This is a genomic window from Anaeroplasma bactoclasticum, assembly GCF_003550015.1.
GTDB classification, from domain to species: Bacteria; Bacillota_I; Bacilli_A; order Acholeplasmatales; family Anaeroplasmataceae; genus Anaeroplasma; species Anaeroplasma bactoclasticum.
On the sequence record NZ_QXEV01000009.1, the window covers coordinates 1 to 57,671 of the forward strand.

Here is a 57,671-nt window from a genome sequence, read left to right on the forward strand (position 1 = left end):
TGGATTGGTTGTTGCAGTTTCTGGCACTACAATTACAGTAGCCTTTAAAGCACCATTTGGTGTAAAACAATTAAATGGTAATCATCCATCTATAAGAAAAATATAAGAACGAAAAGATATGGAAAACCCATATCTTTTTTCAATACATTTTCATTCTTTTTGTTCCTTAAAAATATTATATTTCGTGATATAATTGTTTTCAAAGAGAGGAGATGGCACATTGATTAAACATACATTAAAATGTTATTTATTATCTTTAAAATGGGCATGGATTCCTCTTTTGATAATGGCTTGCTGCTTAGTTCCTGCAATTATCTATTTTATAATAGTATCTCAAGGTGCAATGGAAGAGATGAATTCTTCTTTATCAGAAGAGATAGGACAATTATCCTATACGATAGAAGATATGATTAATCATATTTTTGATTCAGCCAAAAGCTTACCTTGGTCTACACCTTTTCAAGCGATAAAAAGAATTCTATTTGAAGGATGGCTAAGTGAGGTAATTGAAGAATTTATTGCAGAAACAGAAGGATCTGTTTATGCTCAAGCAATGAGTGGTAATATAAAGGATACGGCTAATGCGATTGTTGGAGGTATGAGTGTATTTCCGATTGCGATTGTTGTAGGTCTTTTGGCATCCTATTTATTTACTGCATCCTTTTTAAGAAAAAAGAATTGTCCACGAAGTATATGGAGAACTATATTAAATGTTTTAATTGATTTATTCTTTACTACAGTATTACTTGCTGGTGTAGTATCCCTATTGGGACTTTGGGCAGCGTCAGTATTTATTTCATCTATAGTTATTGCTATTTTATATGGTTTTATATCTATTACAGAAGCATATATATCTCATAGAGATAAGGATATGAAATTTAAGGATATTGTAAATCCTAAAACTATTGCATCCTTATTAATTTCCTATTTTATATTATTGATTTTTGCAATCGCAATTATTGCATTATTCTTCTTAATACCATATAAGATTATTAGTGTTTGCTTATCATTACCTGTTATTGTATTAACATTTATTAATTATAATTTAGCTGCAGAATCTTATGTTGCATCAAAAAGAAAAGAGCCATATAAGAAAATGCCTAGAAAGAAAAAAGAGAAAAAGAAAATTTCATCTGTTGAAGAAGATGAAAAGAAAGAGTCGGCGTAATATGAAAAAACATGTTTTATTTTTAATGTCTATATTAATGTTTGGACTTTGTTTTTTATTGTCTTCATGTCATTATGAAGAAGAGGTTGGGGTTTGGATTGTAAAAACAGAAAAGCCAATTGAGAATAACAAACAATTTACTGATATTTCTTCCTTAGAGGAATATAGGATTTCTTTAGGCATTGAATATTATGTTGATGGTTATACTACAGAAAAAGCTATATCTCATTTAAATAGTGATGTAGAATTTTTCCATTCTATTACATTTACTGATGATATAAGAATCTATTATAGAATTGTAGATGTGGTACTTGAAAATGGAGTTTATACATTACTTGTTGGAGAATCATTGATGCCTACGACATCGAATTTAAATGCATCAAATACTCTTACTTTTACTAGAACTGTAAAAGGATCTAAAGTATATATATTTATGCAATACATAAGGGATAAAAAAGAATCATAGCCGTTCATTGAATGGCTTTTTTCGTAGAAAAAAGAGAACTCATATGCTATAATAGAAGGGCATGATTAAAGGGGGAAAAGCTATGGATATTCTAGAAAGAATTAAAGAAATAAAAGAAAAATTAAATGAGGCTTCAGTTGCATATTATGTAAATGATAATCCTATTATGGATGATTATGAATATGATATGTTAATGGAAGAGCTTATTCGCTTAGAAGAAGAAAATCCAAGCCTAAAAACTCTAGATTCTCCAACGCAAAGAATTGGTGGAGAGGTTTTATCTAAATTTAAAAAAGTAACTCATCAGGTTAAGATGATGTCCTTAGCGGATGCTTTTTCCTATGATGAATTAAGGGAATGGGATAAGAGGGTTAAAGCCGTTGCAGCAGATGCAACTTATTGTGTTGAGCTTAAAATTGATGGCTTATCTGTTTCTTTAAAATATGAAGATGGAGTATTAGTTCAGGGTGCAACACGTGGTAATGGTACAGTAGGTGAAGATATTACTCATAATGTTAAAACAATTAAATCTGTACCTTTAAAATTAAAAACACCACTTACAACAGAGGTTCGTGGTGAAATATTTATGCCAAAGGCATCCTTTATTCAGCTGAATTTAGAAAGAGAAGAAAATGAAGAAGAGCTTTTCGCAAACTGTAGAAATGCTGCAGCCGGCTCTGTAAGACAATTAGATAGTAGAATTGCTGCAAAGCGTAATTTAGATACCTTCTTATATTATTATTTAGATCAAAATGTAGAAACACAAGTGGAAGCCTTAGAGGATATGAAGCGCTTAGGCTTTAAAGTAAATCCTATGTATCGCCACTGTAAAACAATGGATGAGGTAATTTCTTATATTGAAGAAATGGGTAAGAAAAGACCAGATTTACCATATGATATAGATGGTATTGTATTAAAGGTTAATGAAATTAATTTACATAGTGTTATTGGTGAAACTGTAAAATATCCTAAGTGGGCTATCGCATATAAATTCCCACCAGAGGAGGTTCATACCGAATTATTAGATATTACATATCAGGTTGGTAGAACTGGTGTAATTACTCCAGTTGCAAACTTTAAACCTGTTTTTGTACAGGGGTCTTCCATTTCTAAGGCTACTTTACATAACGAGGATTATATTTTACAAAAGGATGTTCGTATCGGTGATACTATAGTAATTCGTAAGGCAGGAGATGTAATTCCTGAGGTTGTAAAATCTATTCCTGAAAAAAGAGATATATTCTCTATACCTTTTGAAATGATTAAGAATTGTCCTTGCTGTGGTACTCCTTTAGTAAGAAAGCCTAGTGAGGCAGATTGGTATTGTATGAATCCAAATTGTGAGGATAAATTAATCAATAAGCTAATTCATTTTGCATCTAAGCCTTGTTATAATATTGATTCTTTAGGTGATAAGCTTTGCCAACAATTATTCCAAGCTGGCTTTATTAAAAGAATTCCAGATATTTTTAATTTAAGATTTAATTATGATAATTTAATTGTTTTACCTGGTCTTGGTGAAAAGAGTATTGATCACCTATTAGATGCAATAGAAGAATCTAAAAAGAATAATTTAGACCAATTAATCTTTGGTCTTGGTATTCGTCATGTCGGTGCTAAGGCAGCAAAATCCTTATGTAAAAAATATAAAAACATCGATGGATTATTAAATGCTACTTATGAAGATACTGTGAATATCCCAGATATTGGAGAGGTTATTGCATCGGATTTTATTGAATGGATGAAAAATGAAGACAATAGATCTTTAATTGAAGAATTAAGAGTATTAGGCCTTAATATGGAATATGATTTAGGCGAAATTAAAGAAAACTATTTTACTGGTAAAAAATGTGTATTAACAGGTACATTATCCTCTATGGGAAGAGATGAAGCAAAGAAGCTTATTGAATCCTTTGGAGGAGCATTAAGTGAATCTGTAAGTAAAAAGACAGATATTTTAATCTTAGGAGAAAATCCTGGTTCAAAATATGATAAGGCAAAGGCCTTAGGTATATATATAATGGAAGAAAAAGAATTCTTAGAGAAGATTAAGGAATAAAGATTAATTTGTGAGGTTTTTATGAATGATAAGCTAATTGTTCGTGGAGCAAGGGAAAATAATTTAAAAAATCTTAATATAGAGCTTCCAAAGAATAAGCTCATCGTTATGACTGGTGTATCTGGTTCTGGTAAATCAAGCTTAGCCTTTGATACTATATTTCAAGAGGGTGAAAGAAGATTTATTGAATCCTTATCTAGCTTTGCAAGACAGTTTATAGGCTCTAATGAAAAGCCAGATGTGGATTCTATTGAAGGATTATCTCCAGCAATCTCTATTGACCAAAAGAGTGCATCTCATAACCCTAGATCTACTGTAGGTACAGTTACAGAGATTTATGATTACCTAAGAGTATTATTTTCAAGAGTTGGAACTCCATATTGTCCAAATCATCATATTCCAATTTCATCCTTATCTATTGATCAAATTGTAGATAGGATTATGGAATATCCTTTAGGCTCTAGATTGTATATTACTGCCCCTGTTGTTTTCCGCCAAAAGGGAGAGCATAAGGGAGTATTTGAAAAATATTTAAAGGCAGGATATCAAAGAGCCTTAGTGGATGGAGAGATGGTAGAGCTTGAAGATGGAATCCCTGCCCTTGAGCGTAACAAGAAGCATAATATTTATATTGTGCTTGAGCGTATGATTATGAAAGAGGGAGTAAGAAGTAGAATCTTTGATGCGGTAGATTTAGCAGTTAAGGAATCGGATGGATATTGTGTATTATATACAGATTCCAAAGAGGAATTCTTCTCTACTCGCTTTGCGTGTCCTGAATGTGGATTTTCTTTATCAAGCCTAGAGCCTAGAATATTTTCTTTCAATTCTCCTTTAGGAGCTTGTCCTGAATGTAATGGCTTAGGTAAGAAGCTATCTATTTCTGTGGATTTAGTTGTAGATGAAAATAAAAGTATCAATAACGATGCCATTTTAGCTTATAAGAATTGGGAAAAGGATAATTTAACAAGAGTTGAATTATTACAAACCTGTGACCAGTATAAAATCGATAGAAATAAGCCATTTAAGGATTTAACAGATAAAGAAAAGAAAATTATTTTATATGGTTCTCCTGATATTATTCATTTTAGAATGAATGCCTCCTCTGGTAGAAATCATGATAAGGATGAAAAATATGAAGGAGTAATCACTAATTTTGAAAGAAGATATAGAGAAACAAGCTCCGATTGGGTTAGAGAATGGCTTGAAGGCTATATGGTAGAATGTACTTGTGATGTATGTAATGGTAAAAGATTAAACCCTGGTATTTTGAATATTTTTATTGATGATAAAAGTATTGCAGACGTATGTGATATGTCTATTTTAGAATTATATAATTGGTTTGGAACGTTAAAGTTATCTAAAGAAAAAACAGAAATCGCAAGACAAGCAATAAAAGAAATAAGAGACAGGTTACATTTTTTAATTAATGTTGGACTTGAGTATTTAACATTATCTCGTTCTGCAGATACCTTATCTGGTGGTGAGGCACAAAGAATTCGTCTTGCAACGCAAATTGGCTCTCAATTAACAGGTGTATTATATGTATTAGATGAGCCTTCTATAGGACTTCATCAAAGGGATAATCAAAGATTAATTAATACCTTAAAGGAAATGAGAGATTTAGGTAATACATTAATCGTTGTTGAGCATGATGATGAAACAATGAAGGCTGCAGATTGGCTTGTAGATATTGGCCCTGGTGCTGGTGAGCATGGTGGTAGGCTTGTTGCTGAAGGTACTCCAGAAGAGGTAATGAAAAATGAAAATTCTATTACAGGTAATTATTTATCTGGAAGAATGAAAATTGACGTGCCAAATAAAAGAAGAGATTTAACTGGTAAATGGATAGAGATAAAGGGCGCAGAAGAAAATAATTTAAAGAAGGTTAATGTAAAGATTCCTTTAGGTGTATTAACTGTAATTACTGGTGTATCTGGTTCTGGTAAATCTTCTTTAATTAATGAGGTTTTATATAAAAATGCGTATGTTAAATTATATAAATCTCATAGAATTACTCCAGGAAAATGCGAAAAAATACTAGGCTTAGATAATATTGATCGTATTATTCAAATCTCTCAACAGCCTATTGGAAGAACCCCTAGATCTAATCCTGCAACCTATACAGGAGTATTTGATGACATTAGAGATTTATTTAGTCAAACTACAGATGCGAAAATAAGAAATTATGATAAGGGTAAATTCTCCTTTAATGTAAAGGGCGGAAGATGCGAAGCCTGTGGTGGTGATGGTGTTAAAAGAATATCTATGCAGTTTTTACCAGATGTTTATGTACCTTGTGAGGTATGTAAGGGTAAAAGATATACATCAGAAACTCTAGAAATAAAATTTAAGGATAAAAATATTGCGGATGTATTAGATATGAGAATCGAAGAAGCGTTAGAATTCTTTGATGCAGTGCCAAAGATAAAGAAGAAGCTTCAAAGCTTATATGATGTAGGACTTGGCTATATGAAGCTTGGTCAATCGAGTGTGGAATTATCTGGTGGTGAGGCACAAAGAGTAAAGCTTGCAAACGAGCTTCAGTCTAAGATTTCATCATCCACATTATATATTTTAGATGAGCCTACAACAGGCTTACATGTCCATGATATTAAAAGATTAATGGAGGTTATTGGCCGTATTGCGGACCAAGGCGCAACCGTATTAATCATTGAGCATAACCTAGATGTTATTAAGCTTGCAGATTATATTATAGATATGGGACCTGAAGGTGGAGATAAGGGTGGTACGGTTGTTTTCCAGGGTAGACCTGAGGATTTAATAAAATGTGAATCCTCTTATACTGGAAAATATTTAAAACCTTTATTAGAAAATAAATAGAAATAAGCGAGTAAGCATTAGCTTATTCGCTTTTTAAATAGACAAATTTGTAAATTTTGTTTTGAACACCGATAGCGTGTTAAATATTTATTTTGTTTGTAATTGGTATTTAATTATTATATAATTAAGTATCTGAAAGTGGTGATGCTATGCCAAAGAAGACAAATTTAGATGAAAATAAGAAAAAAGAAATAGAAAATTTAATCGAAGAATTAAAGGATAATGCTACAGATATTACCAAAGCGGAAATTGAAGAACTAGAGTCTTTACTTGATGATGTTTTAAAGATGGAAAGTGAGCCTTGGTATAAAAAAATGGGGAAAGGATTTGGATTTTTCTCTTTACATTTTATCTTAATGTATTTGGTTTCTATTTTAACTTTTGGCTTATATTTTGAAGAAATATCTATAGAAAATAAGATGCTAGTATTCCTAATAGGAGGAATTGTAAGCATCATATTAACTTTATTTGAGGATTTGCCTAGAAATCCATTAAGAAGGCATTTCGTCTCCATTAATTTAATGATTTTTGTAATCATTGTCATGGGAATATATATAATAAACCGTGATATATATTCTGTATTTAATACTTCAATTACTTGGGTATTCTATTTATTTACGGTTGTTATAATTTATTATTTAATGGATTCCTTAATTACAAGAAAAATCCATTGGAGATAAGGAGGATTATATGAACGAATATGTAACAGTAAGAGAACTTATGGATGCGATGAAGCTTGAGCTATTAGCTGGAGCTGGAGGATTAGATAAGAAAATCACTTCCGATATGATTTCAAGACCAGGACTTGAATTTGCAGGATTCTATGATTATTTTGATAATAAAAGAATGCTATTAGTTGGTTCTAAGGATGCAACATTCTTACATAAACAAGGACCTGAGGCAATTAAGAATAATCTAGATTATATCTTTTCTCATGATATTCCTTGTGTTGTATTCTCAAGAAATGTAATTATTAACCCAATCTTCTTTGAAATGGGGAATAAATATAATGTATCTGTATTACGTATGGATTTACCTACAACAGCTTCATCATCCAAATTATATGTATATTTACAGGATAAGCTTGCAGAAAGAGTTAGTGTTCATGGAACATTAATGGATATTGGTGGTATGGGAACACTAATTATTGGTAAATCTGGTATTGGTAAATCAGAAACTGCTCACGACCTTATTAAAAGAGGTCATCAGCTTGTTGCCGATGACTTAGTAGAAATTATGGAGCGTGAACCAGGAAACCTAATTGGTACATCACCAAATGTCTTAAAAAGATATATGGAAATTCGTGGTATTGGTATTGTAGATGTAATTTCTATGTTTGGTGCTGCATCCTTCCGTGATAAGAAGATGATTCGTTTGGTTGTTGAGCTTGAGGCTTGGGATCAAAACAAGTATTATGATAGATTAGGAATTGATGAGCAAAAGGCCAAATACTTTAATACAGAGATTCCAAAGGTTACAATTCCAGTAATGCAAGGTAGAAACGTTGCATTACTTGTGGAATCTGCAGCAATGAATGAAAAGCTTAAGTATTTAGGTACAAATGCTGCAAAGGAGTTTGTGGAGAAAATCAACCACAATGCTTCAGGAAGATAAGGAGAGAATTATGTTTTTAGAAAAGATAGCCGAATCCTTTAGGATTGGTAATTTAGAAATCCATTGGTATGCGATTTGTATATTAATTGGTGTTGTTTTAGCTGTATGGCTAGGACTTAGGGAGGCCAAAAGACTTGGCATTGGTTCAGATATTATTTATGTTGGTGTATTAATTACTGTTCCAATTGCGATTGTTGGTGCTAGACTTTGGTATGTTTTATTTAATTTAGATACCTTCCATAATTTTGGAGAGGTATTAGGCTTTAGAGGTGGTAAATTCCAAGGATTATCTGGTCTTGCCATTCAGGGTGGTGTAATATTTGCCCTTGTTACTGTATATATTTATTGCAAAAAAAGACAGGTTCCTTTATATATCATTATTGACCTTGTAGCTCCGGGCTTTTTAATTGGTCAAATCTGTGGTAGATGGGGTAATTTCTTTAATCAAGAATTATATGGTCCTATTATTCAAAACCCAAGCTTTATTAAAGCCTTCCCATTTATAGCGGATCAAATGTATATTAGTGCAAATGGAATTACTGCATATCGTCATCCAGTATTCTTATATGAATCCTTACTTAATTTATGTGGATTCGCATTTATGCTAATTGCTAGAAGAAAGATTAAAATCTTAGAATCTGGTGATTTAATGGGTGTTTATTTATTCTGGTATGGAGTTGTTCGTATTCCATGTGAAATCCTAAGATTAAATTCTGGTGTTACATCAGACCCATTAATGCTAGGACCTATTCCTGTATCTATCGCAACTGCCATATTATTCATTATTTTAGGTATATCCTTCTTAATTTTAAAGAGAACTCTATTTACAAAGTTTGCAAAAAGAAGACTATATCAAGATATTTTGGAGAATGTAAAAGAAAATCATATTGATACTTTAATTTTTGATTTAGATGGTACTTTATTAGATACAAGATCATTAATTGATCATAGCTTTATAGAAACATTTAGACATTTCCGCCCAGATTATGTTTTATCGGATGAGGAATTAGATTCCTTCTTTGGACCGACATTACAAACTTCCTTTAGTAGATATAGTGATGATCCTAAAGAAATTGAAGAAATGATTAAATACTATAGAGAATATAATTTAGCTCATCATGATGAGATGGTTATGGCATTTAAGGGTGCAAGAGAGCTATTAAAAACACTTGCTCATAAGAGGGGATATCGTATTGGTATTGTATCTTCTAAGAAAAAGGATTTAGTCGTTCATGGACTTGAATTCTGTGGAATGGATGATTATGTAGATGTTATATTAGGCTCTGAAGAGGTTACAAATCCAAAGCCAGATCCAGAGGGGATCCTTAAGGCTTTAGCTGAACTAAATGCGATTGATATGGATTTAGATGATAGCGATAAGCGTAAGAGAATGCCTAGAGATGAAGAAGAATATAAGAAGCATTCCTTATATATTGGTGATAATAAAGCGGATATAGAGGCTGCCAAGGCTGCAGGTATTCGCTCTTGTGGAGTTTTATATATTAAGCATCCTGAAATTATGCTAGATGCAGCTCCTGATTTTGTTATTAATAAGCTTTCTGAATTATTAAGTATTTGCGGAGAATAGGTTATGAGCTTTTCAAAGACAGTAAAGGATGACCTATTAAAAAAGTCAAATCCGGATTTACTTTCTGATAAGCTAGAAATAGAAGCAATGCTAAGATTTGGTGGAGAGGTAATCTTAGGTAATCCCTTAAGATTATCCTTTACATCTAGTCTTATGATGGTTGTAAGACGCTTTGTTACTTTGGCGAAGAAGTATTATCCGATTGAATATGAAATTGAATCAAGAAAAATTGAACGATTAGATAGTCAATCGGTTTATACCTGTATTGTTGGTTTGGGAGCTGATTTGATTATCAAGGATTTAAATATGATTGGACAAGCCTCAAGCTATAGAGAAAAGACTCTTTCTGTTGAACAAAAGACAGCTTATTTAAGAGGTGCATTCTTAGTTAGAGGTACTGTAAATGATCCTGCATCAAAATCCTCTCATTTAGAGATTTCATCTGTAAATGAAGGAGAAATTGTATTCGTTCAAAAGATTATGAATTCCTTAGATTTTAATGCGAGAATCTCTAAAAGAAAGAATTATTTAATTGCCTATATTAAGGCAAAGAATACGATTGGTACATTCCTATATGCTATAGGAGCACAGGCTTCTATGGAATATTATGAGGATATGATTATTACAAAAGAAATAAAAGCAACTGCACTTAGAAGCGTTAATTTGGATGTTGCAAACCAAGATAAGACGAATGAAGCTTCTAAGGAGCAGTTAAAATATATTCAGTTTTTGGAATATAATTATCCTTTAGGTGAATTAGATTCTAAGCTTTTAATGGTAATGAAGGTAAGGAAGGATTATCCAGAGCATTCCTTAACACAGCTATTAGAGATTATCCATGAGGAATATGACCCTAAGCTTACAAAATCTGGATTAAATCACAGATTTAGAAAGCTTAAGGAAATTGCGGTAGAGTTTAAAGAAAAACACAAACTATAAGAAAACCTTTTTGGAGGTATGAAAATGAAAATCGATGAGATTTTAAAAAAGAAAAGAACCCTATCCTTTGAGGTGTTTCCACCAAAGAAGGGCTCATTAGGTATTGAAAAAATTTTTAAAACAATAGATGAATTAAAAGCTCTTAACCCAGATTATATTTCTGTAACCTATGGGGCAGGAGGATCTAATCGTAATTCAAATGTTGAAATTGCATCCTATATTAAAAACCAAGCTAAAATTGAAGCATTAGCTCATTTAACTGGTGGACCATCTAGCTATAGTGATATCGATGAAATTGTTAAAAAATTACATTCTGAGGGCATTGAAAATATATTAGCCTTAAGAGGCGATAAGCCAATAGATTTTAATGATGATTATTGTAAAACATTTAAGCATGCTACAGATTTAATGGAATATTTAAAGGATGAGGATTTCACACTTGCTGGAGCATGCTACCCAGAAGGACATAATGAATGTGAATCCTTATATGAGGATTTAGCTCATATGAAGGAAAAGGAACAAGCAGGAGCTAAATTCTTTGTTACACAGGTTTTTTATGATAATGAGTATTATTATCGTTTAGTATCTGAAGCTAGAAAGGCAGGCATTAAATCTCCAATTATTCCAGGTATTATGCCACTTGTATCTCACAAGAGTATTCCTTCTATAAAAAATATGTGTGGTGCATCTATTCCCCTAGATTTTAGAAATATGCTAGAGGTTTATAAGGATGATCCTGAGTTACTTGAGGAATTTGGAATTAATTATGCTGTTTATCAAATAGAAGATTTAATTGCGAAGGGAGCTCCCGGTATTCATTTATATATTATGAATAGAGCATCTATTGCAAAAAAGATTTATGAAAGGCTAGAAAATGTCTTCAGTAAGCTATTCTGATATATCTCATATTGTATATTCCTATTTGGGATATAGGAATTTATCAAGAGATGAAAAAATAGATAAATTAATTATCGAATGCTTAGAGGAAATTGAACAAATTTCCTCATTTAAATATATTTATCAGGAATATGATTATATCCTAGACTTTTTAAAGAAAAAGCAATATTTGGAATATTTAGGGGATTCTACATCCTATTTGATTTGTGCAACAACACTAGGTAGTCAAATCGATAAGAGAAGTAAATATTACCAAATGAAGGATATGGTTAAAATGTGTGTATTTGATGCGACAGCATCCGCATATTTAGAATATATGGCTGATATGTACGAAAAAAGCATAAGAAACGATTTAAGCTACCGTTTCTGTCCGGGCTACCAGAATACGGATGTAGCTGATATTCGTCCAATACATGAGCTTTTAAAGGCGGATAAGGTTATTGGTATAACCCTTTTAGATAGTAATTTAATGGTTCCCCAAAAATCCATGATTGGTATTGTTGGAATTAATTGTCACGCTAAAAAAAGCTGTAAGAATTGTTTTTTACTTGAGAATTGTGATTATAGAAAGGAAGGGATAAGATGCTATACGATAAAATAACCATTTTTGATGGTGGATTTGGTTCTGAATTAGATAGACTAGGACTTCCGACTTCTTGTCCTGAGGATTTAAATATCACAAATCCTTTAGATATTCAAAAGATTCACAATTCATATGCAGAATATGCTGATTATATAACTACAAATACATTTGGATTAAACAAGATTAAATATCATGGTGCATATACCATTGAAGAGGTTTTAAAGGCTGCGATTAAAAATGCAAGAGTGACAAAGAAAAAGGTCTTCTTTGATATTGGACCTACAGGACAAATGCTAAAGCCTATGGGAACATTATCCTTTGATGAAGCATATGAAGCTTTTAAAGAAATTGCTTTATTATCTAAAGACTTAGTAGATGGATATATTATAGAAACATTTTCAGATTTATATGAAATAAAAGCTTGTATTTTAGCTTTAAAGGAAAATACAAGCTTACCAATATTTGCAACAATGACCTTCGATAAAACTGGAAGAACCCTAACAGGCTCTACCCCAGAAATCGTAGCGAATACTTTAACAAATCTTGATGTTGATGCCTTAGGTGTAAATTGCTCCTTAGGCCCTGATGAGCTTTTAGATATTGTAAAAAGAATGGCTGAATATACAAATAAGCCTATTATTATTCAACCAAATAGAGGATTACCAAAGATTAAAAATGGTAAAACCATTTATGATATGGATAAGGACCATTTTGTTAAATCTGTTGGTAATTACTTACCTCTTGGTGTAGTTATTTTAGGTGGATGCTGTGGAACTACTCCAGAATTTATAAAAGGTCTTGCAGATAATTATAAAGGCAAAGATGTAGTAAAAAGAGAATATATAAGAAGAACCTTAATCAATTCTCCAACCAAATTGGTTGAAATTGATTATGTTAGAGTTTGTGGTGAAAGATTAAATCCTACAGGAAAGAAAAAGCTTAAGGAAGCTTTAAAGAATGAGGATTACGATTATTTAGTATCCTTAGCCTTACAACAAGAGGAGAATTCGGATTTACTTGATTTAAACTGTGGCTTACCTGGAATTGATGAAGTTAGTGTTATGCAAAATGCAGTAACTAAAATTCAAGAATTTGTAGATTTACCACTTCAAATTGATTCTTCTAATTATTTAGCAATTGAAGCTGGCTGTAGATATTATAATGGTATTCCTTTAGTTAATAGTGTAAATGCTACTAAAGAAATTATGGATAAGGTATTCCCTATTGTAAAAAAATATGGTGCTGTCATTTTAGGTCTTGCGATGGATGAGGCCGGTGTACCTAAAACAGCAGAGGAAAGATATAATAAGGCAAAGCTTATTCTAGATACTGCCATATCTTATGGAATTCCAAAGGAAAGAGTTATGATTGATACTTTGGTATTAACTGCATCTGCAGAACAAGAGCTTGTAAAAGAAACCCTAAAGGCACTTACTATGGTAAGAAGCTTAGGTGTAAAAACAGCACTTGGTGTATCGAATGTATCCTTTGGGTTACCCTTTAGACCATTATTAAATCGTACATTTTTAACAATGGCTATGTATGCAGGATTAAATATGCCGATTATTAATCCATCGGATTTAGAAATGATTCATGCGATATATGCATATCGTGCATTACTTGGAATTGATCAAAATAGTAGTGATTTTATTAACCATTTTGCAGAAATGGAAGAGGTTAAATCTACTGTAGTAGCTAAAGGTACTGTAGAAAAGCAAGATTCTAATACCCTTGATTTATATCAAGCAGTAAAAAAGGGATTAAAAAATATGGTTCCTAATCTTTTAAATAAAGAATTAGAAGAAAAAGAACCTATGGTAATTATTAATGATGTTTTAATTAAAGCTTTAAATGATGTAGGAGATGCATACGATAAGGGTAAAATGTATTTGCCACAGCTTATTGCCTCTGCAGAAGCTGCCAAAGAAGCATTCTCCATTATATCTTTAAAATTCCCATCCTCAGGTGAGGTAAAGGGAACTGTAGTTATGTGTACTGTAAAAGGAGATGTTCATGATATAGGTAAAAACATCTGCAAGGTTGTAATGGAATCTTATGGCTATAAAGTCATAGATTTAGGTAAGGATACTCCAATTGAGGCAGTAGTAGATGCTTATTATAAATATAATCCAGATGTCATTGGACTTTCTGCTTTAATGACAACAACAGTTATATCTATGGAGGATACAATTAAAGCTTTAAGAAAAATTGATTGTAAAGCGAAAATTATTGTTGGTGGTGCCGTTTTGACAAAAGACATCGCCGATAGGATTGGTGCGGATTATTATTCATCCGATGCATTAAGCTTGGTGAATTTACTTACTGAAATTATAAAGCACTAAATTATTCAGTTATTTATCTAGGCGTTTGGCGACAAACTTAATAAGGAATCGGGTGGAAGTCCTGAGCTGTACCAGCAACTGTAACATGGACAAAATCCAATATGTCATTGGGAAACTGAGAAGACGGATTTTTGGTTGAAGTGAAGTCAGGAGACTTACCTAGTAAATATAAAATAAAAAAAAGGAATGTGGGATTATTTAAATGCTGCTGGGATACGGCAAGAAAATAATTACTACAAACAAGGAGAAATGAAGAAGAAGTTATTTGCGGTTCCTCTAGCTTTGGGTATGGCTTTAGGAATGGCAGGCTGTGGTAATGAAGCAGAAACTACAACCACTACTGAAAAAACAACTGTCGCTCCATACTATACTACAGAATGGCCTAAAACATATACAATTAAGGTATATGATATTGATGGTGAGCTTATTGGAGATAAGACAGTTGATTTAAAGGAATGCCCAACAGTTAATGACGCATTAGATAAATATTTTGATGTAAAAAAGAATGGAACTTTTATTACATCAATTAATAATTCTGTTGTAGATTCTAACTGGTATTTAAATATTTTAGAAAATGGTAAATCTTCACCAGTTGGCGTAGATGAATTAGAGGCTAACGATGGAGATGTATTTGAATTCAAGAGTGAATGCAGGAATACAAAAGCTTTGGATGAATATGATGTTTTAGTTGATAAAGCAATTTATCATTATGCAAAGAATGGCTTAAAAACATCTTTAGCGGCTTCTAATAGCTTTTTAGATAGTTCATATTGGCAGGCTATGGCTGTTTATTTAATGGAAAATAACGGCTATGATAGTAATCTATTTAATAATACACTATTTACAGATGCATATAAGGCATCTTTATCTGGTGTTGATTTTAAAGATATGCCAAATCTAACAGAATGGTCAACAGATGCAAATTATGCAAAATGGTATTATGCTGCAAGATTATTTGATGTAACTAATGAAGATTTTACATCAAACTTTTCTGCATATTTAGAGGGTTTAACAAAATATAGGGATGAATATTCCTTACCATTTACTTTATCTATTGCTAAAGAAATGAATTTGGACTCTAAAGTTTCAACTGAGTTATTAAATACAACATATCGTGCATCCGTAGAATATGGTACAGATGGATATACTTGGGAATTATGTGGTTTAGCATTATATAATACACTTTCTGATAGTGATTTTGAACCATTAACATTAGCAAATGTAGAAGCAGCTGTAAAACAAGGCTTAGCAGCAAAGGATACATCCTTAAGCTTATTCTTATTACCTTTAGCTGCAGCTAAGAAGAATGCTAGAGAATTTATGATTGAAGAGAATACAGATATCATCAAGTATCTATTTGACAATCATTTTGATAGTTATAACTATCAGTTTGATATGGAAAAGGCAGAGTATGATTATTCTTCCAATCAGATTTATGCTTCATTAATGGCATATAAGGTTCAAAGAGATAAAAACAAGGCAGTAGTCCTTTTTGCTTAAAAAGGTAGGGAGGATACTTCTTGGTATCCTCCTTATTTCATTAATGGTATTCTCTTGCGTCTATGTTATTGTTAAAAATAAAAATACTACCTCGTCTAAGGCAGGTACAATTACAGTAATTGTAAATAATATAAATGATGAAGTAGTAGAAAAAAGACGTATTGAATATAAAGAGGATGATACCTTATTTGAAGTATTAAATAATTCATACACATTAGTGTATAGCCAAACGACCTATGGTCATTTCTTACTGGGAATATCTAATGATACCTTTAAAATAGAAACGAATGGTAAAAGTTCATGGATATGGCTTGAGGTTGCTTATTTAAAGGATACTCTAAGCTATTCTGATACCATTGATTTTAATGATTATGAAAAACAAAATGTAACTACAGGGATCGATGGAATTTCTTTAAAGGATAATATGATTATTGCATTAAACGAAAGAGATAATCAACATAATACATCAATGTTTAATGATCAAGTAGTATTCTATAATACATCTATTTTAGATACTGTATTTCATATTATTGTTTATGTGGTTTCAGGACTATTTGTTTTAGGAATAATTATATTCTTAATTATCAATAGAAAAGGCAAAAATCCTATAACTATACCAGAATTATGTATATTAGCATTCATGACGGTATTACTATTTGTTCAAGAGGAGCTATTTTCATTTATACCAAATTTCCAATTTACATTCTTATTACTTGCAGTATATGTAGTTGTCTTTGGATATAAAAAGACAAGCTTAATTATATTAGCTCATGTTTTATTAGATAATATGTTTATGGGAAGCCTAACTCCTATAGTTATGATACCTATGTGGATGGGCTATATGATATATACTGGAGTAATTTGGTTATTTAAGGATCAGAAGCTATGGATTTTAGTTTTAGGTGGAGCATTATCTGCTTATTTATACTGTATGCTATTCTTAGTTACTAATGCGATTTTCTTAGATATTAACCTATATGTTTATTGGATTAGTGATATTCCATTTGAGGTAATGCTAGTATCTTGTACTTCATTTACGTTAATATATTTGTATAAACCTTTATCTAAAAAATTGGGTGAACTTTGGCGACATGAGAATCCTTTAGATGTAAGTGATACTATAGATAATCAAGATAACGGAGAAATCTAATGATTTCTCTGTTTTTTCTTGTATCATATACAAATTTATGATAAAATAATTTGAACTTTAAACGTGTAGTATTTTTTAAGGAGATGATTGACTTGGCTACAATTAAAAGAAAAAAAGTTTCAGGAAAAGCCACACAAGGTCAGAAAAAGAATGGTTTATTACATAATAAGATATTTTGGATAGTTTCTAGTATTGCATTAGTATTAATTATTGCAGCATCTATTACAATTCCTCTTGTTATTTCAAATATGCAAACTACTGAAGAAAAAGTGGATTATGTTGGAAAAGAATATAGCTATAAAGAAGAAAAGGTTACTTTTACTAAGATGAGCTATGAGGGTGTATTAATGCATTCTAATTCCAATGATTATGATGAAGGTACTTATATTAAGCATATCTTCTTTGCAGCATTTGATTTTAGTTCCTTCTATCCAGATAAGTCTATTGATGATGGCAAGAGCAAGGATGATTCTAGTGTGACATTCTATTATAATGAAGATCAAGATTTAGCTTTACAGGCTCTTGTTGAAATTCAGTATCATATCAATAAATATAACGAAGACATCAAGAATGATGCAGATACATCTAATGATAATGATATTGCAGTATTATATTTAATTGATTTATCTAAGGGCAACAACAATAAGGTAATCACAAGTGGATCCTTTGGTGGTTCTAGTGATTCCACAAATAGCTTTTCCTTTGGTTATATCGCAGGCGAAGATGGATTTAAAAAATCATATGAATATGACTACGATAGCAAGAATGACCCTAAGTCTTGGGATATTTTCTTTACTGATTTTAGACAGCTTCGTACAGATTCCCGTCATGTAATTGAATTTATTACAGGAACTCCTAAGCATGACCCATTCCAATTAGAATTAGCATAAGATAAGGCCATTTGGCCTTATTTTTTTCAAAAATTAAAGGAGATTTAATATGGCAGAAATAGTTTTAAATGAAAATGTATTAAAGGCAATAGAAGAGAAATTTCATGTAAAAGATAAAGAAATCAGTGCTGTTTTAGAAATGCTTGCGGATGAAAAGACTGTAGCATTCATTGCGAGATATCGTAAAGAGGCTACTGGTGGATTAGATGAAGAGGCTATTCGTGCGATTTCTGATGAATATAATTATGGGGTTGCCCTAGAAAAAAGAAAGGCAGATGTCATTCGTTTAATTGAAGAAAAGGGAATGATGAATGATGCCTTAAAGGAAGAAATCTTAAATGCTCCAAAGCTAATTGATGTAGAGGATTTATATCGTCCATATAAAGAAAAGAAAAAGACAAAGGCAACAGAGGCTATTGCCTTAGGCCTTGAGCCTTTAGCTGAAAAGATGCTAAAGCTTTATAACCAAGGCGATAAGCTTGAAATTGCTAAGGAATATGTAACAGATAAGGTTAAAACCCCAGAAGAAGCAATTGAAAAGGCTAAGTTTATTGTTGCAGAAAAGATTAGTGATAATGCAGAATTCCGTAAGCATATCCGTGATGCTGCATTAAAGTATGGTACTATCATTTGTAAGAAAAAGAAAAATGATAAGGACCCTGATGAAAAATATAAGAATTATTATGATTCAAGTGAAAAGACAGGTTGGATTAAGCCTCATAGGGTTTTAGCGATTAATCGTGCAGAGGATGAGGATGTAATTAGTGTAACCTTAGAGCTTCAGCCAGAAAGAGATATTGAATATTTAAGAAAGTTTGTTACTAGAAATAGACCATCCTTATTTAAACAAGAGCTTGAGGAAGCTATTGATGATTCTTATAAGAGATTAATTGCTCCATCTATTGGTAGAGAAATAAGAAGTATTTTATCTGAAAATGCAGAAGAACAAGCCATTCATATCTTCGCTTTAAATGTTAAAAATTTATTACTTCAGGCTCCAATGAAGGGACAGGTTGTTTTAGGTGTTGACCCAGCATACCGTACAGGATGCAAGCTTGCTGTAATTGATGAGAATAGTGGAGTTAAAGAAATTGGTGTTATCTATCCAAATGAAAGATCTAAGGATTCTAAGGTTGATCCTAGATTAGTAGAAGAATCTAAAAAGACAATTGTAAGATTAATTCAAAAATATAATGTATCTATTATTGCTATTGGTAATGGTACAGCCGGAAGAGAAACAGAAGCCTTTGTTGCAGATGTTATAAGAGAAAATAATTTAAATGCAAAATATGTAATGGTTAGTGAAGCTGGTGCTTCTGTATATTCTGCAAGTGAAATTGCAATTGAGGAATTCCCTGATTTAACTGTTGAAAAAAGAAGTGCAATTTCTATCGCAAGAAGAATTCAAGACCCTCTTGCAGAGCTTGTAAAGATTGACCCTAAATCCATTGGTGTAGGACAGTATCAGCATGATGTTACACAATCGAAATTAAATAAGGCATTAGACGATGTTGTATCTGATGCAGTTAATAAGGTTGGTGTAAACCTAAATACAGCATCTATTTCCCTATTATCCTATGTATCTGGTTTAACTAAGGCTGTATCTAAAAATATTATTCAGTATCGTGATGAAATGGGTGGCTTTAAATCTAGAGAGGAATTAAAGAAGGTATCTAAGCTTGGACCTAAAACTTATGAACAATGTGTAGGATTCTTAAGAATCCTAAACGCTAAGGATCCATTAGATCAAACTCCAATTCATCCAGAGTCCTATCCAAAGGCTAAGAAACTATTAAAATTGATGAATTTAGACGAGAATGCCTTAGGTACACCACTTATTAAGGAATCTATCCAAAAGCTTGATAAAAGCCAAATTTCAAAGGAATTAGACATTGATATGTTTACTTTGAATGATATATTAGAGGCATTTGAAAAGCCACTTCGTGATATTCGTGATAGCTACCCTGGATTAAAGCTTAGAAGTGATATTATGAAGTTTGAGGATATTAAGATTGGCGATGAGCTTGATGGTACTGTAAGAAACGTAGTAGACTTTGGTTGCTTCGTAGATTGTGGTGTAAAATATGATGGATTAGTTCATTTATCTAAAATGTCTTTAAATAAGATTAATCACCCATCCGATATGGTATCTGTTGGTGATGAGGTTCATGTTTATGTTATTGATATTGATTATGCAAGACATAAAATGGCCCTATCCTTTATTAAACAACAATAAGCAACTGACTGTAACTGAAAATGTTACAGTCTTTTTTTGTATATAAAGAAAAAAGGCAAGTTTGGAACTTGCCTAATTTGTTTTATTACTTTGCTGGTCTATCCCAGTTGTAAGTACCATCTACCCAAGATTCGTACTCAGGCTCTTCGCCATAGTTTGTAACTGTATTCTTGAAATATTCAACATCTAATCCAGCATTTGAATCCCATGTAGCAACCTTAGGACCATTTGTGGCATCAATTTGAATATTTAACTTAGAAAGTAATAGGTAGGACTGGAAGTTTGAACCAGTGTACTTACTAATTGCACTATCAAATAATGTAGAGCATAAAGATGAAATATTAGATTCCAATGAAGAAGTAGCACTGTTTGCCTTCTGTACATAGTAAATGAAGAACTGGTTAAAGGAAATTTGATCAGTATTTTCATTCCATGCATCAGTATGTACTACAATAGATTCATCCTCATCAGTATCAGAATCATCAGTGATTAATGTAACAGAAATATCATTTTCCCAGCTTGACTCATAATCAGATGGCTTCTTGTAGTCTGTAGAATCTGGACCACTATAGCTATTAACGATTAATAGGTGGTAGCCAAATACTGTTTTACATAAAGACTTGCTTGTAATTAAAGAAGCACTAGCTGCATCCTCAAGTACAGAACCTGTTTCAGTATCTTTATCATAAACATAGAAATTACCATCTTCGTCAATTTCTGTCTTGTTTGTGCTTAAAGCCTTATATACAGCTTTTACATATTCCTGGAATGGCTCTACAAAGTTATTTACAGAATCCTGAGTGATATCACCAGAAGAAGCTAATTGTTCAACTGTTAATAAGAAACCAAATTGCTTATAATCATCCCAAGACTTTGTTGGGTCAGTCTTTAGCTTTGCACCCTCTTCATAAGCTGTCTTTAGATAAGTTAAGATTGTATAGTAATCATTATCACCATATAAACCACTTGTAGCCTCTAAATATAATGCTTGAGCTAAAGATGCAACAGATGCTTCAAATTCATTCTTAGTAGTATCATCAAGATCCTTTAAGAACTTATCTGGATCATCTGGTGTACCATCACCATTTGCATCAATATTAATTAAGATATGATCTAGGTTAATATTGAATAATTTAGAATAATTTGCATTACCAGATGTTAATAGGTTATATAAAACACCCTTAGTTTCATATTCGGAATTAATATCGTAAATGTTCTTTCCGGCTTCATCAGTCTTTGTCTGATTTAATACAGCCCAATCCTCAAATACAGTTTCAGCCATATATTTAGTTAAGCAAGAATTTGCATTAAAGTAATATTTTACTACATCATCTCTATTTTCGTATCCATATGCGATTAATAAATAGTTTTCTAATCCCATAGAGGATGGATACTGAGAATTACCATTGTTGTTGAAATTAGAAATTGCATCATCAACAGCAGTTTCATTAGAAGAAATTGTATCTTCATCAAGATATTTATCTAAGAAAGAATATGCATATTCTAATTCAAAGTAATTTGTAAGGATTTCAGTTGCATAAGTTGTAGCTGCATCCTTATAGAAATCATCTACTGTATAGTTCTTATTATCATAAGAGAAGATTACATCATTTTTGAAATCAGCCTTATCGATTAACTCATATACATCAGAATAAGAATTGTAATATTTATACTCAAATACTGGGTCATAAATCTTTAAATCATTATCCTTGTTATCATCATTTAAATTCTTATAAATGATAGATTTGTAATTTGTAGAAGCATAACTTGTTGCCTGACTTTCAATTGCATCCCATTTTGCTAGGATGTCATATTTAGCCTTTTGCTCATCAGTTAAATCATCATATTCAGTTTCTTCATCAGTTAAAGAAACATCATACTTAGTATCCATATGGTAAACCATATAATACTTATTAGATAGATTACGAGGACTCTTGAAGAATTCACCTTTTTCTAATGTGTCTGTAACTGCAGTTTTTACAGAAGAATTTAGGTCATCTAATTCATTTTCTGATTTATTTACAGTATATGTGAATCTTTCATCTAATAAATCTGCAGCAGGGTCATAAGCATAGGTTGTGTTATATAATGCAAAATAATAGTTCTGAACATCTGCATCAGTAATATTTTCTTTATCTAAGCTATAGCCTAAAGCAGCTGTTACAGCAGCAACGTTAGCTAATGCCTCACGTCTTGAGTTGAACTGAATAACTACAGCCTTATATTCACCATATGTTTTATAATTTGACTCATAGCTTGATTTTAAGGAATCCTCTTTAAATAGATAATAAGAAGAATTCTTTGTCTTATCATCATTTTCAGTATCTGCATCATATTCATAGATATATTCTTCATCAGCAATCTGATATAATGCATTCTTAGTTGAAAGCTTTTCAGCTTGAGTAATGATATAGCCTTCTACAAGAGCTCTATAGTTTTCAACAATATTCTTGAAGTTTGTGAATACAATGACATCTGTTTCATCTGTAGGTAATGTATATGCTAAGTCAGCCTTAGTAATATAGATACCCTTTCTTGATTGTGCCTCAATAAACTTTGTGTAATATGTTTCAATGTCATCAGCTTCCATTTCTTCAATTTTTTCTGCAGAGGATGCAGAGAATAAAGAAGAAGATAGGGAAGATGAAATAGAATTGATAATATTACGACGAATATAATTGTAGTTGGAAAGATTACCAGTGTAATCTAATGTAGTCTCAGATAAGTTATATAAGCTTTCACCATTCTTAGTTAATGTAAGAAGTTCCTTTGTATCATTTGCTACATCAGCTAAATTCTCATGTAACAATAAATCAACAATTGCATTATATTCCTTATTATAAATAGCCTTTTTAATGTTGTTTTGAACAACAGAGTTAGCAGAATATCTAAGTCTAGAATAGAACTGACCCTGTGTCATTTTCATTGCTTCATTTGTAATATCATTTGTAGCAGTTGCGATTACAGTATCAGAATTGTACTTGTTATTCTCGCCATATGGAATACTTGAATTTCTTGAATCTCCACCACAGGATGCAAGTGTTAAAACCATTAATCCTGTTGAACCTGCAAGAAGCAGGCTTTTGAATGCTTTTTTCATCTTAAGCCTCCTCCTTTAATAAAGCCTTAATACTATCCCACCAAGTAACTACGTTGCCGTGTTCGTCTTCGTAATCATATAGGTTAGATGTACCAGTTGTATCATTGTATAGGTAGCTATAGCCATCTGCAGATCTTTCTGCGATTGCAACAAGCTTATCAAATACATCATTATATCCATCCTTAGTGAATGTAATATTATTATTTGTTATAGACTGGATATAATTGATTAAGATAATTCTTTGAGTTTCGTTTCCAGCAAATCTAGTAACTACTGGGTTTACATATCTAGAGTAAGCAGTAGATAAACCTGTTGGAGCTAAAGTAGAAGAACCATTGATTGCATAATCTAATAAATAGAACTTAATCTGGTTATTATTTAATCTTTCATCATCGTTATAGATGTTTTCAATCTTAACAGGGTTCTCATTATACATTAATACGATGTTTTCTAAGATACCCTCATCATTATCTGTCTTGGTCCACTTTGCAGAAGCGGAAGTTGTACCAGATGTAACCATAATTAGGTTGAAGCCATCCTCAGTAGCAACAATTGTATCATCATCCTTAGATGTGATATTTGCGCTAGCTACATCAATTGGCTCAATGTAGCAAGTAGGATAAGTATTATTTAAGAAATACTCATAAGTCTTTCCATTATCACTATAGCCTCTTGCATAGTCGAATAGACGCTGCTTTAAGCTAAAGTCGATATCTGTTGTAGAATTAGTTGCAGAGAAATCAGCAGTCTTAACATTTAATCCTAAATGTCTATAAACAGCCCAAGTGTTTTCAGCAGAAATTGGGTTATCCTCATATACAACCTTAGCACTTGCGTTAATTTCAGAAACTAAAGCAGTAGCTGCATCTGTATGAGACTGTGTAGAAGCACTAATCTTATTGTAGATTTCACAAATTAGTTGCTTAGCAACTTCACCAAATGTCTTACCAGCAAATACGCTTGTTGGATCATAATCAGATACTAGCATATCCTGCCAATCAGAAACATCATCAGCCTTGCCATCATCATCAGCATCTAAATATACATATAAGCGAGTACCACCTAAGGAGAAGTAATTATCCTCAGCGATATCAACATACTTTTTAATGAATGAAACTAGCTTATCAGAAGAATAGTCAGTTAATAGCTTGCCAGAAGCTACATTTACTCTATAGTAGTTATCAATGATTTCATCAACGCTTGCAGTATGGAAATATAACATTAAGAAGTTATACTTACCAATAGATGCTGGATAACCATTAGTAGAATAATAGTTGTTAGAGAAGCTTAATAGCATATTCTCAATATAACGATTATAGATTGCTCTATCCTTGTTTGTATCCTCATAAGCCTTTGTAGTCTTAATGATTTGCTTAGCAATTAAATCAATTGCAGTTGTTGTACCACTCTTAGCATTTAAGTAATCAAATACACCAAATGGAGTAGTTGTACCTGGAACTAAAATGGAATTTTCATCATTAGGGTCTGCAACAATATTTAAATTCCATGTTACATCATCATAAGAGATTGTAGCTAAAATGTTATCATTGCCTGCACCAGATAATGCTTTAGAATAATTTTCATTTTCTGCAGCATACTTAATTTCTGTTGCCTCGTTATAAATCTTTACACTTACATTATCTAATTCAGCACTTAAATAATTTGTAATTGCAGTAGAAGTAATATCTTGCTTCTTTAATAATTCTAAGATATCTGTTGCAAGTGCAGGATAAGTTTCAGTATCCTGTAATAATGCAGTAATATCAGAAGAACTTCTTTCCTCATCGTTATACCACTGTGTGAAATGAACTAAGTTAGCATCAGTAACCTCTTCCTTATCTACATAGTTTGTATATTCATCAAACTTATAAACTAAAGAAGTACCTAAGGATGTAGACTGTCCAGAGCTTGAATAACAAGTAGAGTTAGACTTAAGCTTTAATGTTTCATACATATAATTCTTAAATGTATCTCCATAATTATCCTTTAATTCCTTTGCAGTGAAATATGTTTCATTTTCGTTATCTGCCTTTAATGTTGCTTTTGCTTCTTCTAGCATATCCTCAACAGTTTTACCAGGTGCTGGTGCAGCATAAGCTTCAAGGATTTCATCTGTTAATCTTCTTAGTTTGTTTAACTGAGTATAAGTTGTGCCAGTATAATTAGATGAAAGCTTTTCTCTATAACCACCATAAACATAATTATAAATCTGAATAAAGATTTCTAAGATCGCCTGAGAAGATACAACAGTAGCCATCTGGTTACCATCCTCATCACGACCATTGTTTAGGTTACTTGTAGCGAAATCATCATAATATTTGATGTAATCCTCATAAGTCATATATCCATCTGCATTTAGGGTATATGTCTTTGTATCCTTAGAATCATAAATATAATATAGATTCTTTCCGTTGAACTTTAAACCAAATGCTCTTAGTGTATTCTGTAATTCAGAAGAATCAGCAAAGTTAATGATAACTGCACTCATATCATAATTATTTGTGTATTCATCCTTGAACTTAGATACATAATCTGAAACAGAATAATAACCCCATTGATCATCATCGTCATCTGTGTCATCCTCTAAGGCATCAGCGATGTCTTGTTCCAAACCAGCATAAGCTAAAAGCTCTTTAGCGTATAGTGGGTAATAAATTTGGCTTAAGCCCATTGCAAGCTTTAAATAGTTTGCAGTGTTTTCTTCATAATTTTTGTGGTCTGCTTTTTTAATTAATGTACTAATTTCTTCTCCATCAATGGATTCAATTAAATACTCAGAATAGATTTCATCAACATATTTTGCTTCTAATGTGTCAATTTCAGTTTCTTCTAAAGAATCAAAATTGTCCCAATAGTTATCTGTTGAATAAGTGAAATTGTAGATATCCTGTACAACATAGTCTACAATTCTTTCTTTAAATGTTTCTTTAATCTTGTTGTAAGCATCATCGCTATAAACATTTTCCTCATTGAAGCCTAGATCTTCCTTATCCTTATCTGTTAAGGAAGAAGCATCCTTTGTAAGAACAATGTCAATACGATTGATATACTTGTTTAATACTACATTTGTAATCTGGTTATCTAATACATCATGTGTGTTCCACTTAAGCTCGTTCCAAATGTCACCATAAGTAACAGAATATTCACCAGCTTCAGCGTAAACCTTGTCTTTTTCTAATAAACCAGTATTATCAGATGCAGCTGAACAAGATGCTAAAGATATTGCGAATGCGCCAGCAAGGGAAGCAGTAACCGCTCTGCGCAATGTTTTCTTTGTCATTGTCATAATACTCCTTTATCTTAAAATTAAACTATAGCAAATAATATCATATCATTTATGAAATTAAAATGCAACGAAATTATCAAAATGAAAAATGTGAAAAATAATACATAATTTCTTTTCTTTTTCTTTTAAGAAAAGATTTGTTATGTTATAATGTCCTCCGTACGAGGTGGAATATGAAATTCAGCGTTTTTTCTAGTGGCTCTGACGGCAATTGTACGTTAGTTCAAACAGGCAAAGTAAATATATTAATTGATGCAGGTATCACTAGGAAGCAAATTTTAGAAAACCTAGAAAGATACAGTCTAAGTCTTAAGGATATTTCTGCCCTTTTGATCACTCATGAGCATATAGATCATATTAAGGCTTTACCTCAGCTATTAAAGGAATGCCATTTAAGAGTCTATATGTCTGGTGGGACATATATGGCAATAAAGGAATCCTATAGTAGACCTGGGAAAGAAAAGGTTTATGAGCTTTTAGTTGAAAAGAAGAATAATGGTGACTTAATAATTATAAATAGGATAGAGAATTCTATTCTTTATCCATTCTTTATGGAGTCTGATTTAAGAATACAGGTATTACCTTTATTTCATGATGCCAAAGAATGTATTGGCTTTTCTTTTACTAATGAGGATAAAAAGCTTGTATATATTACAGATACAGGCTATGTACATCAAGCAATTTATAGTGAAATTGCAAATGCGGATGCATATGTATTAGAATCAAATCATGATCCTGAAATATTAATGCATTCTGAAAGACCATATATGCTAAAAATAAGAATTCTTGGAGATCATGGGCATATGTCTAATGAGGATTCTATGATTACCTTATGTAATGTAATGGGACCTAAAACAAAGATAGTTTTACATGCTCATATATCTCAAGAATGTAATTTAACAGAAATTATTGAGCTTACAAGAGAGAAAGTATTTAATGATTTTGGAATTGAGGCTAAAGGCGTTAAATTTGGTATATTAAAGCCTTATTTTAGTGGAGATTATGAAATATGAAAATAACAATTGTTAGTGTAGGTAATATTAAAGAAAAGTATCTTGTTGATGCTATAAATGAATATACAAAAAGATTAGGAAAATACACAAAGGTTGAATTTTTAAAGGTCTCTGATGAAGCTATTAATGACCATCCATCCGATAAGGAAATTGAGATGATTAAGAATAAAGAAGGAGATAAAATTTTAAAGGTTTTACCCTCGAATTCTTATAAGATTGCCCTAGACTTAAAAGGTGAAATGCTATCTAGTGAGGCTTTAGCATCAAAGATGCTTGATATATTCTCTTATCATAACGCAAATATATCCTTTATTATTGGTGGCTCTTTAGGGATATCAAGAGCTGTTTTAGATCTTTGTGATTATAAATTATGCTTTTCAAAAATGACATTTCCACACCAGCTTATGCAGGTGATTCTACTTGAACAAATTTATAGAGCTTTTAAGATAAATAATAATGAAACTTATCATAAATAAAATTAAAAAAATGGCTTAATTAAGCCATTTATTACAATTATGTATTTTGTTATTGAGATTTAAAAAAGGAGTTTTTATATGGAAAATGAAGTAGTTTTAAAACTCATAAATAAGAAGTATCATATCGCCTTTGCAGAGTCTTGTACAGCTGGATTATGTGCTGCAAAATTAGTTAATGTTGCTAGCGCATCTAAGGTTTTAAATGCCTCCTTTGTAACATATTCTAATGAGGCAAAAATTAAGTACTTAGGCGTAAAAAAAGAAACGATTGATACCTATGATGTCGTATCAAAGGAAGTCGCTTATGAGATGGCTTTGGGAGTTGCAAAAGAGACGAACTCTGAGGTTGGAGTTTCAGTTACTGGAGTGGCTGGCCCTACTGGTGGGACAGAGGCAATTCCCGTTGGAACAGTATGCTTCGGATTCTCTATTTTAGGTAAGGTTATTACTGAAGAAGTACACTTTAATGATATTGGTAGAAATAATGTTAGAGATGAAGCTTGTTCATATGTTTTTAAGAGGTTAAATGAGCTATTATGAGCAAAAGAGGATTTTTTATAATTTGGCTATCGCTTATAGTAATAGCTATAAGCCTGGTAGTGTTTTTAATGGTATATTTTAAAATGGGCTATTGGTCTTTTATGGGAACAATGATTGTAACATTATCCTATGGATTCTTGAATATTGTTTTGATGCTCATTAAGGTATTGCAAAGATATGAAATTAAAAGACTAACTGCAGCGGTATATGCATCCTTAGTTGCGATAGGAGTTTTAGGCTATTACATCATAAAATACATTGGAAAATATGAGGATTTACGCCTCATATACTGGATAGTATATGCTATAGTTACAGTGATATCAGTTACCGTTCTTACAATTATCAATTTTAAGCTTGCGCCACAAAAGCCAGTGATGATGAGGCAAAAATAGCTGGAGGGAATATAATTCCCTCTTTTATTTTTCAAGTGTAAGCGTATTTATTTTTATTTTTACTATAAAAATACAACTTCTTGTGATAGAATAGTATAAGCGCTTATGCGTCCCTTTGGAAGAGAGGTATTTTATATGAAAGAATATAATCATTTGGAAATTGAAAAGAAGTGGCAAAAGTATTGGGAAGACAATCATACATTCAAAACAGATGTATGGGATTTTTCCAAGCCAAAGTTCTACGCATTAGACATGTTCCCATATCCTTCTGGAGTTGGACTTCATGCAGGACATCCTGAGGGATATACTGCAACAGATATCATCTCTAGAATGAAAAGAATGCAAGGATACAATGTATTACACCCAATGGGATATGATTCCTTTGGTCTTCCTGCAGAGCAGTATGCAATTCAAACAGGTAATCATCCTGAAGGCTTTACAGTAAAGAATATTGAAACCTTCACTAAGCAGCTTAAGGAATTAGGCTTTGATTACGATTGGGACAAATGTATTTCAACATCCGATCCATCCTTCTATCACTGGACACAGTGGATTTTTAAGAATCTATTTCAGGATGGTTATGCAAAATATATCGACATGCCAGTAAACTGGTGTGAAGAATTAGGTACAGTATTATCTAACGATGAGGTAATTGATGGAAAGAGTGAGCGTGGTGGATTCCCTGTTATTCGTAAAAATATGAAGCAGTGGGTAATTGACCAGCCAGCGTTTGCTGAGGAGCTACTTGAGGGTCTTGATACTATCGATTGGCCAGAATCTACCAAGGAAATGCAGAGAAACTGGATTGGTAAATCTACTGGTGTTGAAGTAGACTTCAATATCGTAGGTGGTGGTAAATTCTCTATCTTTACTACATGTATCGAAACCATTTATGGTATTACATTTATGGTACTTGCACCTGAAGGACAGATTGTTCAGGATTTAATGGATCGAATTGAAAATAAAGACGAAGTAAATGCTTATATTAAAGAAACTGCAAGCAAGAGCGAACTTGACCGTACAGAATTAAATAAGGGTAAGACAGGATGTCCACTAAAGGGCGTAAGCTGTATTAATCCTGTAAATGGTAAAGAGGTTCCAATTTTCATTGGTGATTTCGTATTAGCTTCTTATGGTACTGGTGCTGTTATGGCAGTTCCAAGCCATGACCAAAGAGACTTTGAATATGCAATTGCACATAAGATTCCTATGATTCAGGTTATTAGTGGCGCAGATGTATCCGAAGCTGCATATGAAAAATCTGGCTATTTAGAAAATCCAGAGGCTAAATTAATGAATTCTATGGAATTCGATGGAATGTCTGTAATGGAAGCTAAAGAAGCTATCACAAAGAAGCTTGAGGCTATGGGTGTTGCAAGAAGAGTTGCAAATTACCGTTTCCGTGAATGGATTTTCGCACGTCAAAGATATTGGGGTGAGCCAGTTCCTGTAGTTCATACAGAAAATGGTGTATATGTATTACCAGATGAAGAATTACCACTTGTATTACCAGAGCTTGATGATTACAAGGGTAAGAATGGTAAGGCTCCACTTGAAAATGCGGAAGAATGGAAGCATTACAACAAGAATGGTGTAACTGGTTTAAGAGAAACATCTACTATGCCAGGTTCAGCTGGATCCTCTTGGTATTATCTAAGATATATTGATCCAAAGAATGATAAAGAGCTTGCAAATAAGGAATTATTAAAGCACTGGATGCCAGTTGACTTATATATTGGTGGACCAGAACATGCAGTAGGACACTTAATTTATTCTAGAATTTGGAATAGATACCTATACAATAAGGGTATTGCTCCTACAAAAGAGCCATTCCAAAAGCTAGTTCATCAGGGTATGATTTTAGGTGAGAATGGTATTAAGATGGGTAAAAGATTCCCTAAGTATGTTATTAATCCATCCGATATTGTAAAGAATTATGGTGCAGATACACTTCGTTTATATGAAATGTTCATGGGACCACTTGAGGCATCTAAGCCATGGAATCCAAATGGTGTAGATGGTGCAAGAAAGTTTATTGAACGTGTATATCGTTTAGTTTGTGCTGATGAATATGTTGCTAAACAGACTAAGGAATATGATAAGTCATTAGAAAAATCCTATAACAAGATGGTTCAAAAGGTTTCTGCTGACTTTGAAAATTTAGGCTTCAATACAGCAATCTCTGCAATGATGGTATTCGTTAATGATGCATATAAGGCAGATAAGCTATATATTGGATACCTAGAGGGCTTAGTTAAGCTAATTTCTCCAGTTTGCCCTCATTTAGGTGAGGAATTATGGGAAGCATTAGGTCATAAGGGAACAATCGCTTATGAGCCTTGGCCAACATATGATCCAGCTAAGCTTGTAGATTCTACAGTTAAATATCCTGTTTCTGTAAATGGTAAGCTAAGAGATACTATTGAAGCAGATGTTGAAGCTACAAAGGAAGAGCTTGAGGCAATGGCACTTGCTTCTGAGCGTGTAAAGAAATATACAGAAGGCCATACGATTGTTAAGATGATTGTTGTTCCAAAGAAGATCATCAATATCGTTGTTAAGTAAACATAAGTGAGATTACAAAATGGAAAAGCACGATTGTTTTTCCATTTTGTAACGTTTAGAAAATATAAACAAAATTGTTGGATAGAGAAATCTATCTTCGTAAATCAAAGAAAGAAAGTCAGGTAGACCAATGAGTGACGTATTAGAAATAAAAGGCCTATGTGCCAGAGTAGAGGAAAAGGAAATCCTTAAGGGTGTTGATTTAACTATTCATACAGGAGAGGTTCATGCAATTATGGGACCTAATGGTACAGGTAAATCAACTTTATCCTCTTGTATTATGGGTTCCCCAAGATATCAAATTACTTCCGGTGAGATTTTACTTAATGGAGAAAATATCTTACCCTTAGCAGTTGATGAGCGTGCTAGAAAAGGATTATTCTTAGCATATCAGTATCCTGCAGAGGTTTCTGGGGTAACTAATTCCGATTTTATTCGTGCTGCAATGAAGGCACAAACAGGTAAAAACCCTACATTATTCAAGTTTATTAAGGATTATGATAAAGCTTGCATGGAATTAAAGATGCCTGAGGATTTAGCCCATAGATATTTAAATGAAGGCTTTTCTGGTGGAGAAAAGAAGAGAAATGAAATTCTTCAGATGAAGATGCTAAAGCCAAAGTTTGCAATTTTAGATGAGATTGACTCCGGACTTGATGTAGATGCCCTACGCATTGTAGGTGAAAATGTTTATAGCATGGTAAACGAATCCTTTGGATGCTTACTTATTACTCATTATGAAAGATTATTAGATTATATTAAGCCAGATTTCGTACATGTTATGATTAACGGTAAAATTGTAAAAACTGGCGGACCAGAGCTTATTGCTAAAATTGATGCAGAAGGCTATGATTGGGTTAAAAAAGAGCTTGGTATTGAGGATTTTGGAGACGATGAAGATAAGAAGACCCATATACTTCTAGGCTCCTGTGCTCGTAATACAGGTAAAAAAGCATAATGGATGAGGTAGTATTAGTTCCTGTTACTGCTTTGGGTCAAGCAGAGGATGGAAAGTATTACATTAATAAGACAAAAGATGAGATTTATTTAATTGAATCTAGCTGTAATATTGTTGTTAAGGATGGCGTATTTGCCAAGTTTATTGATAAAACTAAAAACCAAGAGGTTTCTATTCTTGGTCTTAAGGATTCTTCTATTCAGTATTATGTTTTAAATAGTACATCTACAAAGAGGATCTTTGATATTCATGGAGAAGTCAATGTGTTAGAGATTTCTGTAGCAAATACAGAAGAATCTTTAAATATTAATTTATTAGAAGAAAATTCTATAGCTAATGTTGAAAACCTAAGCGTTTTAAGCAAGGTTTCTTCAACATATACACAAAGAATTGATCATAAAATGGGACAGACATTTTCCAATATTAAAAATGTTGGTGTAGCAATGAATGGCTCTACTTTAGTATTTGATACAACAGGTAAAATTGAAAAGGGTATGGCTAAGGCAAAATGTAGCCAGCTATCTCGTGGTGTTGTAATGGATAATGAATCTCAAATAACTGCAAAGCCTATTTTATTAATAGATGAATATGATTGTTTTGCAAATCATGGTGCATCTATTGGTAAGATGAGTGATGAAGATTTATTCTATTTAATGAGCCGTGGATTAACAAAGAAGGAAGCATTCCTTTTAATCTTAGAGGGTATTGTTCGTCCATTTATTAATGCAATTCCAAAAGAAGAATTAAGAGTTCAAATGGAAAAAGAAATTTTTGAACGTTTGGGGGAATAAGTATGGATATTAATAAAATAAGAAATGATTTCCCTGTTTTAAGAAGCAATCCTAAGCTTGCTTATTTAGATTCTGCTGCAATGGCATTAAAGCCAGATTGTGTAATTGATGCAGTAGATGATTATTATAGAAGATTAGGTGTTAATGTACACCGTGGTGTATATCAATTATCCTATATGGCTACAGATTTATATGAAGAAGCAAGATCTACTATTGCTAAATTCATCGGAGCTGAATTTGATAATGTTGTATTCACAAGAGGAGCTAGTGCTTCTTTGAATTTAGTTGCTATGAGCTATGGTATGACATTTGTTAATGAAGGTGATGAGGTTATTACAACAGAGCTTGAGCATCATTCTAGCCATATGCCTTGGATTAATGTATGTAAGGTAAAGGGTGCTACATTAAAGTATGTTCCCCTAGATAGTGATGGAAGAATTACTGTTGAAGCATTTAAGAAAGTTTTAACAAATAAAACAAAGGTTGTAGCTATTACACATGTTTCTAATGTAATGGGTTATGTTACTCCAATTAAAGAAATCATTAAGCTTGCCCATGAGGTTGGTGCAGTTGTTTCTTTAGATGGTGCACAGTCTGTGCCACATATGAAAATTGATGTTAAGGAATTAGATTGTGACTTTTTATCCTTTTCTGGTCATAAGCTATGTGGACCTACTGGAATTGGCGTATTATATGGTAAAAAGGATTTGTTAGAAAAAATGCCTCCAATTGAATTTGGTGGGGATATGGCAGATACTGTTTATACTCATGAGATGACATTTAAAATGGCACCTTATAAGTTTGAAACAGGAACTCCTATGATTGCATCAGCAATTGGTTTAGCTAAGGCTTGCCAGTATTTAGAATCTATTGGTTTAGATGAGATTAGTAAGCATGAGTATTATTTAAAGAGCTTAGCAGTGGAAGGATTAAAGAAAATTCCTGGAATTACTATTTATAATCCAACTGCAGAAACTGGTATTATTTCATTTAATATTGATGGTGTTCATCCACATGATGCAGCATCAGTTTTTGATAACGATAGGGTTTGTATTCGTGCTGGACATCATTGTGCACAGCTAATTACACGCCATTTAGGTACTATTGGTACAGTAAGAGCATCCTTCTATTTATATAATACAGAAGAGGATGTTCAAGTATTTGTAGAAGCTGTTAAGGATGCAAAGAACTTCTTTGGACAGTTTTAGGAGGATGTATTATGGATTTAAACACTTTGTATAGAACCGTTATTATGGATAATTATAAAAATCCTAAAAACAAAGGTTTAAAGAAAACAGACGATTATCATTTCGTACATTTAAATAACCCATCCTGTGGTGATGATATGAATGTCGAAATTAAGATAGAGGATGGTGTGGTAAAAGAGGTTTACCATGATGGACACGGCTGCAGTATTTGCTGTTCTAGTGCTTCTGTTATGAGTGAGACTATTACTGGCCACAAGGTAGAAGAAGCATTAGCTTTATGCCAGGATTTCTTTGATATGGTTAAGGGTGAAGAGCCTAAATATGAAGAAGAGCTTGGCGAGGCAATTGCATATATGGGAGTTAGAGATTTCCCTGCTAGAATTAAGTGTGCCACCCTATCCTGGAAGGCTGTTGAACAGGCAATTAATGAGGTGACAAAAGATGGCAACAAATAATAAAGAAGAAGCAAATGAAATTGTTGGCGATTATAAATATGGCTTTTCTACAGAAACAACACCTGTGTTAACCTCTGGAAAGGGATTAAATAGAGAGGTTGTTGAATTCATTTCAAAGGCCAAAAATGAGCCAAAGTGGATGAGAGACTTCCGCTTAGCTGCATATGATGCCTTCGTAAAGCTAGAAAACCCAAGCTGGGGTCCAGATTTATCTGGAATTGATTTCCAAGAATATACTTATTATATTAAGTCTGTTAAGGAACAGGGTACAAAATGGGAAGACGTTCCAGAAGAAATTAGAAATACCTTCGATAAGCTTGGTATTCCTGAAGCAGAAAGAAAATATCTTGCTGGATCATCTACTCAGTTTGAATCTGAGGTAGTTTATCATAATAATTTAAAGGAATTAGAGGATTTAGGGGTAATATTCTGTGATACAGATACAGCAGTAAGAGAATACCCTGATTTAGTTAAAGAGTATTTTGGAAAAATTGTTCCTTATACAGATAATAAATATGCAGCATTAAATAGTGCTGTATGGAGTGGTGGATCCTTTATTTATGTTCCAAAGGGAGTTAAATTAAAGAAGCCAGTACAATCCTATTTCCGTATTAATTCCGAAAGGATGGGACAATTTGAAAGAACTTTGATTATTGTTGAGGATGATAGTGATATTCATTATGTAGAAGGCTGTACAGCTCCTCTATATTCTAAGGATTCCTTACATGCAGCAGTAGTTGAGATTTATGTTAAGAAAAGAGCACATTGTAGATATTCTACAGTCCAAAACTGGTCCAATAATATTGTAAACTTGGTTACAAAGAGAACCTTAGTTGATGATTATGGTCATATGGAATGGATTGATGGTAATGTTGGTTCTGGCTTAAATATGAAATATCCTGCATGTGTACTTATGGGTAAGGGCTCTAAGGGTACTACAGTATCTATTGCATTCGCTGCAAAGGGACAGTTACAGGATACTGGAGCTAAGATGATTCATTTAGGTGAAAATTCAACATCTACAATCATTTCTAAATCTATTTGCCGTGGTGGTGGTAAGGTAAACTACCGTGGTATGGTATCCTGTGGACCTAAGGCATTAGGTGCAAGAAGCCATGTAGAATGTGATACATTAATCTTGGATGATTTATCTACATCCGATACAATTCCAACAAATTCTGGTAAGAATGGTGATATGTATATTGAGCATGAAGCAACAGTTTCTAAGGTTAATGAAGAACAATTATTCTATTTAATGAGTAGAGGCTTAACAGAAGCTGAAGCTACAGAAATGATTGTTATGGGATTCATTGAACCATTCAGTAAAGAATTACCTATGGAATATGCAGTTGAATTAAATCGACTAATTAAACTTGAAATGACAGACGCTCAAGGTTAAAATAAAAATCGGGGAAACCCGATTTTTTAATCCTTTGTGGAGGAACTTATGCAAATAACATCTTTAGAAAATCCTAAAATTAAATATTTAGTGAAATTAAACACATCTAAATTTAGAAAACAAGAAGGTAAATTCATTGTTGAAGGAAAGCATTTAGTAGATGAGGCAAGACGTCAAAATGTACTTATTGAAGCATATTCTACTATAGAAAAAGAAGATTACATCTTTATAACTCCAGCTATAATGAAAAAAATATGCAATACAGATACTTTAGTAACTGAAATTGGATTATGCAAGATTCTTGATAAAAAGGAATTATCCAATAAATTATTATTACTAGATGGAGTACAAGACCCAGGGAACATGGGTGCTTTAATGAGAAGTGCTAAAGCCTTTGGCTTTGACACAATCATTTTAGGGGATGGATGTTGTGATATTTATAATGATAAGGTTATAAGATCAAGCCAAGGCGCAATATTTAAGCTTAATTTTGTTTCTTCTAATCTAAAGGAATTTATCCTATCCCATAAGGAATATAAGATTTATGGCACAAACGTGGTTAATGGAATTTCTTTATCTGAGGTTTCAAATGATAATCTTATTGGGGTTGTTTTAGGTAATGAGGGTAATGGTATAAAGGATGAAACATTCTCTGTAATTGAAAAGAATATCTATATTCCAATGGATAATACAGAATCCTTAAATGTATCTGTAGCTGGTGGAATTATAATGTATGAACTAAGAGGCTAGAAAGCCTCTTAGTTTTTTAAAAAAAAATAATTGCAAACTCTATATGTTTACCCTATAATTTATGGCTGGGAGGGATTTGTATGAAAAAGTATAAATTTGATTTTGTTTTATCTATATTTACTGGCTTGGCTGGTATAATGTCTATTATTATGCTTGCCTTAATTATCATGAACAGGGGAGAATTAGCCCCATTAGAAATGATGCCTTTATTAGCACCTTTATTTTTCTTTTTTATTTATGGTTGTTTTTATTTTATTATTTTTGGCGAAAAATGGAGCTTGAAAAATAAAGTACCTAAGGCGTGCTATTTAATCTCTTTTTTACTTTTTGGCTTTTACACATTTGGTATATTAAGAACATATAGTGGGACTAGCTTTGTAGATGAGCCTCAAACATTAGCCATTGTAAGGATGGCTTGTGCAGTAGTTATAGGTTCTTTAAGCGCATTATTTGGTGCATTATCCTTTTCTGATAGATATATTGATGTTTATGGAAATAGAAAAAGTGGAATTTTAGCAGTATTATCTAGCACAATAATGTTTGGAATCTTTTATAATGCATGTGTACAGGCACATTTCTTTTTCTCTAGCGGAGTAGAAGCATATGATTATATGGTCTTTGAAATTGCAGTATTAGTCTTTTCTTTGGGTGGTATTGCAATAAGCTTTACTTCTTTACTTTTTATTACAAGATTAAAGGGAAATATGAAAAAGTATTTAAATATCTCATTAATTGGATATTTATTATATATTCCTGCAATCGCATTTATGACTTATAATATTGTAATTACATCAGCGGTTAATGCAGGAGATATCTTCTTAATTCTATGCATGCTAATAAGCTTTGCTTTAAATCGTTTTGCTTATACAGATGCACCACAAGAGGAATTACCTAAAAGGGAAGAGCCTATCCTAGAGGATTCATCTAATGATGAGGAAGATGAAGAAGACTATGACGATGAAGATTATGATTATGAAGAAGTTGATGAATTCTTAGAATGCTATGAAAAGCTAATTAAGCTTAAAGAGCTTTTAGATAAGGGCATCATGGACGTATCTGAATATCTAGAAATGGCTACTCCGATAAAGGAAGAGCTTAAAGATGAGGCTTCTTATGAAGAAGAGGACTATTTTGAAAGCGTTGAGGAAGCTAAAGAGGAATATCAAGAGGATTTCGATAATGCGATTGATCGATTAATCAAGCTAAAGGAGCTTTTTGATATGGGAATTCTTTTGAAAGAAGAATATCAAGAAATGTCAAACTGCTATAAGAATATATTAAAAGAAAATACATCTTATGAAGATGATGAAGAAGATGAGGGTGAAGACGAGGAAGATGAAGATGATGTTGATTTTTGGTTCCAAGTTTTCACAAGCGAATTAGTAAAGCTTAAGGATATATATGATAAAAGTATTCTTACAGATGAGGAATATTTATTAATGTCTAATTCCTTAAAAAATGAATTAAAGGATTTAAAATAAGGATGAATTAAAGGGTAAAAAGTGCCAAATTTTGGCACTTTTTTTGTGAAAGAAAAAGAGGAGAATTACTCCTCTTCAACCTCAGCTTCACCTTGCTCATTAATTGTATAAAGTGGAACGATATCCTTATCTAATTCCTCAACCTTATACATTTTAGATGTATATAAAATACCATCTAAATGATCATATTCATGCTGGAATACAATTGCAGGATAACCTACAAGAAGTAAGGATATATTCTTAAGCTTTCTTGTATTGTAATCATATACAGTTCCTTTAACCTTAATAGACATATGTCTTGGAGTTACAAGACCTTCTGTAGATCTTTCTACAGATAAGCATCCTTCTCCACCAGGTAGGTATGTCATCTTTTGTGATTTCGCAACAATAGTTGGATTAATCCATGCATAGAAGTATTGTTTTTGTTCTTCATCTAAGAAATCCACACAATTCATCGCAAACATTCTTTTTTGAACTCCAACCTGAGGAGCTGCAATACCGACGCCTGGGCGAATTTTATATTTTTCCACTAACTCATCTACGGCAGAAACTACCATATAATCATATAATCCTCTAATACAAGCTTCATCATCACTAGATAGTGGTAAAGAAACCTTCTGGCAAACCTCATTTAAGCTTTTGGCGCCTTCTTTTACAATATCTTTTTCTAAGTACATTTTTATCACCGGTGATATTATATCATAATATTATAAAATTACAAATGCTTGAAAGAATACTTATAATTATATAGAATTATAAGAGGTGAGATATATGGAAGATTTAGCATTAGAATATGTAAATAATATTAAAAATACAAAAGAATTTCAAAGACTAATAGAACTTAAAAATATCATTAATAAGAAATATTCTTTATTAATTATTTCTTTTAAAACTGCGGAAGCGGAGTATATAGAAGCTAAAGAAAGACCAGAAATATTCAATTTAGATGAAAAAAAGGATGCCTTCATTGAAGCAAAAACAAAGCTTTATTCTAAAGAAGAGGTTAAAGAATATTTCTTATTAGAGGCTAAAATAAATGAAGAACTAGAAAATGATATGAATACCCTTAAAGAATCCATTTCTAATAAATTTAAGACATATCATTCTATGAAGCTTTAATTTGTTATTCTTGACTAACAAGAAATCTGTTTGTTAAAATTTAAATAATAGATCAGGCGCATTGTATATGGCAGCCGGGCTTAGGCAACAGGATTACCTGTGGGACAAAATAGAAGTCTGCAGGAATTATACCTGCAGGGAAGGGCAGGTATTTTTTTATGGTTAGTGATAATGAATATAAAAAAGAGATTACCAAGGTTGGCCTTATTACGATTCTTTTAAATTTCATATTAACAATAAGTAAGGTTATTGCGGGAATTTTAGCAAAATCCACATCCTTAATCTCCGATGGTATTCATAGTGCATCTGATGTATTATCTACAATCGTTGTAATAATAGGTGCTAAAATGGCTAAAAAACAAGCGGATAAGGAACATCCATTTGGACATGAAAGAATGGAATCTGTAGCCTTAGTTATTCTTGCCTTATTATTATTCTTAACTGCAGTTATGCTAGGGTATGGTGGAGTTATATCTATCATCTCCTTTGCAAAAGGAGAATATCAATATGAAAGAGGACTTTTAGCTTATATCGCACTAGGCTTTGCGATAACATCAATTATTGTTAAGGGTTGGATGTATTTTTATACAAAAAAGAAGGCTAAAATATTAAAATCAGAAACCTTAAGAGCTGATGCAATTCATCATTTAACAGATTCTATTTCCTCTATCGCATCTGTTTTAGGTATTTTAGGTTTAATATTAGGTGGAAATATTGTTATATTAGATCCAATAATGACTATAGTTATTGCATTATTCATTTTTAAGGTATCCTATGATATTTTAATGGATGGTATAAATGAGCTTATAGATAAGGCTGCACCAGATGAATTTGTTAATGAATTAAAAAAAGATATTGAAGAATATCCTGGTGTATTAGAAATTAATTCTTTAAAAACTAGAATGTTTGGAAATAAGGTATATATTGAACTTGAGGTAGCTGTATTAGATTCCTTATCCGTAAAGGAAGGCCATGATATAGCTTTAGGATTACATGATATGCTTGAAGATAAATATGATAATATTAAACATTGTATGGTTCATATAGATCCATATTCTATTTCTAGTGAGAAAGAAGAATAATTAGGAAATAACTTGTTTCTAAAAAAATTTAGTATAATGAAATAATAACAATGAAATCAGCTCTAGGGGCTGATTTTTTATCGTCTTATGATATAATCATAAGCGGTGAGGCGATTTATATGAAAACATACGAAGAAATCCGTAATTGCTTTAATGCAATAAAAAATAATATAATAACCTGTAACGAATTAGATAGTGATATGTTTAATTATAGAACATATCCAGAGTGGTTAGCAGTTTACAAAAAAAGAAGTATGGGAATCCGTGAGATTTATAAGAAAAACACGGAAATGGTAGAAATCATTAATGAGTATTTAAAAAAGGATTTAAATGATGAGGAGCTTTTAGCATTCTATCAAGGCTATAGAGAATTAGAGGATAGAAATCTACATGATTCTTATTTAATCATTAGTATTATCGATAAGCTAATTCCTCCATATGAGGCAAGGCATGATTATGAAAAGCTACTTCATTTATATACAGATTCTTGTTATGAGCTTGGTTGCTTCTTAAGATTAGATGATAAGTCCTTAGAAAGATTAAAAAAAGATTTACATAGAATTAAGAATTTGAGATTCCATTATAAGGAATTATCTAGTATTAGAGAAAGAAGATTAATCTATGTAGCTTATTATAATTTAATAAAAACATTACCAGAATATAGCCCTAAATATAATGAAGATATTATCCCTATGTTTAAGGAAGCTAAAGCTTTTTATCAAACAGAAGATATTAAGCTTATGGGAGATCAGGAATTTGCTCGTCATGAAGGTAATTTATTGAATATAATGCTATTACATAGCTTTATGTATTACTTAGATGATGGATTATCTCAGCAAATGGAATATACAGATTTAATTGATGAAATTAAGGATACATTTGAAGATGAAATGGATACAGATTTATGTAATGCAGTATTAAATTATTTCCATGATCAAATGAATGATGAAGAATTTGTATATTATTTAAAGAATTATTTAGGATTCTATTTTGGTGAGGCAATAGCTTAACATTTAATGAAAGCTTTGATGAAATCTTTGTTAAGGCAGAGAATTTATTTAATACTGCCTTTATGTTTTATGACTTCTTATGTCATTCTTATTTAAGTGAAGAAGATAGAAAAAGAGAATCTGTATTTGTAACAGAGGCTATCGCATCCTTCTTAAAGAGAATTCCACAGGATAAATATAATATTTATTTTGATGAAGCAGCATCAACTTTAATTCGTAAGGCTGCTCCATTTATAAAAACCATCTCTGAAAAAGAAAGATTATTAGGTGATATTTTAGTTAAAAATCAACCTAATAATTATATTCACGCAAAGATGGTAGAAAAGCTTTCCTTAAGCATTTTAGATTATTTAAATAGAGCTAATGATTTATTATTAAATCAATTCTATCAAATTGGATTTAATAATTATAATGAATTAAGAGATTATGTAGCAAGAGCAGCTAGACTTCACGATTTAGGTAAATCACTATCTACAGGATTAATTACCCAGCAAATTAGAAGTCTTACACCATATGAATATTCTTATGTGAAGATGCATTCTGAAAAAGGATTATCTGTTGTAGGAAAGGATAAGGAATTTGCTCCATATTTTGATATTATGATAGGTCATCATAAGGATTATGATGGAAAAAATGGATATCCTTTAAGCTTTGATAATACAAAATCAAAATATAAGATTGTCATTGACTTAATAAGAATTGCTGATGCAATTGATGCCGGAACGGATGTATATGGTAGAAATTATTCTATGGGAAAGAATTTTGATATGATTTTAGTAGAGCTTGTTAAGGGCGAGGGTGTAAAATATAATCCTTATTTAGTTGAATTCATTAAGAATCATTCGGATTTATTAAATGAGCTTAGATATGCTACTATCGATGGAAGATATGAGCTTATTTATAATAGTTATTTGAAACAGGAGAGATAATATATGGCATGTACTACAATTTTAGTTGGTAAAAAGGCTAGCTATGATGGATCTACTATGGTAGCTAGAAATGACGATGGTCATTTCGATACAAAGAAGGTTATTGTAGTAAATAAAGAAAATCAACCAAGAAAATATAAAAGTGTCATTGGTATGCTAGAAATTGATTTACCAGATAATCCACTTAGCTATACAAGTGCTCCAAGCGTAGATACAAAAATGGGTATTTGGCCAGCAATGGGAATTAATGAAGCCAATGTTGGTATGACTGCAACAGAAACAATTACCTCAAACGCAAGAGTATTAGGGGCAGATCCTTTAGTTATTCCTAAGAAAAAGGAAAAAGAAGGAGAAGAGGATATTCCTGGTGGAATTGGTGAAGAAGATTTAGTTACTTTAGTATTACCATACATTACCACAGCAAAGGAAGGCATTATTCGCTTAGGTAGCTTACTTGAAAAATATGGTACATATGAAATGAATGGAATTGCATTCCATGATGAAAATGAGATTTGGTGGTTAGAATCTATTGGTGGACATCACTGGATTGCAAAAAGGGTTAAGGATGATGAATATGTCATTATGCCAAATCAATTTGGTCTTGACCGCTTTGATTTAAAGGATGCTTTTGGAAATAAGAAGGAGAACATGTGTTCTTCCGATTTAATTGAATTTATTAAGGACAATCACCTAGATTTAAATAATGATGGAGTATTTAATCCTAGAAATATTTTTGGTTCTAGAACAGATTCTGATCATGTATATAACACACCAAGAGCTTGGTTTATGGGTAGATATTTCAATCCAACTACTTATAAGTGGGATGGGGAGGATGCATTCTTTAAGCCAGAAAGTGATAATATTCCTTGGGCATTAGTACCAGAAAAGAAAATTACTCCAGAGGATATAAAATATATCCTATCCTCTTATTATCAAGGAACACCATATAATCCATATCAAAAGGCCAATGACCCTAAAAAAGGCATTTATAGACCTATTGGTATTTCTCGTACAGGTATTATGGCAATCACTCAAATTCGTCCATATTTACCAGATGAAATAAAGGCAGTAGAATGGTTAAGCTTTGGTTCTAATCCATTTAACTCAAGCTTACCACTATATACAAATGTATCTAAATTTCCTGAATATGTATCTAATGTTACACTAGATGTATCTACAGATAATTTCTTCTGGGTAAATCGTTTAATTGGCGTTTTAGCTGATGAAAACTATGGTACTTGTATTCAATTTATTGAGCGCTATCAGCTTGCAGTTTCTTCTAAGGGACATCAAATTATCAATGAATATGATAAGAAATTCTTAGAAACAAAGAATGTAAAAATATTAGAAGAAGCAAATGAAAAGCTATGTGAAATGGCTAAGAAGGAAGCTCAAAATACATTAAATAAGGTTATGTATCAAGCATCCTTAGCTATGAAATGTGGCTATTCTAGAAGTGATAATTAATATTGGAAGGCTTATGCCTTCCTATTTTTTTTGCATATTTTAGTATTGCCAAAACTCAATAACCGTATTATAATGGGGGTACAGTTGGGGCAGTTGGTACAAATGGGGCAGGTGATGGCAGATTGCAAATCAACGGTAATGGAAATGTATATGAACAAATAATTAATTATTATAGAAAGTGCATTTCTCTTGGAGTTTTGAAAGCGGGGGAGAAGATGCCATCCTGTAGAGAACTAGCTGTCGAAATTGGGGTCAACCATAAAACGGTTGAAAGAGCGTATGGCGAGCTTATGAAAGAAGGATTCATAGAGTCGATACCAAAAAAAGGATACTTCGTTTCCGGGAGTAAATCGAAGAATCCAATGATTAGGGAGATATTATCTAATCTAAAGGCTCAAGGCATCTCTAAAGAAGAAATAGAGGATGCCTTGGCCGAACTATATGGGGAGGAGTTATAAATGATAAGCATTAAAAATGTTTCAAAAGCCTTTGACCATCCTGTATTATCCGATTTATGTTTAGATATAGAGGATGGTTCCGTTTTTGGCCTTGTTGGTATTAATGGTGCTGGTAAATCTACATTACTTAAGATTATGGCTGGAATCATGAAGCCTAATTGTGGAGAGGTTTATTATGATAATAAACCAATATATGAAAATATAGAGATTAAAAATCAAGTATTCCTATTACCAGATGATCCATTTTACTCAAGAAATACAACGCCAACAAATTTAATTGATTTATATAAAGCATTTTATTCTGTAGATGAAATAGCATATTTTTCTTATCTAAATGATTTTGAAATTCCAATTAAAAAGTCTATGTATAATTTCTCTAAGGGTATGAGAAGGCAGGTATTTTGTGCACTAGCACTTGCGATTAAGCCTAAATATTTATTCTTAGATGAAGCATTTGATGGACTTGATCCTTTAGCTAGATTAAAGCTAAAGAAGGAATTATTAAAGGTACAAGAAGAAAACAATATGACTGTTGTAATTTCTTCTCACTCCCTAAGAGAGCTTGAAGATATTTGTGATTCTTATGGGCTTTTAGATTCAAAAAAGATCTCATCTAGTGGTGCAATCAACGAGCATTTAGAGGAATATCATAAGTATATGATTGCCTTTGCGGAAGAACCAGATGAAGATATAAGTAAAATGAAAATATTCATTACTTGTAAGCAGGATAAGCGTATCTTCACTGTTGTAGCGAAAAAGCCATATGAAGAAGTAGTAAAAGAATTAGAGCATTTACACCCTCTAATTATTGATGAAATTCCAATTGATTTCGAGGAATTATTCATCATCGAAGTAGAATCTAGGGGGTATATAAAATGAAATCATTTTTAAAATATTTAATTAAAAAGAGATTTCCAGTATATTTATCCGCATTTGTTATATTCTTGATTCTATTCTTTTCAATCAATAATGTTCCAAATATGTTAAGGGAAACTAATTCTGAAAATGGAAAGATATACATTGTTTCAAGTGCTATTTTTCTTGTATATATTATTTCCTTCGCGATAGCACTTGGAGTAATTGTTCCATTTGAATTTGCATTTAAAATGAAGAATATTACTGCAAATCAAGCGTATTCTTTACCAATAAAAAGAGAAAGGCTTTATTTAACTAAGTTTATATTTGGCTTTTTAGAAATAGTAGTACCATTTACTTTAGCTTATGGTATATCAGTAGTTTCTTTACTACCAATCCATCCATATGTAAATATGCTAGGTTTCTTAGTATTTTATGGACTACTTATCGTTATAGGATTATTATTCTATTCATTTGAAGTATTTGTTTACTGTCAGGCAAATAATGTTGTTGATGGTATTATATTTATTGCTTTAGCAAGCATTCTACCTTTTGCAGTTGCCTTTGTGGTTTTATTTGATATCACAGGTACAAGTACAGTAGCTTATCCATTTAATCCATCACATTTTTGTCCAGAGTATAGTTTTTCTATCGCGGATGATATTGCTAAATGTGTGCTATATCATAATCATGTGTTTGCAGTAACATTCACATATGGATATGGTTATCATGATATAATCTATAAGTCAGTTTCATATAAATTTACTATGGATGCACAATATATAGTAGGTATTTGCTTCTTTGTAGCCTTAGGTATTGCATCCTTCATTGGTCAATTCTTTGCATCAAAGAATTATAAAAGTGAGGATGCAGGCCAAAGAAGTGAATCATGGTTTGGATATAAATTATATATTCCTATAGTAATCATTTCATTTTCCCATATTATTGGAAATGCTTCTGTAGTTTTCTATTTTATTTGCTTAATTAGTGCATATTTATTATATGTATTATATAAAAGAAGCTTTAAGCTTAATAAAAAGACATGGATTATTCTTGCATGTGTATTAATAGGTGCAACAGTAGCTTATGTTGTTGGATTTACATCTCAAGACATCATACGTCATAATTACTATAATAAAAGATATGGTAATTATTATACAGAAGTATTATTTAATTCTATTTCACTAGCATAGCTATATATTGAATGGAGGTAAGTATGAACAATAAAACAATTATTTTAGAAAGAGTTACATGGATTTTTTCTTTTGTAGTATCTTTATTAACATGTTTATTTATAGTTTATATGTTCTTGGGCTTGGCCCTTCTAAATACAATATTACCAATGATTGTAATTCCTGCTGCTGTAGTTGCTAAATCTACTGAGGCACTAGAGAAGATGGATGGACAATTATTTATGGTTCCATTTTATATTATTATCGCTTTAGTATATATTTATGGTGCAGTAGTAGCAATTAAATCATTTGTTTATTACAAAACAAGAAGAAAGAATGGAAATTATGCAAGATGTAGCTTAACATCCTTAGCATTTATGATTCCTGTTTTAGGTTTTACAGTAAATGACGGAGTGGCAGTATATGGAAATTTATTCATATATATATTTGTTTTGGATTATGTTTTAGTACTATTATCTTTAATAAATATTTATGCAAAAGAAGATAATAAAATAAATTTATCTAAGCTATTTAATTTAGTTTCCTTACCAATTATCTTGGGTGGATTCTTGTATTATATAATGAATTATAGATTGTTAGATACATATGAATACTTTAGTGAAGTAGCAACAAGATATTCAAAAAATTGGACAATACCTAGTATCTATGCGTTCATTGGATTTGTAGCAGTATCTATTTATATGATGAATCTTACCGATTTATATTTGGGAGAAAAAGCATCCTCTATATTTGGAATTCTATTCAGCTTATTCTTAACTCCAGCAATTACGCTTGCTTATTTTGAAGGCGATATAATCCCTGGAGTAATAATTACTTCATTCTTTATTGTAACTGTAGTATTAAATGTGCTTTCTATAATCAGTTATAAAGAAAAGAATAAGTGCCTTAATGAGTCACTTGTAATTGAATAGAAATATATAAAAACTCAGGTGAATGAACCTGAGTTTTTTTGAAATTATTGAGAGAAATGTCATTTTTTTGTATAATTATAAAGAATAAAGGATGATGAATATGAAAAGCATTGAGGTTAAGAATTTAGAAAAAGTATATAATGAGGGGCAAGAAAATGAGGTTAAAGCCTTAAACGGAATATCTTTTAGTATAGAGGCTGGCACATTTGCGGTAGTCCTTGGTCCATCTGGAGCTGGTAAATCCACATTATTAAATATATTAGGTGGTATGGATGATGCTACAAGAGGAGAATATTTAATAGGAGATATGGATGTTGCTAAATTTAAGAGTAAGGAATTATCCTTATTTAGAAGACAAACCATTGGCTTCGTATTCCAATTCTATAACCTAATGCCTAATTTAACTGCTTTAGAAAATGTTGAGCTTGCAGCAAGTGTTGCAAAAGATCCTTTAGATCCTTTAGATATTATTAAAAGAGTTGGCTTAGAAAAAAGAATTAATAATTTCCCAAGCCAATTATCTGGTGGTGAACAACAAAGAGTATCTATTGCAAGAGCGGTAGTAAAAAACCCGGAATTATTGCTTTGTGATGAACCAACCGGAGCACTAGATAAAAAAACTGGTGCTACTATATTAAAGCTTTTATATGATATTGGTAAGGAATATAATAAAACAATTATTATTGTTACACATAATCAAAAGATTGCATCCTGTGCGGAAAGAGTATTTAGGATTTCCGATGGTAATATTATTTCTGATTCCATTAATGAAAACCCAATAAAGCCAGAGGAGGTTGAGTGGTAATGAAAACAAAAACCTTTCGGCTTTTGAGTAAAATGATGGTAAGAACAATTAAACAAAATCTAATGCAATTTATCGCAATTATCGTTATTGGAGCCATTGCGGTAACCCTATTTGTTGGACTTCATGCGAATGCGGATGTATTTGAAGAAAGAGTAAATACCGTATATAGTGAAGGAAATTTGGCGGATTTATGGGTTACAACAAAAAGCTATGATAAAGAGGATATAAATAAAATAAAAACCTTCTTAGAAGAAGGAGAGAGTATTGAATCTAGATTATATATGCCTTCAGAATCAAGTGCACATTCTATATTTATTACAGTTGTGGATAAGATTCCAACTATTTCAAAGCCATTTGGAAAAATAGAAGAAAATAGTAATAATACAATAGATGATTTTATCTATGTAGATAATGATTTAATGACAAATTCATCAGATTCCTATTCTACATTATATACCTTAGGTGGTGATTTCTCCTTTACCTTTGACATTTCATCTTACTCCTTAGAGGGAGTAGCTGGATTATTAGAAGATTATGTAAAGGAAGGCGGAGAGAATATTTTTATGAAGGATTCTATAATGCTAACTACAACTGTAGATGGTACAATGGATCATCCTGAAAATATAACTAAGGCTTCTTATAATTATAGTGTTGTATTAATGAGTGAAAAAAGATTACAAAGAATATATAGAGAATTACTTGAAAAGAATTATGATGAATCTATAGTGGATACTTTATATAATTATTCTACTTTATTATTAGGATTTAATAATGAAGATGGTAAGCTATTTAGCCCAAATCAATATGTATTAAAGCTAAATTCTAATAGAGATATAGATAAATTAAAGGATCAAATAGAAAGATATTATGAATTAAAATCTAGTAATAATTTATATATGGTTACAGAAAGAAGTGGAATGCCTTTTTACATGACTATTTCTTCTGATGTATCTCAAGCAAGAAGCTTTACTTATGTATTTCCTTTTGTTTTCTTTTTGGTTGGTGTACTTGTTATATTAACTACTTTATCTCAAATGATATTAAAGGATAGAACTCAAATAGGTACTCTAAAGGCTTTAGGTGTTTCTAAAAGAATGATTATGATTCATTATATTTCTTTGACATCTACCTTGGTATTTATAGGTACTTTAATTGGAGAAATTATAGGTCCTATATTATTACCTAAAATATTAGGTAAGAAATATGCAATTATATATAGATTGCCAGAAATGGGATACCATTTCCCTATACTTTATGGAATATTAACCCTTGTATTCTTTATAGGAATAGCTATATTTGTTACTTATATTATTGCAAGAAAAGAAATTTCTTTAAAGCCTTCTGAATCTATGAGGCCTAAGCTTGTAAGCTTTAAAAAGCATAGAAAAAATAGAAGCTTAAGGAAAACTAGATTCTTTTCTTTAAAGATGGCATATAGAAATATATCTATCAATTTAGGTAAATCCATAATGGTTATTGTGGGAGTTTTAGGCTGTACTGCCTTACTCGTTTGTGGATTTGGTATTGAGGATACCTGTAATTATGGTATTCAAAATGACTTAGATTTATTTTATAGCTCGGATTTAACTATTGTTTTAAACAATTACAAAACAAAAGAAGAATTAGATAATGATATTTCAAAGCTAGAATTAGAATATTATGAATATAATGTTCATGCTGCAACAACAGCATATAAAACTCAGGATGCTACAATATCAACAAATGTTTATATTATTCCAGATGAATCTAAGGCTGTTAAAATAGATTTTCCAAAGGAAGGTACAATGGTATCTAAAAGTGTTGCGGAAAGCTTGGACTTAAATATTGGAGATACAATTCATTTTACATATAATTCAATAGATTATAGTACCAAGGTAGTAGGTATATACCAAGCATTCTATTATAATGGATTTATTATTCATGAAGGCTCATCTATATTTAAAAATGCTTCAGATTTTAGATATACTATCATTGAAGCAGGAATGGTAGATGATACCAAAACGGAAGAATATTTAGATTATTTTTCAAGCCTATCCTATGTAAATGAGGCAAGAACTCCAAATCACTGGGTAGAGATGACCAATGATTTAATGAGTGGTATAAGGGTAATGACAAATGCTGTTAAGATATTTGCAATATTACTTGGTATTGTTGTAATTTATAATTTATCTTTGATGAATTTTAAAGAAAGATCTAGAGATATTGCAACACTTAAGGTATTAGGATTCAATCAGGGGGAAATCTTAAGGTCATTATTAATTGAAAGCTTATCCTTAACATTAATTGGAGTAGCTATAGGTCTTGTTTTAGGCTATCCATTTATGCTTGGGGTATTAGAAAATAATATAGTATCTTTGGTTTCTTATTTATATCATATTTATTTTAAGACATATATATTTGCCTTCTTGTTAACATTTGGCGTTGCAGTGGCAATAAATATATTATTATCCTTACGTATAAGAGGAGTAAGGATGGTAGAATCCTTAAAGAGTGTAGAATAATACCGCGTTTGCGGTATTTTCTTTTTAGATTAAATTTATCTTGACTATAAATATTTTAAGAGTATAATAAATTTGCAAATCATTTGCAAAAGAGGGATAATATGGAAAAGAATTATAATACAAAACCAAAAGAGTATATATTAGAATTCCTAAAGAATCATAAGAATACAAGCTTTACTGTTCAAGACATTTATGATGAAATTATTGAATCTGGATATAGTATTAATCTTGCGACTGTATACAGAAATGTTGTTAAAATGACAGAAGCAGGTATGCTATTAAAGCATCAATCTGGCAATAGAAATTATGCAACATATCAGTATGTGGAATCTAAAAAATGTCTTACACATTTTCATTTTGAATGTAAAAAATGCGGTAGAGTTGTTCCTTTAGGAAATAATGAAACAAATGATTTTGTAGCTATGATTCAAAAGAAATTAGGTTTTACCATTGATCCCCAAAATACGTACCTAACAGGTACATGTGCAAAATGTGGTGAGAGGTTTATATGTTTGTAATTAAAAAAATTCATTATGTATTATTTCTAGTTTTATTTTTAGGATTATTTTCTTTAACATCCTGTTCATCTAAGGATAGTGATATTATTTCTACAGTATATGCTGGATATGATTTATCTAATGCGGTTTTAGGTAAGGATTCAGAGTTATCTACAGAAATGCTTGTAAAGCCTGGTGTAGATATTCATAGCTTTGAGCCATCTGGTGTAACAATCCGCTCTATTTTAAATTCTAAATTGTTTATTTATGTAGGTGGAGAGGATGATTCAGAGTGGGTAGAAAAAGAAATTTTACCTAGTTTAAAGGGAACTACTAAAGTAATTAATATGTTTGATTGTTTAAGAGATAAGGGAGTTAAGTTACTTGGTGAAGAAGCCCCAGAATCTGCAGAGGAAGAAGCTTTAGAGGAAGAGGCGGAAGATGAAGAATATGATTCTCATGTATGGACTTCCCCTAAGAATGCAATTATAATACTAGAGGCTATTCGTGATGCCATAATTGAAATTGATAGTGTAAATAAGGATAAATATATTGAAAATACAAAGAATTATGTGGCTTCATTAAATACTATTGATTCTGAAATTAGAAATGTAGTTTCAACTGCAAGAACAAATTATATAGTAATGGGAGATAGATTCCCTTTATTATACTTCGTTAGGGAATATGGTATTGAATATGATGCAGCATTTAATGGATGCTCTAGCAATAAGGATGCATCGAATAAGACAATTGTTTCTTTGTCTAATAAGGTAATGGAGCATGAATTATCTTATATATTTGTTATTGAAATGTCATCTTCTACAGTTGCAAATGCAATTAAAGAAACTATAGATTCTTATATTACAAATAATACATATAGCGGTAAAAGCCCTGATATTTTAACATTCTATTCTATGCAAAATATTGCAAAGGATGATTTTCAAAAGGGCTATACATATATAGATTTTATGAATAAAAACATTGAAGCATTAAAGCTTGCTTTAAATTAATTAGAAAAGGGGTGTAACCATGCTGGTTGATGTATCCAATTTATCACTTGGTTATGAAAAACAAACAGTTATACATGATATATCCTTCCAAGTAGAAGAAAATGATTTTATTATTGTACTTGGTTCAAATGGTGTTGGTAAATCCACACTAATTAAGGGTATGCTTGGATTAATTAAACCACTGGGTGGTTCAATTCAATATAATACAGAAAAAATTGGTTACATGCCTCAAGAAACTAGGGTAGATCCTAATTTCCCTGCTTCAGTAATGGAAGTTATTTTATCTGGTTTTGTAAATAAAATGGGACTACGTCCATTCCATAATAAAAAAGATAAAGAAAAAGCTTATGAAATTATGGAAATATTAAAAATTACCCATTTAAAGAAAAAGTGCTTTTCAGAATTATCTGGTGGACAACGTCAAAAGGTTTTACTTGCAAGAAGCTTGTGTGCAACTGATAAATTATTAATATTAGATGAACCTAGTAATAACCTAGATCAAAAATCTAAAAGTGAATTCTATACCATTTTAAAGCATTTAAATGAAGGACATCATATCTCTATTATTATGATCACTCATGATATAGATAATGATTCCTTAATTGGAAATAAGGTATTAGCTTTAAGAACAGATGGTTATTACTTTGGTAAAACAGATGATTATATGGAGGCAGACTTATGATATTAAATATCTTTGAAATGTTTAGCCTACCATTTTTCCAAAAAGCATTGATTGTAGGTATATCAATATCTATATGTGCAGCCTTATTAGGTGTATCTATGGTATTAAAAAAGAATTCTATGATTGGTGATGGCTTAAGCCATGTGGGCTATGGAGCAGCCGCAATAGCATCTGCCCTTAATTTTGCCCCACTAGCGTTTGCGATGCCTATTGTAGTTATTGCATCTATATTTATTTTGAAGCTAACAGAAAAAAGCAAGATTCATGGAGATGCAGCAATCGCAATAATTGCCTCATCAAGCTTAGCCATAGGTTATACTGTAATTCATACTGCTGGAACGAATATAGATATTGAAAGCTATCTTTATGGTAGTATTAATTTTATTACAACAGAAGAGCTTATTATAAGTGTTTCCTTATGCTTAATAGTTATTTTAGCATTCATTCTTTTATATAATAAGATATTTGCATTAACGTTTGATGAAACATTCTTTAAATCTACAGGATCTAAAAGCAGTATTTATTCTGTAATTATTGCAATATTATGTTCCTTAACTGTAGTTGTTGGAATGAAGATTTTAGGGGCGTTATTAATTTCAAGCTTAATAATATTCCCAACAATTTCAGCAAGACAGGTATTTAAAACATATAAGAGTGTAATTATAGCAAGTGTAATTATTTCTGTTTTATGCTGCATGGTTGGAGTCATTATGAATTTCTATATTGATTTCCCTGCAGGTAGTACTATAGTAATTGTTAATTTAATTGTTTTATTAATCTTTATAGCGATTGGAAAGATTTTAAAAAGATAGAGTTTGAGAATTCTATCTTTTTTTGCTATAATTTCTTGGGGTGTTATAGAATGAAGGGAAATAAAGTTATTTTAATAGTACAAGAAGTACTAATGTATGTTGCGCAAGCACCATACTTATTAGCACTTATATTTTTATTTGCAAATGTAGATGTAGAAGGTTTTGTAGGAATATCTTTAATTGTAGGTATGATTTCTAATTTAGTGATATTCCCGGTTGTAATAGTAAATGCAATACTTGCCTTTATAGGAATATTTAAGGGATTAAAGAGCCCTATTAAAACAACAATGATTGTAAAATTATCTTTAATTCCATGGTATGTAGTTAATTTTATTTTAGGATTCTGCTTTTTCGCAGCAGCCTTAAATCCATTCTTACTTTGGAGTATTCCTTTAGTTATAGGAATTATGGTATGCACAACATTTATGTATATGATATCTACAAATTTCCAAGTTTATTCTTATGTTATAAATAAACTAATAAGAAGAGAAATAAGGATAGATGCATTACTGGTTTGGTCTATTGTGTTATCTTTTATTTTCTGTTTAGATATTGTATCATCTATATTATTGTTTTATAGCGAAAACAAACTAAATAAGACAGAAGGAGAAGCTTAGTTCTCCTTTTTCTTTTCGAAAATGTACAGTAACAATATTATTTAGTGTTACAAAAGTAGACATTTTGTGTAATAAATAAAAAATTTCGTAAAAAAATCTAAAACGTTTAAGTAAATCGTTTACAATCATAAAATTTGGTGGTAAAATATGGACGATAGAGGCAAATTTTAACTTGGAGGAATTATAATGGCAAGTTTGAGTTTGAAGCACATCTATAAGGTTTATGATAATGGATTTAAGGCAGTTAGTGACTTTTCCATGGAAATCATGGATAAAGAGTTCATTGTTTTCGTTGGACCTTCAGGATGTGGAAAGTCAACTACGCTAAGAATGATTGCAGGATTAGAAGAAATCACTGCAGGTGAGTTGTACATCGGTGATAAGGTTGTTAACAACTATGCACCAAAAGACAGAGATATCGCAATGGTATTCCAGAGTTATGCGCTATACCCACACATGACTGTGTATGATAACATTGCATATAGCTTAAAGATTAATAAGGTTCCTTGTGTTGTTTATGATGAGGAAAATCATGAGCCTGTGTTAGACGAAAATGGTAAACCAAAGGTTGAAATTAGAAAGCTAACAGCACAAGAAATTGATGACAGAGTTAAAGAAGCTGCTGAATCATTAAATATTACAGAATATTTAGACCGTAAGCCTAAGGCTTTATCCGGTGGTCAGCGTCAAAGAGTTGCTTTAGGTAGAGCTATCGTTAGACATCCTAAGGTATTCTTATTAGACGAGCCACTTTCTAACTTGGATGCAAAGCTACGTGGTTCCATGAGAAGTGAGATCACTAAGCTTCATCAAAGATTACAGACTACATTCATTTATGTTACACATGACCAGGTAGAAGCCATGACCATGGGTACAAGAATTGTAGTTATGAAGGATGGTTTAGTTCAGCAGATTGATACACCAAAGAATATTTACAATTATCCAGCGAATAAGTTTGTTGCCGGATTCATTGGTACCCCACAAATGAATTTCTATAATGCAGCATATGAAATTGGTCAGGATGATATTTACTTAAAGATGAGTTTTGGTAAGATTCGTCTATTAAAGGAATTCTTACCAAAGATTAAGGACCGTGTTATCGCACCAGGTAGAATGGTTTGCGTTGGTATTCGTCCTGAAAGCATCTTCTTATATGACGAAAAGAAAAAGAATGACAAGGTTGATGTATTAGAGGCAAGGGTAACAGTAGTAGAGGCACTAGGCTCTGAGACCATTGTTTATGCAGATCTTGATAAGGAAAACGAAGGTAGCATTACAGATAACTTAACAGAAGTTAGAATTAAGATGCTATCTAATTTTGAGGTTAAGGTTGGAGATATCGTTAAGGTAGGCTTCGATTTAACTAAGATTCATCTATTTGATATTGATACTGAAGAGGCTGTTATTCAGCGTATTCCTGAAAAATTCTCTAATTAGGGAACTGTTAAGGATGGAGTATTAAATATTTTTGATTCTGCTGTATTATTACCACCAGCAATCTTAAATGAAGCTAAGGATGGCAAGGTTAATGTTAATGTATTAACAAGTGCTGTTGTTTTAGGTAACCAATTTGAAGGTACAATTGAGAAGAAGGAAGTAGTAGATCAGGAGAATCTATATTGGGTTCGTAGTGGTAAGAATGTTGTATTCTTAAAGACTCCTATGGATGTTGAACTTTCTGGCAAGGTATCTTATGATATTAAGCTTGCTCAGATGAAATTAACCGGCAAGGATTTTGAAATTCCAAGAATTAGCTTATTAACTAAGCTAGATTGTACTGCAGAGCTTGTTACTAAGGATAGATTAGTATTTAAGAATGGTACAATGACATTTGAAGTTCCATTTGATCTTGCACAAAGATTATTCAATACTAAGGGTAAAAAGTTATTAAAGACTCATTTATCCGTATTATTTAATACAGATAATGAAGGTGAAAATGAATTTGTTGCTGAAGTATTAGATGTTAAAGACTATGGCAATGAAAAGTATGCTTATGTTAAGTATAATGGCCAGATGTTCTATGTAAAGGATAATGGTTATCATATTAGAGATGCTGTTAAGGTTAAATTAGACCTAGAAGATGCATTGATTGTTGATGAGGATAATAATATTATCTTAGCTGGTAAAGCACCAAGAATCCTATAAAAAACCTAACCAAATGAAAGATTACAGGAGAACTCCTATTTCTCCTGTTTTCTTTTTGTCCAAAATCTAGTAAAACCATCGATTTTTGCGCATAATTTGCAGTTTTATTATGCTTAGTCATGTTATTCAGGTAAGTAGAATAAGCAAAAAAAAGGAATCAATTTTCATGATTCCTTTTTCTTCTTTAATTGTTATTCACTTAAAACAAAAACAAGGAGAGACCTTCTGCTTGAAAAGTATGAGAGAGAGAGAACGGCAGAAGGATATGAAAAATTATAAGTCAATAACAACCTTAAGCTGAGTTTGAGTTTTGTCGAATGGTACTACTTTTCCATCGACTGGTTTACCATTTACTACCATTTGATATTTGCCAGTGGCATTATTATTGATAGTAATATTATAAGTGATTCCTCTAAATACTCTTTGAACCTCTGCATGCTTGATTTCCTTAGGAAGATGTGGATCTATCTTAAGTCCATCATAATCAGGAACAATACCTAAGATTGCTTGGCTAGCAGCTACCATTGTCCATGAAGCTGTACCTGTAAGCCAACTATTCTTAGCCTCACCATAATTTTTAGCATCTCTACCTGCGATAGTCTGGCTATAGCAGTAAGGCTCAGTTTTATGAATCTCAGAAACTTCCTCTAAATAAGCAGGGCAGTTTCTCTTATAAATATCAAACGCTCTTTCGTTGTTACCGATAACTGTATTTGCAATAACAATCCAAGGATTGTTGTGGCAGAATACAGAACCATTTTCTTTGTATCCCATTGGGTAACTTGATACTTCACCAAGCTCAATGTGATATTCTTTGTAGCAAGGATGTAGAATTTCTACACCATAATCATTAGTTAAGTGCTTTTCAACAGAATCTAGTGCCTTTTT

General features: G+C 31.7%; 49 protein-coding genes and 1 riboswitch (1 of these 50 running past the window's edge). Of the genes, 45 read left to right on the forward strand and 4 right to left on the reverse strand.

Annotated features, from left to right (window positions below):
- Nucleotides 1-220: 220 nt before the first annotated feature.
- From EI71_RS05065 to EI71_RS05135, 15 genes are all read left to right on the forward strand, one after another.
- On the forward strand, nt 221-1,168 hold the full coding sequence (locus EI71_RS05065; protein WP_119016170.1) for a hypothetical protein: 948 nt from the start codon (nt 221-223) through the stop codon (nt 1,166-1,168).
- 1 nt (nt 1,169) lies between these two features.
- Entirely contained in the window at nt 1,170-1,634 is a 465-nt protein-coding gene (locus EI71_RS05070; protein ID WP_119016171.1) for a hypothetical protein, read from the forward strand.
- An 82-nt stretch (nt 1,635-1,716) separates the two neighbouring features.
- Complete coding sequence (gene ligA / locus EI71_RS05075; protein WP_119016172.1) at nt 1,717-3,693, forward strand: NAD-dependent DNA ligase LigA; 1,977 nt, start codon at nt 1,717-1,719, stop codon at nt 3,691-3,693.
- Nucleotides 3,694-3,714: 21 nt separating this feature from the next.
- On the forward strand, nt 3,715-6,537 hold the full coding sequence (gene uvrA / locus EI71_RS05080) for an excinuclease ABC subunit UvrA (RefSeq protein ID WP_119016173.1): 2,823 nt from the start codon (nt 3,715-3,717) through the stop codon (nt 6,535-6,537).
- A 149-nt stretch (nt 6,538-6,686) separates the two neighbouring features.
- Nucleotides 6,687-7,217, forward strand: coding sequence for a hypothetical protein (locus EI71_RS05085; RefSeq protein ID WP_119016174.1), 531 nt, complete (start codon nt 6,687-6,689; stop codon nt 7,215-7,217).
- 10 nt (nt 7,218-7,227) lie between these two features.
- Complete coding sequence (gene hprK, locus EI71_RS05090) at nt 7,228-8,151, forward strand: HPr(Ser) kinase/phosphatase (protein WP_119016175.1); 924 nt, start codon at nt 7,228-7,230, stop codon at nt 8,149-8,151.
- Between the two features lie 10 nt (nt 8,152-8,161).
- Complete coding sequence (gene lgt / locus EI71_RS05095; RefSeq protein WP_162849787.1) at nt 8,162-9,739, forward strand: prolipoprotein diacylglyceryl transferase; 1,578 nt, start codon at nt 8,162-8,164, stop codon at nt 9,737-9,739.
- A gap of 3 nt (nt 9,740-9,742) precedes the next feature.
- Complete coding sequence (gene whiA, locus EI71_RS05100) at nt 9,743-10,678, forward strand: DNA-binding protein WhiA (RefSeq protein ID WP_119016177.1); 936 nt, start codon at nt 9,743-9,745, stop codon at nt 10,676-10,678.
- Between the two features lie 24 nt (nt 10,679-10,702).
- Complete coding sequence (gene metF / locus EI71_RS05105; RefSeq protein ID WP_162849788.1) at nt 10,703-11,575, forward strand: methylenetetrahydrofolate reductase [NAD(P)H]; 873 nt, start codon at nt 10,703-10,705, stop codon at nt 11,573-11,575.
- Nucleotides 11,553-12,176: a vitamin B12 dependent-methionine synthase activation domain-containing protein gene (locus tag EI71_RS05110; RefSeq protein WP_119016179.1), complete on the forward strand. Its 624-nt coding sequence runs from the start codon at nt 11,553-11,555 to the stop codon at nt 12,174-12,176. The genes metF and EI71_RS05110 overlap by 23 nt, the downstream gene beginning before the upstream one ends.
- Nucleotides 12,158-14,500 (forward strand): homocysteine S-methyltransferase family protein, encoded by a 2,343-nt coding sequence (locus EI71_RS05115; protein WP_119016180.1) that lies wholly within the window; start codon nt 12,158-12,160, stop codon nt 14,498-14,500. Before EI71_RS05110 ends, EI71_RS05115 begins: the two co-directional genes overlap by 19 nt.
- Nucleotide 14,501: 1 nt before the next feature.
- A riboswitch (cobalamin riboswitch) is annotated at nt 14,502-14,677 on the forward strand.
- A 72-nt stretch (nt 14,678-14,749) separates the two neighbouring features.
- A complete protein-coding gene (locus EI71_RS05120; RefSeq protein ID WP_162849789.1) occupies nt 14,750-16,000 on the forward strand; it encodes a DUF4430 domain-containing protein in 1,251 nt (416 codons plus the stop codon).
- A 43-nt stretch (nt 16,001-16,043) separates the two neighbouring features.
- A complete protein-coding gene (locus EI71_RS05125) occupies nt 16,044-17,150 on the forward strand; it encodes a hypothetical protein (RefSeq protein WP_119016182.1) in 1,107 nt (368 codons plus the stop codon).
- Between the two features lie 92 nt (nt 17,151-17,242).
- A complete protein-coding gene (locus tag EI71_RS05130) occupies nt 17,243-18,040 on the forward strand; it encodes a hypothetical protein (RefSeq protein WP_119016183.1) in 798 nt (265 codons plus the stop codon).
- A gap of 49 nt (nt 18,041-18,089) precedes the next feature.
- Entirely contained in the window at nt 18,090-20,276 is a 2,187-nt protein-coding gene (locus EI71_RS05135; RefSeq protein ID WP_119016184.1) for a helix-hairpin-helix domain-containing protein, read from the forward strand.
- Nucleotides 20,277-20,361: 85 nt separating this feature from the next.
- On the opposite strand, the gene EI71_RS05140 is transcribed toward EI71_RS05135, so the two are convergent.
- Together EI71_RS05140 and EI71_RS05145 are read right to left on the reverse strand one after the other, a co-directional pair.
- A complete protein-coding gene (locus EI71_RS05140; protein WP_119016185.1) occupies nt 20,362-23,376 on the reverse strand; it encodes a hypothetical protein in 3,015 nt (1,004 codons plus the stop codon).
- A 1-nt stretch (nt 23,377) separates the two neighbouring features.
- Entirely contained in the window at nt 23,378-26,656 is a 3,279-nt protein-coding gene (locus EI71_RS05145; RefSeq protein WP_119016186.1) for a hypothetical protein, read from the reverse strand.
- A gap of 179 nt (nt 26,657-26,835) precedes the next feature.
- Here EI71_RS05145 and EI71_RS05150 point away from each other — a divergent pair, with 179 nt between their 5' ends.
- The 12 genes from EI71_RS05150 (at nt 26,836) to EI71_RS05205 (ending at nt 38,690) form a co-directional block, all read left to right on the forward strand.
- Complete coding sequence (locus tag EI71_RS05150; protein ID WP_162849790.1) at nt 26,836-27,675, forward strand: MBL fold metallo-hydrolase; 840 nt, start codon at nt 26,836-26,838, stop codon at nt 27,673-27,675.
- Nucleotides 27,672-28,151, forward strand: coding sequence for a 23S rRNA (pseudouridine(1915)-N(3))-methyltransferase RlmH (gene rlmH, locus EI71_RS05155; protein ID WP_119016188.1), 480 nt, complete (start codon nt 27,672-27,674; stop codon nt 28,149-28,151). Before EI71_RS05150 ends, rlmH begins: the two co-directional genes overlap by 4 nt.
- A 78-nt stretch (nt 28,152-28,229) precedes the next feature.
- A complete protein-coding gene (locus EI71_RS05160) occupies nt 28,230-28,691 on the forward strand; it encodes a CinA family protein (protein ID WP_162849791.1) in 462 nt (153 codons plus the stop codon).
- Nucleotides 28,692-28,759: 68 nt separating this feature from the next.
- Nucleotides 28,760-29,083 (forward strand): hypothetical protein, encoded by a 324-nt coding sequence (locus EI71_RS05165; protein ID WP_147387563.1) that lies wholly within the window; start codon nt 28,760-28,762, stop codon nt 29,081-29,083.
- A gap of 135 nt (nt 29,084-29,218) precedes the next feature.
- Nucleotides 29,219-31,648 carry a leucine--tRNA ligase gene (leuS, locus tag EI71_RS05170; RefSeq protein WP_119016191.1) on the forward strand — a complete coding sequence of 810 codons (2,430 nt, stop codon included), beginning with the start codon at nt 29,219-29,221 and terminating at the stop codon, nt 31,646-31,648.
- 130 nt (nt 31,649-31,778) lie between these two features.
- Nucleotides 31,779-32,606 (forward strand): Fe-S cluster assembly ATPase SufC, encoded by an 828-nt coding sequence (sufC, locus tag EI71_RS05175; protein ID WP_119016192.1) that lies wholly within the window; start codon nt 31,779-31,781, stop codon nt 32,604-32,606.
- Entirely contained in the window at nt 32,606-33,397 is a 792-nt protein-coding gene (locus EI71_RS05180; RefSeq protein ID WP_119016193.1) for a SufB/SufD family protein, read from the forward strand. Before sufC ends, EI71_RS05180 begins: the two co-directional genes overlap by 1 nt.
- A 2-nt stretch (nt 33,398-33,399) precedes the next feature.
- Nucleotides 33,400-34,605 (forward strand): aminotransferase class V-fold PLP-dependent enzyme, encoded by a 1,206-nt coding sequence (locus tag EI71_RS05185; RefSeq protein ID WP_147387564.1) that lies wholly within the window; start codon nt 33,400-33,402, stop codon nt 34,603-34,605.
- Nucleotides 34,606-34,616: 11 nt separating this feature from the next.
- Complete coding sequence (gene sufU / locus EI71_RS05190) at nt 34,617-35,060, forward strand: Fe-S cluster assembly sulfur transfer protein SufU (protein WP_119016195.1); 444 nt, start codon at nt 34,617-34,619, stop codon at nt 35,058-35,060.
- On the forward strand, nt 35,047-36,459 hold the full coding sequence (sufB, locus tag EI71_RS05195; protein WP_119016196.1) for a Fe-S cluster assembly protein SufB: 1,413 nt from the start codon (nt 35,047-35,049) through the stop codon (nt 36,457-36,459). Before sufU ends, sufB begins: the two co-directional genes overlap by 14 nt.
- Before the next feature lie 48 nt (nt 36,460-36,507).
- Nucleotides 36,508-37,209 (forward strand): TrmH family RNA methyltransferase, encoded by a 702-nt coding sequence (locus EI71_RS05200; RefSeq protein WP_119016197.1) that lies wholly within the window; start codon nt 36,508-36,510, stop codon nt 37,207-37,209.
- A gap of 80 nt (nt 37,210-37,289) precedes the next feature.
- Nucleotides 37,290-38,690, forward strand: a complete 1,401-nt coding sequence (locus EI71_RS05205; RefSeq protein ID WP_119016198.1) for a hypothetical protein — start codon at nt 37,290-37,292, stop codon at nt 38,688-38,690.
- 65 nt (nt 38,691-38,755) lie between these two features.
- On the opposite strand, the gene def is transcribed toward EI71_RS05205, so the two are convergent.
- Nucleotides 38,756-39,367, reverse strand: a complete 612-nt coding sequence (def, locus tag EI71_RS05210) for a peptide deformylase (protein WP_119016199.1) — start codon at nt 39,365-39,367, stop codon at nt 38,756-38,758.
- Between the two features lie 94 nt (nt 39,368-39,461).
- Here def and EI71_RS05215 point away from each other — a divergent pair, with 94 nt between their 5' ends.
- From EI71_RS05215 to EI71_RS05305, 18 genes are all read left to right on the forward strand, one after another.
- On the forward strand, nt 39,462-39,809 hold the full coding sequence (locus EI71_RS05215) for a hypothetical protein (RefSeq protein ID WP_119016200.1): 348 nt from the start codon (nt 39,462-39,464) through the stop codon (nt 39,807-39,809).
- 158 nt (nt 39,810-39,967) lie between these two features.
- The gene (locus tag EI71_RS05220; protein ID WP_119016201.1) at nt 39,968-40,891 is read left to right on the forward strand and encodes a cation diffusion facilitator family transporter; all 924 of its coding nucleotides are present in this window, start codon (nt 39,968-39,970) and stop codon (nt 40,889-40,891) included.
- A 119-nt stretch (nt 40,892-41,010) separates the two neighbouring features.
- A complete protein-coding gene (locus tag EI71_RS05225) occupies nt 41,011-41,901 on the forward strand; it encodes a hypothetical protein (protein ID WP_119016202.1) in 891 nt (296 codons plus the stop codon).
- A gap of 62 nt (nt 41,902-41,963) precedes the next feature.
- Nucleotides 41,964-42,830, forward strand: a complete 867-nt coding sequence (locus tag EI71_RS05230; protein ID WP_119016203.1) for an HD-GYP domain-containing protein — start codon at nt 41,964-41,966, stop codon at nt 42,828-42,830.
- Nucleotides 42,831-42,833: 3 nt separating this feature from the next.
- On the forward strand, nt 42,834-44,297 hold the full coding sequence (locus tag EI71_RS05235) for a C69 family dipeptidase (RefSeq protein WP_119016204.1): 1,464 nt from the start codon (nt 42,834-42,836) through the stop codon (nt 44,295-44,297).
- Nucleotides 44,298-44,419: 122 nt separating this feature from the next.
- On the forward strand, nt 44,420-44,755 hold the full coding sequence (locus EI71_RS05240; protein WP_119016205.1) for a GntR family transcriptional regulator: 336 nt from the start codon (nt 44,420-44,422) through the stop codon (nt 44,753-44,755).
- Entirely contained in the window at nt 44,756-45,634 is an 879-nt protein-coding gene (locus tag EI71_RS05245) for an ATP-binding cassette domain-containing protein (protein WP_162849792.1), read from the forward strand. It abuts the gene before it with no gap.
- On the forward strand, nt 45,631-46,803 hold the full coding sequence (locus tag EI71_RS05250; RefSeq protein ID WP_119016207.1) for a hypothetical protein: 1,173 nt from the start codon (nt 45,631-45,633) through the stop codon (nt 46,801-46,803). Before EI71_RS05245 ends, EI71_RS05250 begins: the two co-directional genes overlap by 4 nt.
- Before the next feature lie 23 nt (nt 46,804-46,826).
- Nucleotides 46,827-47,714: a hypothetical protein gene (locus EI71_RS05255; RefSeq protein ID WP_119016208.1), complete on the forward strand. Its 888-nt coding sequence runs from the start codon at nt 46,827-46,829 to the stop codon at nt 47,712-47,714.
- Between the two features lie 100 nt (nt 47,715-47,814).
- Complete coding sequence (locus EI71_RS05260; RefSeq protein WP_119016209.1) at nt 47,815-48,519, forward strand: ABC transporter ATP-binding protein; 705 nt, start codon at nt 47,815-47,817, stop codon at nt 48,517-48,519.
- Between the two features lie 32 nt (nt 48,520-48,551).
- On the forward strand, nt 48,552-51,020 hold the full coding sequence (locus tag EI71_RS05265; protein WP_211321042.1) for an ABC transporter permease: 2,469 nt from the start codon (nt 48,552-48,554) through the stop codon (nt 51,018-51,020).
- Between the two features lie 101 nt (nt 51,021-51,121).
- Nucleotides 51,122-51,538 (forward strand): Fur family transcriptional regulator, encoded by a 417-nt coding sequence (locus EI71_RS05270; protein ID WP_119016211.1) that lies wholly within the window; start codon nt 51,122-51,124, stop codon nt 51,536-51,538.
- Nucleotides 51,529-52,527: a metal ABC transporter substrate-binding protein gene (locus EI71_RS05275; protein ID WP_162849793.1), complete on the forward strand. Its 999-nt coding sequence runs from the start codon at nt 51,529-51,531 to the stop codon at nt 52,525-52,527. The genes EI71_RS05270 and EI71_RS05275 overlap by 10 nt, the downstream gene beginning before the upstream one ends.
- Before the next feature lie 19 nt (nt 52,528-52,546).
- Nucleotides 52,547-53,209, forward strand: coding sequence for a metal ABC transporter ATP-binding protein (locus tag EI71_RS05280; RefSeq protein WP_162849794.1), 663 nt, complete (start codon nt 52,547-52,549; stop codon nt 53,207-53,209).
- Nucleotides 53,206-54,021 (forward strand): metal ABC transporter permease, encoded by an 816-nt coding sequence (locus EI71_RS05285; RefSeq protein WP_119016214.1) that lies wholly within the window; start codon nt 53,206-53,208, stop codon nt 54,019-54,021. Before EI71_RS05280 ends, EI71_RS05285 begins: the two co-directional genes overlap by 4 nt.
- A gap of 50 nt (nt 54,022-54,071) precedes the next feature.
- Nucleotides 54,072-54,638: a DUF6652 family protein gene (locus EI71_RS05290; protein WP_119016215.1), complete on the forward strand. Its 567-nt coding sequence runs from the start codon at nt 54,072-54,074 to the stop codon at nt 54,636-54,638.
- A 186-nt stretch (nt 54,639-54,824) separates the two neighbouring features.
- Nucleotides 54,825-56,075 carry an ABC transporter ATP-binding protein gene (locus EI71_RS05295; protein ID WP_119016216.1) on the forward strand — a complete coding sequence of 417 codons (1,251 nt, stop codon included), beginning with the start codon at nt 54,825-54,827 and terminating at the stop codon, nt 56,073-56,075.
- A 225-nt stretch (nt 56,076-56,300) separates the two neighbouring features.
- Entirely contained in the window at nt 56,301-56,783 is a 483-nt protein-coding gene (locus EI71_RS05305; RefSeq protein WP_119016218.1) for a hypothetical protein, read from the forward strand.
- A gap of 273 nt (nt 56,784-57,056) precedes the next feature.
- Here EI71_RS05305 and EI71_RS05310 read toward each other — a convergent pair whose 3' ends face one another.
- Nucleotides 57,057-57,671, reverse strand: the 3' end of a protein-coding gene (locus EI71_RS05310; protein WP_119016219.1) for a glycoside hydrolase family 94 protein. Its footprint extends 1,809 nt past the window's final position; 615 of the gene's 2,424 nt are visible here — the last part of the coding sequence; the start codon falls outside the window, past its right edge; the stop codon is at nt 57,057-57,059.

Excerpts from the sequence above, each read along its gene's own strand:
- EI71_RS05285 (WP_119016214.1), top strand. The coding sequence starts at position 53,206 with ATGATATTAAATATCTTTGAAATGTTTAGCCTACCATTTTTCCAAAAA.
- EI71_RS05270 (WP_119016211.1), top strand. The coding sequence starts at position 51,122 with ATGGAAAAGAATTATAATACAAAACCAAAAGAGTATATATTAGAATTC.
- EI71_RS05110 (WP_119016179.1), top strand. The coding sequence starts at position 11,553 with ATGTCTTCAGTAAGCTATTCTGATATATCTCATATTGTATATTCCTAT.
- EI71_RS05265 (WP_211321042.1), top strand. The coding sequence starts at position 48,552 with ATGATGGTAAGAACAATTAAACAAAATCTAATGCAATTTATCGCAATT.
- whiA (WP_119016177.1), top strand. The coding sequence starts at position 9,743 with ATGAGCTTTTCAAAGACAGTAAAGGATGACCTATTAAAAAAGTCAAAT.
- EI71_RS05235 (WP_119016204.1), top strand. The coding sequence starts at position 42,834 with ATGGCATGTACTACAATTTTAGTTGGTAAAAAGGCTAGCTATGATGGA.
- EI71_RS05260 (WP_119016209.1), top strand. The coding sequence starts at position 47,815 with ATGAAAAGCATTGAGGTTAAGAATTTAGAAAAAGTATATAATGAGGGG.
- EI71_RS05160 (WP_162849791.1), top strand. The coding sequence starts at position 28,230 with ATGGAAAATGAAGTAGTTTTAAAACTCATAAATAAGAAGTATCATATC.
- def (WP_119016199.1), bottom strand. The coding sequence starts at position 39,367 with ATGTACTTAGAAAAAGATATTGTAAAAGAAGGCGCCAAAAGCTTAAAT.
- sufB (WP_119016196.1), top strand. The coding sequence starts at position 35,047 with ATGGCAACAAATAATAAAGAAGAAGCAAATGAAATTGTTGGCGATTAT.
- EI71_RS05185 (WP_147387564.1), top strand. The coding sequence starts at position 33,400 with ATGGATATTAATAAAATAAGAAATGATTTCCCTGTTTTAAGAAGCAAT.
- EI71_RS05275 (WP_162849793.1), top strand. The coding sequence starts at position 51,529 with ATGTTTGTAATTAAAAAAATTCATTATGTATTATTTCTAGTTTTATTT.
- EI71_RS05215 (WP_119016200.1), top strand. The coding sequence starts at position 39,462 with ATGGAAGATTTAGCATTAGAATATGTAAATAATATTAAAAATACAAAA.
- EI71_RS05135 (WP_119016184.1), top strand. The coding sequence starts at position 18,090 with ATGGCAGAAATAGTTTTAAATGAAAATGTATTAAAGGCAATAGAAGAG.
- EI71_RS05250 (WP_119016207.1), top strand. The coding sequence starts at position 45,631 with ATGAAATCATTTTTAAAATATTTAATTAAAAAGAGATTTCCAGTATAT.
- EI71_RS05120 (WP_162849789.1), top strand. The coding sequence starts at position 14,750 with ATGAAGAAGAAGTTATTTGCGGTTCCTCTAGCTTTGGGTATGGCTTTA.
- leuS (WP_119016191.1), top strand. The coding sequence starts at position 29,219 with ATGAAAGAATATAATCATTTGGAAATTGAAAAGAAGTGGCAAAAGTAT.
- EI71_RS05245 (WP_162849792.1), top strand. The coding sequence starts at position 44,756 with ATGATAAGCATTAAAAATGTTTCAAAAGCCTTTGACCATCCTGTATTA.
- EI71_RS05280 (WP_162849794.1), top strand. The coding sequence starts at position 52,547 with ATGCTGGTTGATGTATCCAATTTATCACTTGGTTATGAAAAACAAACA.
- sufC (WP_119016192.1), top strand. The coding sequence starts at position 31,779 with ATGAGTGACGTATTAGAAATAAAAGGCCTATGTGCCAGAGTAGAGGAA.
- EI71_RS05220 (WP_119016201.1), top strand. The coding sequence starts at position 39,968 with ATGGTTAGTGATAATGAATATAAAAAAGAGATTACCAAGGTTGGCCTT.
- EI71_RS05180 (WP_119016193.1), top strand. The coding sequence starts at position 32,606 with ATGGATGAGGTAGTATTAGTTCCTGTTACTGCTTTGGGTCAAGCAGAG.
- lgt (WP_162849787.1), top strand. The coding sequence starts at position 8,162 with ATGTTTTTAGAAAAGATAGCCGAATCCTTTAGGATTGGTAATTTAGAA.
- EI71_RS05145 (WP_119016186.1), bottom strand. The coding sequence starts at position 26,656 with ATGACAAAGAAAACATTGCGCAGAGCGGTTACTGCTTCCCTTGCTGGC.
- metF (WP_162849788.1), top strand. The coding sequence starts at position 10,703 with ATGAAAATCGATGAGATTTTAAAAAAGAAAAGAACCCTATCCTTTGAG.
- hprK (WP_119016175.1), top strand. The coding sequence starts at position 7,228 with ATGAACGAATATGTAACAGTAAGAGAACTTATGGATGCGATGAAGCTT.
- EI71_RS05295 (WP_119016216.1), top strand. The coding sequence starts at position 54,825 with ATGGCAAGTTTGAGTTTGAAGCACATCTATAAGGTTTATGATAATGGA.
- EI71_RS05205 (WP_119016198.1), top strand. The coding sequence starts at position 37,290 with ATGAAAAAGTATAAATTTGATTTTGTTTTATCTATATTTACTGGCTTG.
- EI71_RS05225 (WP_119016202.1), top strand. The coding sequence starts at position 41,011 with ATGAAAACATACGAAGAAATCCGTAATTGCTTTAATGCAATAAAAAAT.
- uvrA (WP_119016173.1), top strand. The coding sequence starts at position 3,715 with ATGAATGATAAGCTAATTGTTCGTGGAGCAAGGGAAAATAATTTAAAA.
- sufU (WP_119016195.1), top strand. The coding sequence starts at position 34,617 with ATGGATTTAAACACTTTGTATAGAACCGTTATTATGGATAATTATAAA.
- rlmH (WP_119016188.1), top strand. The coding sequence starts at position 27,672 with ATGAAAATAACAATTGTTAGTGTAGGTAATATTAAAGAAAAGTATCTT.
- EI71_RS05150 (WP_162849790.1), top strand. The coding sequence starts at position 26,836 with ATGAAATTCAGCGTTTTTTCTAGTGGCTCTGACGGCAATTGTACGTTA.
- EI71_RS05305 (WP_119016218.1), top strand. The coding sequence starts at position 56,301 with ATGGATGTTGAACTTTCTGGCAAGGTATCTTATGATATTAAGCTTGCT.
- EI71_RS05070 (WP_119016171.1), top strand. The coding sequence starts at position 1,170 with ATGAAAAAACATGTTTTATTTTTAATGTCTATATTAATGTTTGGACTT.
- EI71_RS05165 (WP_147387563.1), top strand. The coding sequence starts at position 28,760 with ATGGTATATTTTAAAATGGGCTATTGGTCTTTTATGGGAACAATGATT.
- EI71_RS05085 (WP_119016174.1), top strand. The coding sequence starts at position 6,687 with ATGCCAAAGAAGACAAATTTAGATGAAAATAAGAAAAAAGAAATAGAA.
- EI71_RS05115 (WP_119016180.1), top strand. The coding sequence starts at position 12,158 with ATGCTATACGATAAAATAACCATTTTTGATGGTGGATTTGGTTCTGAA.
- EI71_RS05230 (WP_119016203.1), top strand. The coding sequence starts at position 41,964 with ATGTTTTATGACTTCTTATGTCATTCTTATTTAAGTGAAGAAGATAGA.
- EI71_RS05140 (WP_119016185.1), bottom strand. The coding sequence starts at position 23,376 with ATGAAAAAAGCATTCAAAAGCCTGCTTCTTGCAGGTTCAACAGGATTA.
- EI71_RS05125 (WP_119016182.1), top strand. The coding sequence starts at position 16,044 with ATGGTATTCTCTTGCGTCTATGTTATTGTTAAAAATAAAAATACTACC.
- EI71_RS05290 (WP_119016215.1), top strand. The coding sequence starts at position 54,072 with ATGAAGGGAAATAAAGTTATTTTAATAGTACAAGAAGTACTAATGTAT.
- EI71_RS05255 (WP_119016208.1), top strand. The coding sequence starts at position 46,827 with ATGAACAATAAAACAATTATTTTAGAAAGAGTTACATGGATTTTTTCT.
- ligA (WP_119016172.1), top strand. The coding sequence starts at position 1,717 with ATGGATATTCTAGAAAGAATTAAAGAAATAAAAGAAAAATTAAATGAG.
- EI71_RS05200 (WP_119016197.1), top strand. The coding sequence starts at position 36,508 with ATGCAAATAACATCTTTAGAAAATCCTAAAATTAAATATTTAGTGAAA.